This is a genomic window from Enterobacter cloacae complex sp. P42RS (assembly GCF_014930595.1).
In the GTDB taxonomy this organism is placed as follows: domain Bacteria; phylum Pseudomonadota; class Gammaproteobacteria; order Enterobacterales; family Enterobacteriaceae; genus Enterobacter; species Enterobacter bugandensis.
Window position 1 is genome coordinate 1 of sequence record NZ_JADBRK010000001.1, and the last position, 57,438, is coordinate 57,438.

Consider the following 57,438-nt stretch of genomic DNA (forward strand, 5'->3'; position numbering starts at 1 on the left):
GCGATGGTGCGGGACAATAAAAAATGGGCGGCAGCTTAGTCGTCAGATGTTGACTTTAAACACAGCTGCTCACCCCAACCCTCTCCCACCGGGAGAGTGAGAAGGGCGAGAACCGTAGGTCGGGTAAGCGCAGCGCCACCCGACGATAACATCAGAAGCGAGAATCAACCGCAGCTGCCAGCTTCTCCAGCAGCAGCTCGCTGTCTTCCCAGCTCAGGCACGGGTCGGTGATCGACTGACCGTATACCATCTGCTGGCCGGCAACGATTTTCTGCGTGCCTTCTTTGATAAAGCTTTCGGCCATGATCCCGGCAACGGCGGTCGAGCCGCTGCGGATCTGCTGACAGACCTCATCGCAGACGTCAAGCTGGCGGCGATGCTGCTTCTGGCAGTTGCCGTGGCTGAAATCTACCACCAGATGTTCCGGCAGGTCGAATTCGGCCAGCGTTTCACAGGCGGCAGCGATGTCTTGTGCATGGTAATTAGGCTTCTTCCCGCCGCGCATAATGATATGCCCATACGGGTTACCGCTGGTCTGGTAGATGGTCATATGGCCGTTCTTGTCCGGCGACAGGAACATATGGCTGGCACGCGAGGCGCGGATCGCATCGACCGCAATCCGCGTGTTGCCGTCGGTCCCGTTTTTGAAGCCGACCGGACAGGAGAGGGCTGAGGCCATCTCGCGGTGGATTTGGCTTTCGGTAGTGCGCGCGCCAATCGCGCCCCAGCTGATCAGATCGGCGATAAACTGCCCGGTCACCATGTCGAGAAACTCGGTGGCCGTCGGCACGCCCAGCTCGTTGACCTGCAACAGCAGCTTGCGCGCCAGCTCGATGCCGTGGTTTACGCGATAGCTGCCGTTAAGGTCAGGGTCGGAAATCAGCCCCTTCCAGCCCACCACGGTACGCGGTTTTTCAAAGTAGGTGCGCATCACAATCTCAAGGCGATGCTGGTATTTTTCCCGCAGCCCCTGAAGTCGTTTTGCATAATCCATCGCGGCATCCAGATCGTGGATGGAGCAGGGCCCAATCACCACCAGAAGACGCTTGTCTTCACCATTGAGGATTTTTTCAATGCGGCGGCGGGAGGCCGTCACATGTTCCGCGACCGCGGCGGAAACGGGGTGCCGCTCGGCCAGTTCAGCCGGGGTGACCAGGCTGTCTATGCGCGCCGTGCGGAGTTCATCGGTTTTATTCATGACTTGTCTCAGAAAATTTTTGCTTCATCGGCAGACTACCGGGAAGTGATGGGCATCACATTAAACCAATCCCTGCTGATTTCAAGTTCGGGGCGACACCGCCCCGCTGTTGAAAAGGATGATACATGAATCCGAGCTAATGTACTAGCTTATTAGTACATGCGGCGGTTAAGCCCCATGATGTCGAGAATTTTGGTGGCGATCTCTTCTACCGAATAGTTCGTGCTGTTAAGCCACGGGATCTGGTTTTTGCGGTACAGCGCTTCCACTTCGGAGACCTCCATGCGGCACTGGCGCATCGAGGCGTAGCGGCTGTTCTCGCGGCGCTCTTCGCGGATCGCCGCGAGACGTTCCGGGTTAATCGTCAGGCCGAACAGCTTGTGCTGCAGCGGCTTGAGCGCAGCAGGCAGCACCAGGTTATCCATATCGTCGGCAATAAAGGGGTAGTTTGCGGCGCGGATGCCGAACTGCATCGCCAGATAGAGGCTGGTCGGCGTTTTGCCGCAGCGCGACACGCCGAGCAAAATCACCTGCGCCTGGTCGAGGTTGCGCAGCGAGATCCCGTCGTCGTGCGCCAGGGTGTAATCGATGGCGGCAATACGCGCGTCATATTTGGTCAGGTTGCCGGGGTTCAGCCCGTGGGTTCGGTGGGCGATAGGCGTCGGGTCAAGCTTCAGTTCGCTCTGGAGCGGCGCCACCAGCGCCTGCACGATATCCTGGCAAAAGCCTTCACTTTGCAAAATGATGTGGCGAATCTCAGGAATAACGATGGAGTAGAACACCAGCGGGCGCACGCCGGTCTGCTGGAAGATGGCGTCAATCTGGTCTTTCACCGCTTTGGCACGGCTCTCATTTTCCACAAACGGCAGCGTGATGCTGTTAATCGAAACGGGGAATTGCGACATCACCGCGTGGCCCAGCACCTCGGCGGTGATCGCCGTACCATCAGAAATATAAAAAACGTGACGATCGACAGCATTATCCATTTTACCCACCCTGAATATCATACCTAATTGTCTGAAAGCATAAATTAAAAAAGTTAATTGCACAGCAAAGAAGTTATCTGAATTTAAAATGAAATGATGTTTTTGATTTTCCTGAAAAGCGGATTTCATTTTTCAAATAGCGACTTTATTTTTGTGGTTTCTGGCTGAATATAGAGGAATCATCAGCTTATTGGCTGGTGGGAAACTATCCGAAAAGTTGAAAATTTAAATTGCTTACACGATTCACCGTTTTTTTAGCGCAAATAATTATGCCAGTATAAATACGTAGTCAGGTGTTACTTACTCCGATCAAATATCACAAAAGGATTGTTTCGATGTCCAACAATGGCTCGTCACCGCTGGTGCTTTGGTATAACCAACTCGGCATGAATGATGTAGACAGAGTTGGGGGCAAAAATGCCTCCCTGGGTGAAATGATTACAAATCTGTCCGGTATGGGTGTCTCCGTACCAAACGGGTTTGCCACGACCGCCGACGCGTTTAACCTGTTTTTAGACCAGAGCGGTGTAAACCAGCGCATTTACGACCTGCTGGATAAAACGGATATTGATGACGTCACCGAGCTTGCCAAAGCCGGGGCGCAGATCCGCCAGTGGATCATCGACACACCTTTCCAGCCGGAACTGGAAAAAGCTATCCATGACGCGTACAACCAGCTCTCCGCTGACGACGCGCAGGCCTCCTTTGCCGTCCGTTCTTCCGCGACCGCAGAAGACATGCCGGACGCGTCGTTTGCCGGGCAGCAGGAAACCTTCCTGAACGTTCAGGGCTACGATGCGGTGCTGGTGGCGGTGAAGCACGTATTTGCTTCCCTGTTCAACGACCGCGCCATCTCCTATCGCGTGCACCAGGGCTATGATCATCGCGGCGTGGCGCTCTCCGCGGGCGTGCAGCGCATGGTGCGCTCGGACGTGGGTTCCTCCGGCGTGATGTTCTCCATTGATACCGAATCCGGCTTCGACCAGGTGGTGTTCATCACCTCCGCGTGGGGCCTGGGTGAGATGGTGGTGCAGGGCGCGGTGAACCCTGACGAATTCTACGTACACAAGCCTACGCTTGCCGCGGGCCGTCCGGCGGTGGTGCGCCGCACCATGGGCTCGAAAAAAATCCGCATGATTTATGCCCCAACCCAGGAGCATGGCAAGCAGGTTAAGATTGAAGATGTGCCGCAGGAGCAGCGCGACCGCTTCTCCCTGACCGACGCCGAAGTGCAGGAGCTGGCGAAGCAGGCGGTGCAAATTGAGAAACACTATGGCCGTCCGATGGATATCGAATGGGCGAAAGACGGGAACACCGGCAAGCTGTTTATCGTGCAGGCGCGCCCGGAAACCGTCCGCTCACGCGGTCAGGTGATGGAGCGTTATACGCTGCACGCGCAGGGTAAAATCGTGGCGGAAGGCCGCGCCATCGGTCACCGCATCGGTGCCGGTCCGGTCAAAGTGATCCACGACATCAGCGAGATGAACCGTATTGAGCCAGGCGACGTGCTGGTGACCGACATGACCGACCCGGACTGGGAACCGATCATGAAGAAAGCGTCGGCCATCGTCACCAACCGCGGCGGCCGTACCTGCCACGCGGCGATCATTGCCCGCGAGCTGGGGATCCCGGCGGTGGTAGGCTGCGGTGATGCCACCGAGCGCATGAAGGACGGGCAGAACGTGACCGTCTCCTGTGCCGAAGGCGACACCGGCTACGTCTACGCCGATATCCTTGACTTCAGCGTGAAGAGCTCCAGCGTGGATACCATGCCGGATCTGCCGCTGAAGATCATGATGAACGTGGGTAACCCGGACCGCGCGTTTGACTTCGCCTGCCTGCCGAACGAAGGCGTTGGTCTGGCGCGTCTGGAATTCATCATTAACCGCATGATCGGCGTTCACCCGCGCGCGCTGCTGGAGTTTGACGACCAGGACACGAAGCTGCAGAACGAAATCCGCGAGATGATGAAAGGCTACGACTCGCCGAAAGAGTTCTACGTCGGTCGTCTGACCGAAGGGATCGCCACGCTGGGTGCCGCCTTCTATCCGAAACGGGTGATCGTGCGTCTGTCAGACTTTAAGTCTAACGAATACGCCAACCTGGTGGGCGGCGAGCGCTACGAGCCGGAAGAAGAGAACCCGATGCTGGGCTTCCGCGGGGCCGGACGCTACGTGTCCGACAGCTTCCGCGACTGCTTCGCGCTGGAGTGCGAGGCGGTGAAACGCGTGCGCAACGACATGGGGCTGACCAACGTCGAAATTATGATCCCGTTCGTGCGTACCGTGGATCAGGCGAAAGCGGTGGTGGACGAGCTGGCGCGTCAGGGCCTGAAGCGCGGCGAAAACGGTCTGAAGATCATCATGATGTGTGAGATCCCGTCCAACGCCCTGCTGGCCGAGCAGTTCCTGGAGCACTTCGACGGCTTCTCTATCGGCTCGAACGACATGACTCAGCTGACGCTGGGCCTGGACCGCGACTCCGGCGTGGTTTCCGAGCTGTTCGACGAGCGTAACGAGGCGGTGAAAGCGCTGCTTTCCATGTCCATCCGCGCGGCGAAGAAGCAGGGTAAATATGTCGGGATTTGCGGTCAGGGTCCATCCGACCATGAAGACTTTGCCGCCTGGCTGATGGAAGAGGGGATTGACAGCCTCTCCCTGAACCCGGACACGGTAGTGCAAACCTGGCTGAGCCTGGCGGAACTGAACAAGTAACGGCAACACGATCGCAAAAAGGCGAGGATTTTATTCCTCGCCTTTTTTATTTCACCTCTAATTTGCTCCCCATCACAAATAATCTAAAAAACCAAATATCATAATTTGTCTGTTAATTAAGACAATTGTTAGTGCGCAACGCGTTGCTAATACTTGAGCCTTACTGCGCATTTCCCTTCAGATGATGCGCAACTGGTTGAAATACGTTTTAACCTGATAAAAAGGCAAATAACAATGACACTCTCCTCTGTATTGCGTACCAAAGATAAAATAGGTTATGGCTTAGGTGATATGGCCAGCGCGCTGGTCTGGCAAACGGCCACATTATTTCTTGCTTATTTCTATACCGACGTTTTTGGTTTGCCTGCCGCGATCATGGGTACCATGTTTTTAGTGGTGCGCGTGGTTGATGCGTTTGTCGACCCGTGCATTGGCGCCCTGGTGGATCGCACCCAGACGCGTCACGGTCGTTTCCGTCCCTGGCTGCTGTGGTTTGCTATTCCCTTTGGCGTAAGCTGCCTTATTACCTTCTACGTACCGGACGTCGGGCCGACGGCAAAAATTGTTTATGCCTGCGCGACCTACGCGATTTTAAGTCTGATTTACTCCGCCATTAACGTGCCTTACTGCGCCATGCCTGGGGCGCTGACGCTGGATCCGCGCGAGCGTCACTCCCTGCAATCGTGGCGCTTTGGCCTGTCATTTATTGGTGGGTTGATCGTAACGGTTATCGCTCTGCCGCTGGTCTCATTGTTGGGCCAGGGCAACGTGCAGAAAGGCTATTTCTTTGCCATGAGCCTGATGGGGCTGCTGGGAATTGTGCTGTTCTTTTGCTGTTTCCTGATGACCCGCGAACGTTATTCCCCGCGCAATGATACCTCCGGCTCCATGCTCACCGATTTAAAACTGCTGGCCGGTAACAGCCAGTGGCGCATTGTGTTTGTGTTTAATATTTTGCTGTTAACGGCGGTGGTGACGCGCGGCTCTGCCACCATGTATTACGTCAACTATGTACTGTTGCGCCCGGAGCTGGTTTTTGCCTTTATTGTTTCTGGCATGGTGGCCTCGCTAAGCGGCGCGTTATTATCTGAACGCCTGCTGGGAAAATTTGACCGCGTACGCGCTTATCAGTGGACGATAATGTCCTTCGTCATTTTCGGCGCGCTGATTTTCTTCCTGCCGCCTTCGCAGGTGTGGCTAATTTTTGGCCTTAACATCGTCTTTAGCTTTATTCAAAACCTCACCACGCCGCTCCAGTGGACCATGTTCTCTGATGTGGTCGACTACGAAGAGCATCGCAGCGGCCGCCGTCTGGACGGGCTGGTCTTCTCTACCGCACTGTTCGCCATCAAGTTTGGCCTGGCGCTGGGCGGGGCGGTGGTCGGCTGGGTGCTCGGCATGGTGGATTACGCCCCGGGCCAGGCAGCCCAGGCGCCACACGTGCTCTCCACCATCAACGCGCTGTTCACCCTTATTCCGTGCGCGCTGTTCCTCTGCATGGTGGCACTGCTTTCCATCTACAAGCTCAACAGCCGGCTGGTGGATTCCATCGCCCGGGAGCTGGCCAGCAAGCGTGAGGTAAGACCCGACGCGGAGCAGCTCAGCCCGGCAACCCCTTCCGCACTACAGGAGTAAAATATGACTGCTATCTATAAGGACGCGGGACGTCCCGTGCACGAGCGCGTCGCTGATTTACTGGCATGCATGACCCCGGAAGAGAAGTTCGCCCAGATGCACGCCTACTGGCTGATCCTCGATGAAAACGGCAACCACCGGGAGCGCAGCGATTTGAGCGACGAATTCGCCGGCGTCAGCGAGCAGGCGGCGCTGAGCGAACGGCTAAAACTGGGCGTCGGGCAGATCACCCGTCCGCTCGGCACCCACATCGTTGACGCGAAAACCGGGGTGCGCGCGGCTAACCGCCTGCAGCGCATGATGATGGAAGAGACGCGTCTCGGCATTCCGGCGCTGTTCCACGAGGAGTGCCTGGTGGGGCTGCTGTGCAAAGACGCCACGCTGTTCCCGTCCTCGCTCAACTACGGCTCGACCTGGGACCCGGAACTGGTGCAGCGCGCGGCAGAGCAGATCGGCAAAGAGGCGCGTTCCGTCGGTTGCCAGCAGGGGCTGGCCCCGGTGCTGGACGTTTCCCGCGACGTCCGCTGGGGGCGAACCGAAGAGACCTTCGGCGAAGATCCCTGGCTGGTGGGGGTGATGGCGACCGCCTACGTCAGAGGATTACAGGGTGATAAACGCGATCTGCTGGCGACGCTCAAGCACTACGTCGGCCACTCGTTTAGCGAAGGGGCGCGCAACCATGCGCCGGTACATCTGGGCTTTAGCGAACTGAACGACACCTTCCTGCTGCCGTTTGAAATGGCGGTCAAGCTGGCCAATGCCGGGTCGGTGATGCCCGCCTACCACGATATCGACAATCAGCCGGGGCACAGCGACAGCTTCCTGCTGACCACCGTCCTGCGCGAACAGTGGGGCTTCGACGGAATTATCGTCGCGGATTACGGCGGCGTCAGCCTGCTGCACCAGCATCACGGTGTGTCCCACGATGCGGCCGAATCCGCCGCGCTGGCCTTTAACGCCGGGCTGGACGTCGAGCTGCCGAAAGATGACTGCGCACGCCATCTGGCGGACGCCGTTGAGCGCGGGCTGATCTCTATGGCCAAAGTGGATGAGATCGTGGCGCGCGTGCTGACGGAGAAATTCCGTCTGGGCCTGTTTGAAAACCCGTACGCAGATGAAAACGGTATCGATCTGCAAAATGATTTGACCCGACAGATCGCGCGAGAGGTGGCGACAAAATCGGTCACGCTGCTGGAAAACAACGGCATTTTACCGCTCGGCGGTAAGCCCCGCGTGGCGCTTGTGGGGCCGACGGCAGACGATCCGCTGGCGTTACTGAGCGGCTACAGCTTCCCGGTACATCTGATCATCAGCGATATGGTGGAAGAGACCTCGCAGGTGACGACCCCGCGCGCGGCGCTGGAGCAGTATCTCGGGGCATCGAACGTCCGCTATGCCAAAGGGTGTCACATCATCGAGAAACGGATGGCGGGTGCGCCGGTCTTCCCGGGCGATAGCGGCGGTAAGCCGATGCAGCAATCGCCGGTCTCGCACAGTACTGCATTGATCCCCGAGGCCGTGAACGCGGCGCAGGAGAGTGACGTGGTGGTGGCCTGCGTGGGCGATCTTGCCGGGCTGTTCCAGAGCGGAACCGTGGGGGAAGGTTCCGACACCGACTCCCTGAATCTGCCGGGCGTGCAGCAACAGCTGCTGGACGCGCTGGTGGCGACGGGCAAACCGGTGATTGTCGTGATGACCGGCGGCCGTCCGTACAACCTACAGGGGCTGGAGGATAAGATTGCAGCGCTGATCGTGGCGTGGGCGCCCGGGCAGGAAGGGGGCTGGGCGATCGCGGACGTGCTAACGGGACGCGCTGAGCCGCAGGGGCGTCTGGTGGTGAGCGTGCCGAAAAGCGCCGGGGCCATGCCGTATTACTACAATCACAAGCTCAAAAGCGGCGGCACGCCGTTTGCGTTCCACTTCGGTTCACGTTATCCGTTTGGCTTCGGCCTCGGCTGGACGACGTTTAGCTGGGGGGCTGCCCGCGTAGCTGAAACCAGCGCGCCGGTTGACGGCGAGGTGACGCTAAGCGTGGCTATCACCAATACCGGCGAGCGCAGCGGCAGCGAGGTGGTGCAGGTCTACGTGCGGGACAAGGTCGCCACCCAGGTGCGCCCGCTTCAGGAGCTTAAGGCCTTCCAGCGCGTCATGCTCTCGCCGGGCGAAACCGCCACGCTCACCTTCACGCTGCCGGTTGAGATGTTCAACTTCACCCGCCGTGACGGCAAGCGCATCGTTGAGCCGGGCGAGTTTGAACTGCAGATTGGCGCATCGTCGGCGGATATCCGCCAGGCGGTGACGGTCAATGTGACGGGGGAAACGCGGGTGCTGCCTGCTGAGTGGCGGATGCTCAGTGCCTGTGAGGTTAAGCGCGCGTAGTCAGGATAAAAAAAAGCCCATCGTGGGAGATGGGCAAAGACTACACACAGCAATTCGTTGTTTCACTCAGGGGATTTCCATGCTTATAAATCAAGGTGTTGATTTATAACCGTGAGCTAATAGTAGGCATGTCCGCTTTTAGCGTCGATCGGATTCGTCTCAATAGTTAAAGAGATATAAAGATTTCTTGAGGTTATGAGCAGATTGAGTGCAGAAATTGCGGGTCTGACCAGTGAGCAACGAATAAATACTTTAGCGGCGTTAAAGTATTGTGAGGGAGAGTGTAGGCCGGGTGCGCGTTAGCGCCGCCCGGCAAAAAAACTTAATGCGTGTTCTTCTCTTCCAGCTCTTCCAGTTCGCTCAAAATCACGTCCGGGTCGGTTCCAGGCGGCGGCACTTCATGAACCCAGGCGGAGAACAGACGCCAGGTAACGGCAAGCAGCACCGGGCCAATGAACAGACCGATCATCCCGAAAGCAATTAACCCGCCGATAACCCCGGAGAGGATTAGGATCAGCGGCAGGTCCGCACCCATGCGGATGAGAATGGGGCGAATCACGTTATCCATGGTGCCAACCACGCAGCTCCAGACCAGCAGAACCGTTCCCCACGTGGTATCACCCGTCCAGTAAAGCCAGATAATGCTCGGAACCAGTACCAGCAGCGGCCCCAGTTGTGCAAGGCAGGTCATCAGCATGACTACGGTAAAGACGGTGGCGTACGGTACGCCGGAAATCGCCAGGCCGATACCGCCCAGCACCGCCTGCACCAGCGCCGTCACCACGACGCCCAGGGCGACCGCGCGCACGGCCTGCGCGGCCAGCAGCACCGCGGCGTCACCCCGTTTTCCCGCCAGGCGGGTGGCAAAGTGACGAACGCCTAAAGCCACCTGCTCACCGCGCCAGTAAAGCAGGGCGCTGAAGACCAGCATCAGGGTACAGTGCATCATAAAGCGGCCGATATGTGCGGCCTGACCGACAAACCAGGTGGTGGTGGTGCCAATATACGGACGCACTTTCGCCATCAGCGCGCTGCCGCCCATCTCCAGCAGGCTATGCCAGCCGCTGTAAAGTTTAGCGCCCACGACCGGAATGCTGTTCAGCCAGCCGAGGTCCGGCAGCGTGAGATCGCCGCTGGTCACGGCGCGGATCACCGGGCCGCTGGAGTCGACGAGACTGTTTACCAGCAACGCAATCGGAATAATAAACAGCAGGAACAGCAGCAGCGTCATGACCAGCACCGCTAACCCGCGGCGGCCGAACAGCAGCTTCTGCAAACGCAGCAGCAGAGGCCACGTGGCAACGACAACGGTCGCGGCCCATGCGAAGCCAAGAATAAAGGGTTGAACAATCCACAGACACGCAATAATCATGAGGGCCAGGAACAGCACCGACAGCAAAATTTGCGCAACATCCCTGGGCTGGCGAAGATTGACCATAAATGAAACTTTCCTTAAAAGAACGCCAGTACCACTGGCGGGAACGGAAAACCGCGTCTCTCTAATCATTAGCGATCGCAGCGGTTTTTGACAGGCGAATTCTGCCTGTAATTCAGCAGAGATTATAAGAAAAAAATGTGATAAAACTTTTAAGATACACGCAAACGATTCCCACAACTCTAATTAGGGTCGACAGTAATGATCCCACAGATTTCTCAGGCACCTGGCATCGTTCAGCTGGTGCTTAATTTTTTGCAGGCACTGGAGCAACAGGGTTTTACAGGTGATACCGCCACGAACTATGCCGACAGGCTGACGATGGCAACCGATAACAGTATCTACCAGCTTCTTCCCGATGCCGTGGTTTTCCCGCGTTCAACGGCCGACGTGGCGCTTATCGCCCGGCTGGCAACGCAGGAGCGGTTTGCCTCTCTGGTCTTCACACCGCGCGGCGGTGGCACCGGAACCAACGGTCAGGCGCTGAACCAGGGCATCATTATTGATATGTCGCGCTATATGAACCGCATCATTGAGATCAACCCCGAAGAGGGGTGGGTGCGGGTCGAAGCGGGCGTTATCAAAGATCAGCTTAATCAGTACCTCAAGCCTTACGGCTACTTTTTTGCCCCTGAACTCTCCACCAGCAACCGAGCAACCATCGGGGGGATGATCAACACCGATGCCTCCGGGCAGGGGTCGCTGGTCTACGGTAAAACCTCCGATCACGTGCTGGGCGTGCGGGCAGTATTGTTAGGCGGCGATATCCTTGATACCCAGCCGATGCCGGTCGAACTGGCGGAAACGTTGGGTAAAGATAACACCACCAGCGGGCGCATCTACCGCACCGTGCTGGAGCGCTGCCGCGACAACCGCCAGCTTATTCTCGATAAGTTCCCCAAACTAAACCGCTTCCTGACCGGGTACGACCTGCGTCACGTCTTTAACGACGACCTGACCCAGTTTGATTTAACCCGCGTGCTCACCGGCTCCGAAGGAACGCTGGCGTTTATTACCGAGGCGCGACTGGATATCACCCGCCTGCCGAAGGTGCGTCGCCTGGTGAACGTCAAATATGACTCCTTCGATTCCGCGCTGCGCAATGCGCCGTTTATGGTGGAAGCGAAAGCGCTGTCGGTGGAAACGGTTGACTCCAAAGTGCTCAACCTGGCACGGGAAGATATTGTCTGGCACTCCGTCAGCGATCTCATTACCGACGTGCCGGATAAAGAGATGCTCGGCCTCAATATCGTGGAGTTCGCTGGCGACGATGCGGCGCTGATTGAGAGCCAGGTCACCACGCTGTGCCAGCGGCTGGATGAGCTGATTGCGCAGGGCGAAGGCGGCGTGATCGGCTGGCAGCTTTGTAACGATCTGGCCGGGATTGAGCGTATCTATGCGATGCGTAAAAAAGCCGTGGGTCTGCTCGGCAATGCGAAAGGGGCGGCGAAGCCGATTCCCTTTGCCGAAGATACCTGCGTGCCGCCTGAGCATCTGGCGGATTATATCGTCGAGTTTCGCGCCCTGCTGGACAGCCACGGTCTGAGCTACGGCATGTTCGGCCACGTCGATGCCGGGGTGCTTCACGTGCGTCCGGCGCTGGACATGTGCGACCCGCAGCAGGAGATCCTGATGAAGCAGATCTCCGACGACGTCGTTGCCTTGACCGCCAAATACGGCGGTCTGCTGTGGGGGGAGCACGGGAAAGGGTTCCGCGCGGAATACAGCCCGGCGTTCTTCGGGGAGCAGCTTTACGCGGAGCTGCGCAAGGTCAAAGCGGCGTTCGACCCGGATAACCGCCTCAATCCGGGGAAAATCTGCCCGCCTGAAGGGGTGGACGCGCCGATGCTCCAGGTGGATGCCGTTAAGCGCGGTACGTATGACAGACAGATCCCGATTGCGGTGCGCTCGTCCTGGCGCGGCGCGATGGAGTGTAACGGCAACGGCCTGTGCTTTAACTTTGACGTGAAAAGCCCGATGTGCCCGTCAATGAAAATCACCAGCAACCGCATTCACTCGCCGAAAGGGCGTGCGACGCTGGTGCGCGAGTGGCTGCGTCTGCTGGCGGACCGTGGCGTCGATCCCCTGAAGCTGGAGCAGGAGCTGCCGGAAAAACGGGCCAGCCTGCGCTCGCTGATTGAGCGCACCCGCAACAGCTGGCATGCCAATAAGGGCGAGTATGATTTCTCCCATGAGGTGAAAGAGGCGATGTCCGGCTGTCTGGCCTGTAAAGCCTGCTCTACCCAGTGCCCGATTAAAATCGACGTGCCGGAATTCCGCTCGCGCTTCCTGCAGCTCTACCACACCCGCTATCTGCGCTCGGTGCGCGATCATCTGGTGGCGACGGTGGAAAGCTACGCGCCGCTGATGGCGCGCGCGCCGAAGACCTTCAACTTCTTTATCAATCAGCCGCTGGTGCGCAAGCTTTCCGAAAAGCATATCGGCATGGTCGATCTGCCGTTGCTGTCGGTGCCGTCGCTGCAGCGCCAGCTCGTCGGCCACCGCTCGGCGAACATGACCCTGGAACAGCTCGAAGCGCTTACTCCTGAGCAAAAAGCGAAGGTGGTGCTGGTGGTCCAGGATCCGTTCACCAGCTACTACGACGCGCAGGTGGTCGCTGACTTCATCCGCCTGGTTGAAAAACTGGGCTATCAGCCGGTAGTGCTGCCGTTCTCGCCAAACGGCAAGGCCCAGCACATTAAAGGCTTCCTGAACCGCTTTGCGAAAACGGCGCAAAAAACCGCTGATTTTCTCAACCGGATCGCCGAACTTGGGATGCCGATGGTCGGCGTCGATCCGGCGCTGGTGCTTTGCTATCGCGATGAATACAAGCAGACGCTGGGTGATAAGCGCGGCGATTTCCACGTCATGCTGGTGCACGAGTGGCTGCCGGCAGCCCTGGAAGAGAAGGCCATTCAGGAGGCTGGCGGTGAACCGTGGTATCTGTTCGGACACTGTACGGAAGTGACGGCGCTGCCCGGCGCCCCGGCGCAATGGGCGTCTATTTTTGCGCGTTTCGGCGCGAAGCTGGAGAGCGTCAGCGTGGGCTGCTGCGGTATGGCGGGCACCTACGGCCACGAGGTGAAAAACCACGCCAACTCGCTCGGCATCTATGAGCTGTCGTGGCATCAGGCGATGCAGCGATTGCCAAGAAACCGCTGCCTGGCGACGGGCTACTCCTGCCGCAGCCAGGTGAAACGGGTTGAGGGTAACGGCGTACGCCACCCATTACAGGCTTTACTGGAGATAATTGGATGATCTGGAAACGTGCCGTCACGCTGCAGGCGCTAAACGCCATGGGCGAGGGGAATATGGTGGGGCTACTGGATATCCAGTTCACCCGCATTGGGGAAGACGATCTGGAGGCGACGATGCCTGTCGATAGCCGCACCCATCAGCCGTTTGGCCTGTTGCACGGCGGGGCTTCCGTCGTGCTGGCGGAAACCCTGGGCTCCGTCGCGGGATATCTCTGCACCGAAGGCGAACAGAAGGTGGTCGGGCTTGAGGTGAATGCCAACCACATTCGCTCGGTGCGCAGCGGGCGCGTGCGCGGTATCTGCCGCGCGCTGCACGCTGGTAGCCGCCACCAGGTGTGGCAGATTGATATTCTCGACGAGCAGGATCGCCTGTGCTGCTCGTCGCGTCTGACGACGGCGGTCGTGTAAAGTTTTCAGATGAATTGCCTTTGGTCAAAAACTAGCCAGCATGTTGTGATATACTGGTCAGGATTTGTACATAAGCGAGGACATCATGGATACTGAAATAACCCCAACACAGCTGGCAATTGAATATTTACGTCGCGATAAGAGCAACCTGTCTCCGGCGCAGTACCTGAAAAAGCTGAAACAGCTTGAGCTGGAGTTCACGGATCTGCTGGCGCTCTCTTCGAATGAACTGAAAGAAGAGATCTACTTTGCCTGGCGGTTGGGCGTTCACGTCCATTGAGTGAGTGTTGTTGAACAGGCCGCGAGTGCGGCCTTTTTTGTGTCTGACATTCAGTATTTAGCGGGGAGCTTGTTGATTTTAATAAGCCTGCCTTCTTCCATTTCGATAAATCCGCCGGTTTTTAAATCCGCCAGAATGCGCATTACGCCGCTGCGGGAGAGCTGGGTTTTCTCCCGAATATACCTTTCCGCCGTTACGCTGCTGCGATAACTTTCATCTTCCTCCATCAGCTTTATGAGCTGCTGGCGAATCATCTCATACGCCGTCGGTGCGCCCTGCGGCATCACGTTGTTATAAAGCCGGCTATAGACAAACATCAGTTGTTTCGAGAGCAGCCCCCATAGCGCCTTTTCCTTGATAATCTCATTCACCCGTTCGGTGGTGAGTGTTCCTATCAGGCACGGGCTAACGGTCTTCAGGTAATCATTGAAATAGATATCTGTCAGATTAGCGAGACCGAAAAGGGCGGGGCTGCGGGCCGTGGAGAGCATCATGTCGTCGCTTCTTCTGTAGATAGCGACCGTCCCCTCAAGAATTAAATAGCACATTCCCTGACCGTTGATCTGAAGATCGAGCCGCTCACCGCGAGCGGTGCGTCGCGTTGTGCAATCAGGCAGTAAGTGAGAAATAAGCTCTTGTGCGTAGGGCGAGCCACGGTGAGACGTTTCTGGAAGGGACATGGTAGCCGGTAACCTTAAAAATAACCTGGCTAATTATAGCGTTTCTCGCCGGGACAGGCACGGTGGCAATCAATATTTGCGTGGCAGATGGTGAATTTCAAGCAGCACGCCGCGCTCCATGGTGATGTACTTCCCGGTCCGCAGTTCCGACAGAATACGCATAATTCCGCTACGTGAAAGATACGTACGGCTTTTTATGTAGGCTGCCGCCGTCGTATTTTGCCGTACGGCGTCCGGCTCCTGCATCAGCTCAACAAGCTGGAAGCGGATGATATCGTAAGCAGACATTTGCGATATTTGTGCACAATGTTCGTATACCCGCGAGGCGGTATAAATAAGCAGCCTGGAGAAGTGTTCCCATAAATCGTGCTGCGACACAATTTGATTGAAACTCTCCAGCGACACGCGTGCGATCTCGGCGGTCTCCAGCGCCCGGACGTACAGGTGCTCAGAGGAAAACTGGCTGCTGACGCCCAGAATAAACGGCGCAGATTCAGAATTTAACACAATGCCGTCGCCGCGACGATGAAGCGCTACGCTGCCCTGAATAAGCAAAAAGCACTGTCGGACATCATCTTTATAATAATGCACCGTCTCCCCCCGGCTGATGATCATTCTGCTGGCCGCGGGCAACACGTGCTTAATCAGCGCGTCTATGTGGGCGAAAGGCTTTAAATCCAGAACGGAGAGCTGGTAATTATTCAGTGGGGTGGACAAGCGTGTATTCATTAAGATACCTCACATCGACTTCGTATGTGATCAAATTTTGATCTGCGCAAAGAATTATCTTAAAAATGAAGAGCTCAGGGAATATTCCGACGAGGTCTAAAAGTAGACCCTCCTATCCTTGAGGACTAACCTGCTGAATAAAAACAAAAAGCCGGCCGAGTCTAATAATAGACCTTCATTATAAAAGATGAGATTTTCCTGTAGTAGATGTTGATTTTTCGTTAAATCAGAGTCCAGAGCTAGACCATCTAAAAGTTGTATTCATTAAAATGATTATATAAATTTTAACCAGTCAGTCAGGAAGGCCTTAAGCCATTCAGCGAAAAATAAAAGAATCCTTAGCGATTCTTTTATCGGTCTTCTGCTGCTTGAATTTCAATAATAAATAAAGTTATCCCGTAAACAGGAATATGAACATTATGAAAAAGAGTATTATTTTAGCGATGGTTGCGACGGGTTCAGCCTTAATGATGGGCAATGCTCTCGCCGCCGCAGGAATCGTTAATTTTAATGGTAACATCCTCGATTCAGCCTGTGACGTGGCGGTAGCCTCTCAAAACCAGGTGGTCGTATTAGGCGATTATTATAAAACAGAATTCCCGACGACGGGTTCCAGAACGGCGGCAACGAAATTCGATATTATTCTGAAGAACTGCCCGGTTACGGTCACCAGTGCTAAAGTTCGTTTTGACGGTACGCCCGATCTGTCTAATGCCGATCTGCTGGCGATTGATACATCTGTCGCCGGTGCGGCAACGGGTGTCGCCATTAATTTGATGACCGCTGATAAAGCCGATCTGCCATTGCACGGCAGCAACGGCTACAACTATGTACTGAGCAGCACCGCTGACAATACGCTGAATTTCTACGCACAGTATATTTCAACGGCGGCATCGGTAACGGCCGGTCCTGCCAACTCCGTCGCTAACTTCTCCGTTGTTTACAACTAGTCATTAAGCAGAACAAGAGTCAGCTCCGCGAGGCGCTGCGCGGGGGCATAAACTGCCCCCTTGTTTTAAGAGGTCCAAAATGAATTTTATTAGCAAAACCCTGCTGAGTGCGGCGGTTATTACTGTATCTGTTTCGCATGCTTATGCCGGGGTTATTATTGGTGGTACCCGTGTAATTTTTGATGGCGGGAAAAAAGAGGCATCCATAAGTGTAAACAATGCGGATACCGCCCCTTATTTAATCCAGTCCTGGGTCGACATGCCAGAGGGTAATGCTAATAAAGCACCTTTTATCGTCACGCCACCTTTGTACAGACTGAACGGCGGCCAGCAAAATATTGAACGGATTTTAATTTCCGGCTCATTGCCGCAGGATATAGAAAGCCTCTTCTGGTTAAATATTAAAGCGATACCTTCAGCGAGCAAACAGGAAAACTCGTTACAAATTGCCGTTAAAACACGTATTAAGCTTATTTATCGCCCGACAAGCCTGAAGGCGTCAACACCGGAAGAACAGGCGAATAAATTAACCTGGTCCCGGAGCGGAAACAACCTTCAGGTCACAAATCCTACACCGTATGTGATCAACTTTAATGAAATAAGCGTCGGCGGTAAAAGGCTGGAGGATGTTTCCTGGGTTGCACCTGGCGCAGTGGCAGCATTTCGCTTACCGCCAGGCGTTAATGGCAATCAGATCGTATTTAAAGTGATTAACGATTATGGCAGCCCGGGAATAATACATCAGGCCAGCTTTTAGTTCCTGAGAAAAGTGGCATCCGCAATATCGAGTCAGGTTTATGATGATGGCAACAAGCAATCTAAAAATGCAGCCCGCGCGTCTGGCAATGTGTATTGCCTTTGCGCTGGCGAATGCAGTCCCCGTGGTTAACGCCCGTGACTCCTTTAACGCCGAACTGGTGGAGCTGGATAATCCGGGAATGGTTAAAGCCGATTTATCTGCATTTGAATCAGGTTCGCAGGCACCAGGGAAATACCATGTTGACATCATCCTCGACGACCAGCTTATTGAGACCAGCGATATTGATTTTGTTGCCGGGAAAGATTGGCAGGAAAACGATAGCCTGCAGCCCTGCCTGAGCATGGATCAGCTAAAAAAATGGGGCGTTAAAACGGCGCTGTTCCCCAATCTGGCGGTTGAAAGCACCTCCTGCGTCGACCTCCAGGCAATTCCTCACGCCACTACGAATTTTCAGTTTGGTGCACAGCGGCTTGTTATCAGCATTCCCCAGGCCGCGATCGACCTGCCTGCGAGAGGGTATGTCCCGCCAGAACAGTGGGACGAGGGGATCGCCGCTGCGATGCTCAACTACAGCCTGAGCGGAGCCAACAGCTGGGCGAAACAGAGCGAGAGTAAAAACAGCAGCAGTCAGTATGCCAACTTACGTCCAGGCCTCAACGTTGGGCCATGGCGACTGCGCAACTACACCACCTGGTCGCGTGATGAGAACGGTCAGGACAAATGGGATACCGTCTACACCTATGCACAGCGGGCCATTATTCCGCTCAAGGCGGAGCTCACGCTGGGCGATAGCTCCGCGCCCGCCGACGTGTTCGACAGTATACCGTTTCGCGGCGGACAGTTGGCTTCCGATGACGACATGCTCCCTGATTCGCTCAAAGGTTACGCACCCGTCGTGCGTGGGATTGCGCGTACGAATGCTCAGGTCATTGTTCGCCAGAATGGCTATCAGATTTACCAGACCTACGTCGCGCCCGGTGCCTTTGAAATTACCGATATGTATCCCACCGGCGGGGCAGGCGATCTGGACGTCACCATTAAGGAAGCTGACGGCAGCGAGCAGCATTTCACCCTGCCTTATGCCTCATTACCGGTTTTGCAGCGCGAAGGTCGCCTGAAGTATGCGGTGACCGGAGGGCAGTATCGTTCTTACAGCAGCAGCGTGGATAAGACCCCGTTTGGCCAAATCACGGGGATTTATGGTCTGCCATATGGCCTCACGCTCTATGGCGGGCTGCAGGAGTCGAGCAAATATCAGTCGATAGCCACCGGGATCGGGAAAAACATGGGGGATTTCGGCGCGATATCGGCGGACATGACCCAGGCCTGGTCAACCCCGCAGGGGGAAGAAAAATCCAACGGGCAGTCCTGGCGTGCGCGTTACAGCAAGAACTTTGTCGGGACAGGGAGCCAATTTTCGATTGCGGGCTACCGCTATTCGACCAGCGGTTACTACGGCATGCAGGAGATCCTTGATTCCTGGGGAAACAGCTCTGCGCTCCAGGACCGTCGTCGTAACCGTGCCGAGCTCACGATGAGCCAGACGTTGGGCAGCAATCTTGGCTCGCTGACGCTGAGCGCGGTCCGTGAAGATTACTGGAATTCGGGTAAAAGGATGGCGTCTTACAGCCTGGGTTACAACAACTACTGGCACAACATTAGCTACGGACTCACCTGGACTTACAGTAAAAACGGCAGCGCGGGTTCATATGACGGCAATAAACGCGACGACAACGATCAGCTGCTGGCCTTTAACGTCAGCATTCCGCTTGAAAAATTCCTGCCGCAGACCTGGGCTAACTATAGCGTGAGCGCCAGCAAGAATAACGGCACCACGCAGAACATTGGTCTGAACGGCGTGGCGCTGGAAAACCATGGGCTGAACTGGAACGTGCAGCAAGGGTATGGGTCGGACGGCGTTGGCTATACGGGCAACATGAACGGGGATTACAGGGGCACGTACGGCGAAGTGACGGCGGGCTATAGCTACGACAAAAACAGCGAGCGTCTTAACTATGGTTTGCAGGGGGGCATTCTTGCTCACAGACAGGGGATTACGCTTTCTCAGCCTCTGGGGGAGACCAATGTTCTGATTAGCGCACCGGGCGCGCATGACGTAGATATCCGTAATCAGCCGGGGGCAAAAACAGATTTCCGGGGATATACGGTGGTCAGTAACCTTTCCGCGTACCGTAAAAATGACATCACGCTTGCCCCGGAAAGTATGCCGGATGACGTTGAGCTGGATATTAATACCCGCACGGTAACGCCGACGCGCGGTGCGATCGTCCTGGCCGACTATAAAGCGAAAGTGGGAAGGCGGGCATTATTCACGTTAATGCATAACGGCCATTTTGTTCCTTTTGGCGCAATCGTGAGCCTGAAAGGCAGCGACAACAGCAGCTTTATTGTTGGCGACAAAGGACAAGTCTATCTCACTGGTCTGGATTCGCAGGGGACAGTATTCGTTACGTGGGGAGTGGAAAGCGATCGGCAGTGCCGCGCGCCGTTCCGGCTTTCGCCGCAATCTTCGGCTGGCGGAATTACTGAAATTAACGTCACTTGTATTTAGGGTTTTTAAAATGCGCATACTTAACATCCTGTTCCTGCTGTGTATCACCGCTGCCTGGAATAGTGCCCATGCAGGAACCTGCACAACGATTACGCCACAGGAATCCACTTTGTCCATCGGCACAATTACGGTGCAGCGTGATGTCGCGGTTGGCACGGTATTATTTTCAAAAAATGCGTCGGTCACCGGGTCCTATTTAAGCGGCTGCACCAATCCGTTAATGCTCGGGTTTAGCATGCGGTACCTTAATGCAACGCCGAGTAGTTACGGTAATCACGTTTATAACACCAATGTAAGCGGTATTGGCGTGCGCTTTTCATCAGGTAATTATTTTGAAAACCCGACCTATACCTTTTCTTATAACGCGCAGACAAGTTATGTCGAATGGTGGGGCGGTAAAATAGAACTTGTCGTTACCGGACCCGTTGCCTCTGGCTCGCTGACGCCCGGCGTACTGGGTGTCGTTATGCTGCAGGGGAGCGATGGTGTGTATCGCGATGGCCTTACGACGACGCTTCTGGACGGGACCATCAACGTGCTGGCCTGCAGCATAACGACGCCGCAGCTGACGTTTCCCATCGGCGATATTTCTGCCGCGACGTTTGGCTCAACGGTCGGCACCACGCCGACGGGCGCTCAGAATACGCAAAACCTGGGTCTGAACTGCGACCCGGGGGCAAACGTCAACGTTTCGCTCAGTGGCATTCAGGACCCGGACGTAGCAACAACGAGCGTGCTCGCGCTGACGGGGCAGGGTAATACCGGCACGGCGAAAGGGGTTGGCGTTCAGCTCCTCTATAACGGTACGCCTCTCTCGTTAAATACCCGTCTGCCGTTAAATGCCGCCGCGGGTGGGCAGCAGGCATTTCCATTAACAGCACGTTATTACCAGACCCAAACGACGGTTGAACCCGGTACTGCCAATGCGTCTGCAACCTTAAATTTGACGTATCAGTAAAGGATAAATGATGAATATTCTGCGCACGGCAGCGCTTGCCGCCATATTAGTAAGCTGCAATACCGTTGCGACGGACAGCGTTAGCGTCAGCGTTACCGGAAATATTGTGGCCTCTCCCTGTATCTTTAATGGGGGAAATAACAGTCTGGATATCAACCTTGGCAATATTCAGGCATCCAATATGGCTACGCCGGGGTCATCGTCCGATCCTGTGCCGTTTAACCTGCTGTTTACCCAGTGTCCGACAGGGACGCGCAGCGTGACGGTCTCCTTTACCGGAAACCCCGATCCGGTCGCCGGGGCGGATTACTACATGAACAGAGGTTCGGCCACGAACGTCGCGATTGCGATGAGTGAGGCCGCAACGGGTGCAATGAAGGGAACCGGAACAAGTATTACACAAACTATTGCAGCAGACAGAACCGCAACGATGGCCATGCTGGCATCGGTCAGGTCTTCCACGGGCGGCGCAACGCCGGGGAGCATTAGTGCCGTCGTGGTCATGACGATGCAGTACAACTGATATGCTGAATATTGTGATTAAAGAGACCGACGCATTTTTCAGAGCGGGATTGCAGTGTTTTCTTGAGGATTTCTTCTTTCATAATTTCAAACATCTGCTTCACTTTGACTGCGAACTTTCTCATGAAAATGTCAGTGCCGCTGATATTATTTTTCTCTCTTTATGTCAGGGGGAAACCCTGACCTGTTATCCCGAATTACAGGCGCGGAAAAAAGGAATTGTGGTTGGGCTGGTGGATGATGAACACCGTTTCTCGACATATCCGTCCTGTTTTCAGGATATGATTTTTATCTCCCGCCGCGCTTCGCTGGACAGGATCACCGAGGCGCTGTTTATCGCATGGTACCGCACACAGCTCTCAAGCTTTCACTGGAGGAAGAGAACCTGCAGCGAATGCCAGCATAAAATATTATCGCCACAGCAAATTCGCGTTATGGTGAGTTTTTACAAAGGATTATCGGTAGGGCAGATCGCGAATAAGCTTAAAACAAGTGATAAAACTATTTTTACCCATAAATATTTGCTGATGCAAAAATTCAACCTGCGCAGTGATTTTGAGCTGGTGGCCTTGATTCACAGGATGGTGGAGAAGAATACCCCTGCAAACCGCTTGCGAGACTATCTGACTCATCATCATGGTTAACAAGTATTAGCCAATAACCTAACAGGGGCGCAATATTCTCATTCGTTATCGCGCCCCTGATTCTGTGAATTACAAAACATAGTGTGCGGTTATGCCTCTATAGAATAGCGTGTGCGGCATGGTATTTTTTATGCTTTATAAAATGACGCCTTAGCTATGCAAATTCATAAAACCATCAAACCGATTTTCGTCAGTAAGTTTCAGTGCGTGGGGTCAGCATGTTTAATCTCATGTTGTCGTGGCTGGACGATCGCTATTGATAAGAAAACCCACCAAAAGTATGTCCAGTCCACGCACGCAGAAATTGCCGCCATTGCAAAAGAGAATCTGATCCTTCAGCGCAAGGGCAAGAACAACTACTCCAGAGTGAAGCTAAACGAAAAAGGGGAGTGTCCTTTTATCGATGAAAACAAACTCTGCATGGTGCACCGTGATTTAGGGGAAGAGGCGCTCTCACATACCTGCAGTACGTATCCCAGAAGCGCAAGCCGTTATCAGGATGAAACACGGCATACGATGACGCTCTCCTGCCCTGAAGTGGTCAGACGCGTCCTGTTTGACCCGGAGGCCATGCTGTTTCAGGAGCAGGATGAGTTAGTGGCAACCTACAAAACTAACCTGATTGGGCAACGTCAATCCGCCTCACAGACGCAGCAGGTGATCCATCTTTTTGCCTGGAACCTTATTCAGTCGCCTTCCCGCAATGTTGAAGAAAATTTGATGGCGCTGGCGCAGTTTATTCTCTGTCTTCAGCACGTTAATTTTGATTTACATAATAAATTTGCCGAAGTAGAACAATTTTACGATGCGTTACGCAATGACCTGCAAAACGGGAAATCGCTGATCGATGCCTGTCACCTCACGCATTCAAATGCGATGAAATATCTGGCACTGTCCGTGATGGGAACGAACGTGGCGAAAGATTCGGTGCGGGACGGTTTTATTCTTCAGGGGCACCAGCAAATTGCCTCGTATCTGGACATGGCCGGCCTGAACGACGCTTCTGAACTGGAAGCTAAATTCGACGGGATTAATCAGCAGTGGCACAAGCTGTGCGAGTCATCCTGCTTGTCAGAACCCTACGTGTTACGCAATTACCTGCTGTATAAACTCTATAGCAGCTATTTCCCTGGTAAAAATACGGCAAACATCATGCGCCAGTTTTACCGTATTGTACTGGATTTTTTCTATATCAAATTCATTCTCAGCGTGCGGTCGATGCAGGAAGACATTGACCAGCAGGTCGTGATGAAAACCATCGCCAGCCTCTCTGAAAAGACCATGCACAATCAGACCATAGATGCGCGCATGGACTTTGCTATTGATAAAATCAACGGTGGGGATGATTTATCCTGCCTGCTGTTGATTGGATAAACGCGCAGACTCAGAGGCTCACGCGGTGAGCCTCCTCTCCTTATACGTTATACGTTATACGTTCACGGCATTGATCAACCGCGTTTTCATCGTCTGGTAAGACGACGCCGCAAAATCCTCCGCCCAGCGCTGGTCCTCAATGGCTTCCAGCTTTACCGCGCAGTACTTGGTTTCCGGCGTTTTGGAGACAGGGTCAAGGTTATCCTGCGTTAACTCGTTGCAGGCGCCAATCCACCACTGGTAGGTCATATAGACCGCACCGGCGTTGATACGCTCACTGATGCTGGCGCGGGTGATGACCTTGCCCCTGCGTGAACGAACCCACACCAGCTGGCCGTCACTGATTCCCAACTTATCCGCATCGGCAGGATTCACCTGCACCCGTCCCGGCTCATCGGCCAGGCTTTGCAGCGCGGCGCAGTTCCCGGTCATTGATCGGCACGAATAATGTCCCACTTCACGCACCGTGCAGAGCACAAGAGGGTAGTCATCATCAGGGGTTTCTGCCGGTGCGCGCCACGGTGCAGCAAAGAGCTGCCCCTTGCCGGTTGGGGTGTCGAACTGATTGTCTTTGTACAGGTATGGCGTTCCCGGATGATCCAGCGTCGGGCACGGCCACTGCACGTGGCCCATCTCGCCCATTTTTTCATACGTCACGCCGTAGAAGAGCGGGCACAGCTCGCGCATTTCATCCCAGATCTGCTGATTATCGTCGTAATGCATCGGATAGCCCATCTCGGTGGCGAGCAGGCTGACGATCTCCCAGTCGCGCTTCACGTTGCCTTTGGCCTCAACAGCCTGGCCAAAACGCTGGAAACCCCGGTCTGCGCAGGTAAAGACGCCGCCGTGTTCGCCCCATGAGGTGGCAGGGAGCAGAACGTCCGCCACTTCCGCCGTTTTGGTCATAAAGATGTCCTGAACCACCACGAAGTCAAGCGCCTCGAAACCGCTGCGGACCAGGCCGAGATCGGCTTCCGTCTGCAGCGGATCTTCCCCCATGATGTAATAGGCTTTAACCTTTCCTTCCAGCGCAAGGTGAGGCACCTCGGTAATGCGCGTCCCGACGCGATCGTCCATGTTATTCACGTCGATCCCCCAGGCATCGGCGAACTTCTGCCGGACAGCCGGATCGGTCACATCCTGATAGCCGGGGAACATATTCGGCAGAACGCCCATATCGCAGGCGCCCTGAACATTGTTTTGTCCGCGCACGGGACCGACACCGACGGCAGGGCGGCCGAGGTTGCCGGTCAGCAGTGCCAGGCTGGAAAGTCCTTTGACAACATCGACGGCCTGGCCAAACTGGGTCACGCCCATTCCCCACATTACGGTGGCGGAAGGGGCCGCCGCGAAGGTGCGCATTGCCTGACGAACGTCGCGGGCGGGGATGCCGGTGAGGTGTTCTACGCGCTCAGGGGCATACTCTTTCACCGTCTGCCGATAGGCCTCAAGTCCTTCGGTAAACCGCGCGACATAGTTCTTGTCGTACAGCTCCTCTTCCAGAAGTACGTAGCCAAAGGCGTTCACCAGCGCCATGTTGCTACCGTTCTTCAATTGCAGATGCTGATCGGCAATGCGCGCCGTTTCGATGCGGCGCGGGTCGCAGACGATGATTTTCGCGCCGTTTTCACGGGCCTTCAGCACGCGCCGGGCGACGATAGGGTGGGAGTCTGCGCAGTTATAGCCAAATACCAGCAGGCATTTGGAGTGTTCAATATCGTTGATAGAGTTGCTCATTGCACCGTTGCCGAGGGTCTCCTGAAGTCCGGCGACGGAAGGACCGTGACAAACGCGCGCGCAGCAGTCTACGTTGTTGGTGTTCAACACCGCGCGGGCAAATTTTTGCATTACGTAGTTGGTTTCATTGCCGGTTCCGCGCGATGAACCGGTGGTCATGATCGCCCGCGGGCCGAACTGCTGTTTAATGCTGCTGAGCCTGTGGGCGGTGTAGCGGATCGCCTCTTCCCAGGTCACGGGGGTGAATGCTTCGCCTTTGCGGTAGCGGATCATCGGCTGGGTGAGGCGGGGAGTGAGGAGGCGGGTATCATTGAGGAAGTCCCAACCGTAAAATCCTTTCAGACATAAGGTGCCCTGGTTTGTGACCCCCTCTGCCGCTTCGGCACGGATGATACGGTTATTTTCAACGACAAGGTTTAGTTTGCAGCCTGCACCGCAGTAAGGGCAGACGCTGGCGATCTTTTTCATCAATAACAGACCTGTTAAGAAATGAAGCGAAATGACTGGTAAGCCCAGTCCCGTAACAGGGAGTAAGCAGAAACCATGCCATCTTTATAACGCTTCTTTACAGGGGGGTTATGAAGAGAGGGGGGTGTCATCGTCAGCATGTTCGACAATTCTGACGATGACACGATCGCTGAATGCAGGGCGTTTAAACGTCATCCATGGTGTAGCCCACCACGATTTCCAGCGTCTTGCGAATCACATCCGCCTGAACCACGTCGTGAGTGGCTTCCAGCGTCTGAATGAGCCACAGGATGATCGCTTTATTGGAAATATGACCTTCAGAGGCCAGAACACAGCGTACTGCAGTAGAAAAAATAGCGGACTCTTCAGCAAAACGATCGCCTGCGTGACGGAAATATTCCGCCAGCGCACTGTCTAAAAAAGCAGAGTGGTATTCGGGTTGAAGCTGAATATTTTGTCTCATTTGTTCTCACCGTAGCTGTTAAAATGCAGTCAATGTATTTTTTTGGGATCGGACGGCTTTCCCTTTCCAAACAACGACACTACATTGCCTCTGTTATCATTGAGAGGTCCCTCTCTGCTCATTCGTCCTTGCGCGGTTCTGCGACGTTTTAATCCGAGGCTTTTTGATCCGATATCGGCAATCGCCTTCGCCAGTGTCTCCCGCCGCCGGGGATTCTTTTCATGTGTTTTCATCTGCCGCAGACGCTGAACCAGAGCTTCAGTTGTAACGGGGCCACGCTCTCTCAAAAGAGAAAGAACGGCTTCGCCAATCAGCTGATCGGTCAGTTTGTCTGCGTCACTGCGGTTCATCACGTTATCGTTCGAAGAGCAAGCCAAGCAGCATATGGTAATGCTGTTCCTCTTCGGGGCCCTCGGCCCTTTCAAGGCGACTTAACAGTTTGGTACAGAGCGATTTGCGATTGAGATTTCGCCCGTCGCTAAGGATCTCAACAACGACCTGACCCAGCGTTTCCTGTTGGGTTGGAAGTGTGGCTTTTTCGAAGTACTGTGCGATCGCTGCTGCGGAATCTGCGACGTAACCTTTCTGCTGCATGTTTCGCTCCTGTAAAATTTTGTAATCAGTAACGTTACATTTAAGGTATACACTTTTTCTAAATCTGTACATTAAAAATGTACAGATTTTTAATAAAATCAGGATATATTTAATAAATGCTATATTTATCAATCGCTTGCATGTTTATCATGAAACGGTAATGCTACAGAATATATTGTACAAATCGCACGGCCGCTGTTAAGTTGTACAACACTTGTGAGAGTGCCATTAACGGGCGTAAATGATTGAGATGTAAATTATTTGTGAGGCAATTAATGTGCTATAAGAGAAGTCTCTCCACATGTTTTTGTGGTCAAAACCCTTAACCCCCAGGAATCGCATGCTTACAACCATCATTTACCGCAGTCATATCTGCGAGGACGTTCCAGTGAAAGCACTGGAAGCTATGGTCGCTGCTGCAAACAATAAAAACCGGCAAGCCAACGTCACGGGGATCTTGCTGTTTAACGGCACACATTTTTTTCAGTTGCTTGAGGGGCCAGTGGAGCATGTTTCTGCTATTTATGAGGAGATCTGCAACGACCCGCGACACCATAACGTAGTCGAGCTGATGCGCGATCACGGCCCCGTCCGGCGTTTTGGCAACGTGGGGATGGAGCTTTTTGATTTGCGCCAGTTCGACAGGAACGAGGTGCTGCAACAGGTGCTGAACAAGGGAACAACACGCTATCAGCTGACTTACAATGACCGTCCGCTGCAGTTTTTCCGTACCTTTGTCGAGGCCACGGAAAAAGCGAACTATTTTGAACTGCCGCCTGCGGATTCCTGGGAGTTCGTTCGCGAAGAAACACGCTTGTCAGCGCAACCCGAGGTGGTCGCGAAAGGAGCGGATTGCAGCTTTGCTTTCCAGCCGATAGTTGATCCGTTTATGCAGCAGGTTGTCTCCTGGGAGGCGCTTCTGCGCACCCCGTCCGGCGACTCGCCGGGGGCCTATTTCGCCAGCCTTACGCATGATGAAGTTTACGCGTCTGATTTGCAGAGCAAGCAGGTGGCGCTCTCGATGGCCAGCGCGCTGGGGTTACAGGATCAGACGTTATCCCTTAACCTGCTGCCTATGACGCTGGTTAACATTCCCAATGCGGTGGACTTTCTGCTCACCGCAATTGAAGCAAACGGTTTTGTACCTGAACAGATCGTGGTGGAGTTCACCGAGAGCGAAGCCATTTCACGTTTTGAAGAATTCACGGATTCAGTCAGACAGCTAAAAAGTGCAGGCATCAGCGTGACGATCGATCACTTTGGTGCCGGCTTTGCGGGACTACAGCTACTGGCCCAATTCCAGCCCGACAGAATTAAGATTAATCGCGATCTCGTCGCGAACGTGCATAAAAGTGGCCCTCGACAGGCCATCATTCAGGCGATTATCAAATGCTGTTCCTCGCTTGAAATTCAGTTCTGCGCGGTCGGCGTGGAGAAGGCAGAAGAGTGGATGTGGCTGGAATCTGCGGGCATTTCCCAGTTCCAGGGCCATCTGTTTGCAAGCCCCCGGCATGGCGGAATTCCGGCGATTGCATGGCCGGAGAAAAAATTCGATTTTTGATAAAGCTGTACAAAACCCGGCAGACTTAGCTGTACGAGAAGCAAATTTTAGACAACAATGTATTAACAGGTGAAGGGAGAACGACCCCTTTCACCTGTGCAAAATGCGGTCTTAGTTATACAAATGGTTTGTACAATCTGATAAGGTTGGTGTAGTTAGGTATGGAAGTTCTGAGCGTGAGGGAGTTAATGGCCTATTACAGTATCGGCGAAGTGGCCGAACGATGCGGTATCAACCCCGTTACGCTGCGTGCCTGGCAGCGACGTTATGGATTGTTGAAGCCGCAGCGCAGCGAAGGGGGTCATCGTCAATTTGACGATGAAGATATCCTGCGTATTGAAGAGATCAAACGCCTGATGAAAAGCGGCGTTTCGGTCGGAAAAGTAAAAGCCTTGCTGGAAAATAAAGAAGTCCTGACTCAGGGTAATTGGGTCTCGTTCCAGGAAGAGATGATGACCGTTTTGCGTTATGCCAGCCCGGCAAAGCTGCGTGCCAAAATCGGCGAATTCCGCCGCAATCACGCCATGGATGCGATGATTGATAACATCATTTCCCCCGTCCGCCAGCGAATGAATCAGGATCAAAATACTGTACGCCACATGGCGAGCATGCTTGACGGCGTCCTGATTGAATTCGCGGTTCTAAGCCTGGCGGAGTCGCGCAAGAAAGCGGGTAAAGATGCGTTGCTTATCGGCTGGGAATGCGATGACCGCACCCGTCTTTGGCTTGAAGCCGCGCGGCTGGCGCAGCAAGGCTGGCACATTGACGTGCTGGCGGACCCGATTGATTCTCCGCGTCCTGAACTTTTCCCGGGGCAAAAAATCTTCGTCTGGACGGGAAAAACGCCAACACAGCGTCAGCAGGAACAGCTGGATCACTGGCGTGAGCAGGGTTTTAGCGTTTCATTTCACCAATAATAATCAGAGGCCTTGAGGGCCTTTTATTGTTTTAGACACTTCCAGAACAAAAGCTATCTTAAAAATAGGCATTTCCGATACATATTTTACTTTTCCTCTCTTCGCTGTTTTCTCCAACAGATAATCCATTAATTTTCAAAGTATTGAACAATTAAATCCATCCCGCCCGCATCTTCTGACAGGGTCTATGCTTAATAAAAGTAGACAAAAAGGGCGGTTTAGCCGAATGCCCCTGCTGACAGAGGGTTGAAGTGATAATCGTTATCACTAACATGGTGTTATGCCCTGATGGCTAATCAGATGAGGTGGACCTATGGAATTGCATTCAGAAACCTTCAATCCTGCCGATTTTGCCTGGCGAGGATTAACGCTCACGCCTGCGGCGGCGGCGCATATCCACGAGCTGGTAGCAAAAAATCCCGACATTCTCGGCGTGCGCTTAGGCGTTAAGCAGACCGGCTGCGCGGGCTTTGGCTACGTGCTGGATACCGTCACCGCACCGGAAAAAGATGACCTGGTGTTTGAAACCGACGGCGCAAAGCTGTACGTCGCGCTGCAGGCTATGCCGTTTATCGATGGAACCGAAGTGGATTACGTGCGGGAAGGTTTAAACCAGTTATTCAAATTTCATAACCCGAAAGCCCAGAACGAATGCGGCTGCGGCGAAAGCTTTGGGGTATAGGCGGTACTATGTCTCGTAATACTGAAGCAACGAGTGATGTAAACACCTGGAGCGGCGGACACCTCAACTATAAAGAGGGTTTTTTCACGCAGCTGCAGACCGACGAGCTGGCGAAAGGCATTAATGAAGATGTGGTGCGCGCCATTTCGGCCAAACGTAACGAGCCCGAGTGGATGCTCGAATTTCGCCTGAGCGCATTCCGTGCCTGGCTGGAGATGGAAGAGCCGCACTGGCTGAAAGCCCACTACGACAAGCTGAACTATCAGGATTACAGCTACTACTCCGCGCCCTCCTGCGGCAGCTGTGACGATACCTGCGCCTCGCAGCCCGGCGCGGTCCAGCAGACCGGTGCCGAGAACAGCTTCCTGAGCAAAGAGGTTGAAGAGGCGTTTAACCAGCTGGGCGTGCCCGTGCGCGAGGGGAGAGAGGTGGCGGTGGACGCCATTTTCGACTCCGTCTCGGTAGCGACCACCTACCGTGAAAAGCTGGCCGAGCAGGGGATCATTTTCTGCTCCTTTGGCGAAGCTATTCATGACCACCCCGATCTGGTGAAAAAGTACATCGGCACCGTGGTACCGAGCAACGATAACTTCTTCGCCGCGCTGAATGCCGCGGTAGCCTCTGACGGCACCTTTATCTACGTGCCGAAAGGCGTACGCTGCCCGATGGAGCTCTCCACCTATTTCCGCATCAACGCCGAAAAAACCGGACAGTTTGAACGTACCATTCTGGTAGCGGACGAAGGCAGCTACGTCAGCTATATCGAAGGGTGCTCCGCCCCGGTGCGCGACAGCTACCAGCTGCACGCGGCGGTGGTAGAGGTCATCATTCACAAAGACGCCGAGGTGAAATACTCCACGGTGCAGAACTGGTTCCCCGGCGACGGCAATACCGGCGGTATCCTGAACTTCGTCACCAAGCGCGCGCTGTGCGAAGGCGAAAACAGCAAAATGTCCTGGACGCAGTCGGAAACCGGCTCCGCTATTACCTGGAAATACCCGAGCTGTATTCTGCGCGGGGATAACTCCATCGGTGAGTTTTACTCGGTGGCGCTGACCAGCGGGCATCAGCAGGCCGATACCGGCACCAAGATGATCCACATTGGGAAAAACACCAAATCGACGATTATCTCGAAGGGGATCTCCGCCGGGCATAGCCAGAACAGCTATCGCGGGCTGGTGAAAATCATGCCGACGGCCACCAACGCGCGTAACTTCACCCAGTGTGATTCAATGCTGATCGGTGCCGACTGCGGGGCGCATACCTTCCCGTACGTCGAGTGTCGCAACAACACGGCTCAGCTAGAGCACGAGGCGACCACGTCGCGCATTGGGGAAGATCAGCTCTTCTACTGCCTGCAACGCGGCATCAGAGAAGAAGATGCCATTTCGATGATTGTGAACGGCTTCTGTAAGGACGTGTTCTCTGAACTGCCGCTGGAATTCGCCGTTGAAGCACAAAAACTCCTCGCCATTAGTCTTGAACACAGCGTCGGTTAAGGAAAGCACATGTTAAGCATTAAAGATTTACAGGTTAGCGTGGAAGAGAAAGCGATCCTGCGCGGTCTCAATTTTGACGTCAAGCCGGGTGAAGTTCACGCCATCATGGGGCCAAACGGCTCCGGGAAAAGTACGCTTTCAGCGACGCTGGCGGGACGTGAAGATTACGAAGTAACAGGCGGCTCGGTCGAATTTAACGGCAAAGATCTTCTGGAGATGTCGCCGGAAGACCGTGCGGGTGAGGGCATCTTTATGGCCTTCCAGTACCCGGTGGAAATTCCGGGCGTCAGCAACCAGTTTTTCCTCCAGACGGCGCTGAATGCGGTGCGCAAGTATCGCGGCCAGGAGGCGCTGGATCGCTTCGACTTCCAGGATCTAATGGAAGAGAAGATTAAACTGCTGAAAATGCCGGAAGACCTGCTGACCCGCTCGGTCAACGTCGGCTTTTCCGGCGGCGAGAAAAAGCGTAACGATATCCTGCAGATGGCGGTGCTGGAGCCCGAGCTGTGCATTCTGGATGAGACCGACTCCGGTCTGGATATCGACGCCCTGAAGATTGTCGCCGACGGGGTGAATTCCCTGCGCGACGGCAAGCGCTCGTTCATTATCGTCACCCACTACCAGCGCATTCTGGACTACATCAAGCCGGACTACGTCCACGTGCTTTACCAGGGACGTATTGTGAAATCCGGTGATTTTACGCTGGTTAAACAACTGGAGGAGCAGGGTTATGGCTGGCTTACCGAACAGCAGTAATGCGCTCCGGCAGTGGCACCGGCTGTTTGAGGAGCAGGGTAATACGCGCTCCGAGCAGGCGCAGCAACACCTGCAGCAGATGCTGCGCCTCGGCCTGCCGACGCGGAAGCATGAGAACTGGAAATACACCCCACTTGACGGCCTGCTGATCGGCGAGTTTGTGACGCGTCTGGCGGAGATTGATCTGGCCCGGCGTGACGCTCTGGCGCTGACGGTGGATGCGGTGCGTCTGGTCTTTGTCGACGGCGTCTGGCGTCCAGAACTGAGCGACGACGCCCGGGATAGCGGGTTCGATATCGTCATTAACGACGACCGCCAGAGCCTGAGCGCCCCGGTTCAGCCGGAAGTTTTCCTCCACCTGACCGAGAGCCTGGCCCGCAGCGTGACGCATATCCAGGTCAAGCGTAACCAGCGTCCGGCAAAACCGCTGCTGCTGATGCACATCACACAGGGCGTGGAGGACGATGAGATCAACACCGCGCACTATCGCCATCACCTTGAGCTGGCGGAGGGGGCGGAGGCCACGGTAATCGAACATTACGTCAGCCTCAACGAGACCCGCCATTTTACCGGGTCGCGGCTGACGATGAACGTTGCCGCCAATGCGCAGCTTCACCATATTAAGCTGGCGTTTGAGAATCCGCAGAGCCACCATTTTGCCCATAACGATCTTCTGCTGGGCCAGGATGCCGCGGCGTACAGCCACAGCTTCCTGCTCGGCGGCGCGGTGCTGCGCCACAACACCAGCACGCAGCTTAACGGTGAAAACACTACGCTGCGCATCAACAGCCTGGCGATGCCGGTGAAGGCAGAAGTGTGCGACACGCGCACCTGGCTTGAGCACAACAAAGGCTACTGCAACAGCCGCCAGCTGCACAAAACCATCGTCAGCGATAAAGGGCGGGCGGTGTTTAACGGCCTGATTAACGTGGCCCAGCACGCCATCAAAACCGACGGGCAGATGACCAACAACAATCTGCTGCTGGGGCGCCTGGCGGAAGTGGACACCAAGCCGCAGCTGGAGATCTACGCCGACGACGTAAAATGCAGTCACGGCGCGACGGTCGGTCGGATCGACGACGAGCAGATGTTCTACCTGCGCTCGCGCGGCATCGACCAGCAGGCTGCGCAGAAAATGATCATCTACGCCTTTGCGGCGGAGCTTACGGAAGCGCTGCACGATGGCGTATTGAAGCAGCAGGTGCTGGCCCGCATTGGTCAGCGTCTGCCCGGAGGCGAAGCATGAGTTTTCCCGTAGAGAAAGTGCGGGCCGATTTCCCGGTTCTGACCCGTGAAGTGAACGGCCTGCCGCTGGCCTATCTCGACAGCGCGGCCAGCGCGCAGAAGCCGAATCAGGTGGTGGATGCGGAAGCCGAGTTCTACCGCCACGGCTACGCCGCCGTGCATCGCGGTATTCATACCCTGAGCGCCGAGGCGACCCAGCGCATGGAAAACGTGCGCACGCAAATTGCAGCCTTCCTCAATGCACGCCTGCCGGAAGAGCTGGTATTTGTGCGCGGCACAACCGAGGGGATTAACCTCGTCGCCAACAGCTGGGGCAACGCCCAGGTGCGCGCGGGGGATAACATCATCATCACCCAGATGGAGCACCACGCCAATATTGTGCCGTGGCAGATGCTCTGCGAGCGTGTCGGCGCGCAGCTGCGGGTCGTTCCGTTGAACGACGACGGCACGCTGCAGCTGGAGCAGCTTGAAGCCCTGCTGGACGATAAAACGCGGCTGGTGGCGGTCACCCAGGTCTCTAACGTGCTGGGCACCGAAAACCCGGTGACAGAGATTATCGCAAAAGCCCATCAGGCCGGCGCGAAGGTGCTGATTGACGGCGCGCAGGCGGTAATGCACCACGCGGTGGACGTGCAGGCGCTGGACTGCGATTTCTACGTATTCTCCGGGCATAAGCTCTATGGCCCGACCGGGATTGGCGTGCTGTATGTGAAAGAGGACATCCTGCAGGCGATGCCGCCGTGGGAAGGGGGCGGATCGATGATCGCCACCGTCAGCCTCACGGAAGGCACGACCTACGCGCGCGCGCCCTGGCGTTTTGAGGCGGGCACGCCCAACACCGGGGGCATTATCGGGCTCGGGGCGGCGGTGTCTTACGTCTCCGCAATCGGCCTCGACGCCATTCAGGAGTACGAGCAGCTGCTGATGCACTACGCGCTGCAGGAGCTTGCCAGCGTACCTGACCTTACCCTGTATGGCCCGGCTGACAGACAGGGCGTGATTGCCTTTAACCTGGGGAAACACCATGCCTATGACGTGGGAAGCTTCCTCGATAATTACGGCGTGGCCGTCCGTACCGGCCACCACTGCGCCATGCCGCTGATGGCTTTTTACCAGGTGCCGGCAATGTGCCGCGCATCGCTGGTGATGTATAACACAATGGAAGAGGTCGACAGGCTGGTGGCGGGGCTTAAGCGCATTCACCAGCTGCTGGGCTAATAAGAGGCAAAAGATGGCAGAACTGCCGGACAGAGACAAATTGCTGCGCAACTTTGGGCGCTGTGCAAACTGGGAAGAAAAGTACCTTTATATCATCGAGCTGGGGCAGCGTCTGCCGCCGCTCGGTGAAGAGGCGCATAACCCGGAAAACATTATTCAGGGCTGCCAGAGCCAGGTGTGGATTGTGATGGAGCAGTCTGACGACGGCACTATCGCCCTGCACGGCGACAGCGATGCGGCCATTGTAAAAGGGCTGATTGCGGTCGTCTTTATTCTTTACCACCGGATGTCGGCGCAGGATATCGTCGCGTTCGATGTCCGCCCGTGGTTTGAAAAAATGGCCCTGACCCAACACCTCACCCCGTCCCGCTCCCAGGGGCTGGAAGCGATGATTCGCGCCATTCGCGCCAAAGCTGCAATCCTTAGCTAGACTTACAGAACAGCATTCATTCTGTTTCGCGAGGTGGTTCCCGCCTCGCTGGTTTTTCAGCTTTCTGGCATCCTGCCAGTGAATAAGGAATCTCAGCATGAAGCGCGCGTCTCTAATAACTCTATTACTCCTCAGTTCGCTCGGTACGTTTAATTCGGCCCGCGCGATGGACTATCCGTTGCCGCCTGCAGGCAGCCGCCTGATTGGGCAAAATCAAACCTACACGATACAGGAAGGGGATAATAAGCTTCAGACTATCGCCCGTCGGTTTAATACGGCGGCGCAGGTGATCCTTGAAACGAACAATACCATTGCGCCAGTAAACCCGGCACCGGGTACCGTTATCACGATCCCGTCGCAGATGTTGCTGCCGGATACCCCGCGCGAAGGCATTGTGGTTAATCTGGCCGAGCTTCGGCTCTACTACTTCCCGCCGGGAGAAAATATTGTCCAGGTCTTCCCGCTCGGCATCGGACAGCTGGGGCTGGAAACGCCGGTGAGCACCACCCGCGTCAGCCAAAAAATCCCTAATCCAACCTGGACGCCAACGGCGGGCATCAGAGCGCGTTCTCTGGCCCAGGGAATTAAATTGCCTCCCGTCGTCCCGGCGGGGCCAAATAACCCGCTGGGGCGCTATGCGCTGCGTCTGGGAATTGGTAATGGGGAATATCTTATTCACGGCACCAGCGCGCCGGACAGCGTAGGTCTGCGCGTCAGTTCCGGCTGTATGCGAATGAACGCCCCGGATATTAAAGCCCTGTTTGAACAGGTGCGGGTCGGCACGCGGGTACAAATCATCAACGAGCCGGTGAAATTCTCGGTTGAGCCGGACGGAAAGCGCTATATTGAGGTCCACCGTCCGCTGGCGCAGGTGGAGGGCGAGAACCCGCAGATTTCGCCCATTACCCACTCGGCAGACTTTGCCACCTTTGTTTCTCAGGCCGGAAGCGATAAGGCGTTAATTGATAAAGCCCTGGCCCGCCGTGCCGGGATCCCGGTTGTCGTATCCGCAGGTAGCGGCCCGTCGGCCAGCAATAGCGTGTTGTCAGTGCAGAACAGCCGGGTGTCTGCTGCGGTAGCAGAAGAGGAAGGGGAAAAGGTAACGCAGTAGCAGTTTGACGCAGGCAAAAAAAATGGCGCACAATGTGCGCCATTTTATTAACAGGTACTATTACTTACGGTATTTAGTAGCCTGGTTGTCCAGACGCTGGTTAGCGCGAGCTGCGTCGTCTTTAGCAGCCTGAACGTCGGAACGCATTGCGTTCACGTCGTTGCTCAGCTGGTCAACTTTAGCGTTCAGAGTCTGAACGTCAGAAGACAGCTGATCGATTTTAGCGTTGCTGGAGCAACCAGCCAGCAGAGTAGAACCCAGGATTACCGCGCCCAGTACCAGTTTAGTACGATTCATTATTAATACCCTCTAGATTGAGTTAATCTCCATGTAGCGTTACAAGTATTACACAAACTTTTTTGGGTTGAGAATATTTTTTTGATGGGAATACGCCTATTTTTGATCGTTCGCTCAAAGAAGCATCGAATCAGTGCGTTTTGAGTAAAAAGCTATGTAAAAAAAGGCATTTTTCATCGGATTCATCTTAGATAAATCGCATTTAAATAGAAAAACCCGATTTGCTTTTTGAATGAATTTGGCTAATGCCGGGAATAAAAAAAGCGCCCATTGGGCGCTTTTTATCAAATTTAATTCGTTCGTGAATTATTACAGCACGTGAACGGAGGCAGTATTGGTTGTTCCGCTTGGTACCAGAGCACCAGAAACCATTACAACCACGTCGCCCTTCTGCGCCAGACCGCTTTCCAGAGCCATTGCTTTACCCTGAATGTAGAAATCGTCAGTAGAGGCGATCTCTTTGACCAGGTGCGCAACCACGCCTTTGCTCAGCACCAGCTGACGTGCGGTGGTTTCGTTGGTGGTCAGGGCCAGGATGGTGGCATCCGGGAAGTATTTACGCACTGCGCGCGCAGATTTACCGCCCTGGGTCGCAACAACAATCAGTGGCGCTTCCAGTTTCTCAGCGGTTTCTACCGCACCGCGGCATACTGCTTCAGTGATGCGCAGCTTGCGGCTGTCGTTGTTGAAGTCCAGACGGCTGGTCATCACGCGGTCAGTACGTTCGCAGATGGTTGCCATGATGCCGACCGCTTCCAGAGGGTATTTCCCTTTCGCGGATTCACCGGACAGCATGACTGCATCGGTACCGTCGAGGATGGCGTTCGCCACGTCGCCTGCTTCAGCGCGGGTAGGGCGTGGGTTTTTGATCATGGAGTCCAGCATCTGCGTGGCGGTGATAACCACTTTACGCGCGCGAACACATTTCTCGATCATCATCTTCTGCGCGAAGATCACTTCTTCAACCGGGATTTCAACGCCCAGGTCGCCACGAGCAACCATGATGCCGTCAGACGCTTCGAGGATTTCGTCGAAGTTGTTCAGGCCTTCCTGGTTTTCGATTTTGGAGATGATCTGGATCTTCTCGCCGCCGTGGGCTTTCAGGTGCTCACGAATTTCAACCACGTCGGAACGCTTACGGATGAAAGATGCCGCAACGAAATCAACGCCTTGTTCGCAGCCGAAGATCAGGTCCTGTTTGTCTTTCTCCGCCAGTGCTGGCAGCGCGATAGAAACGCCCGGCAGGTTAACGCCTTTGTTTTCGCCCAGGTCGCCGTTGTTCAGCACTTTACAGATAACTTTGTTGCCTTCGATAGCGGTGACTTCCATACCGATCAGACCATCGTCGACCAGCACGGTGTTACCCACGGACAGATCGCTGGTGAAGCCTTCATAGGTGACCGCAACGATTTCGCTGTTACCAACAACGGATTTGTCGGTAGTGAAGGTGAAGGTCTGGCCCGCTTTCAGAGAGACGTCGTTACCGCCTTCCAGTTTGATGGTACGGATTTCCGGACCCTTGGTATCGAGCAGGATCGCCGCTTTTTTACCGGTCTTGCTCATCACGTTGCGCAAGTTCTGGATACGCTGACCGTGTTCTGCGTAGTCACCGTGGGAAAAGTTCAGACGCATCACGTTCATGCCGGCGTCCAGCATTTTGCTCAGCATCTCTTCGGATTCGGTTTTCGGGCCGATAGTACAAACAATTTTCGTCTTTTTCATGACAGTCTTAGTCTTTAAGTTGGGAAGGATATGGAAATCTCGCTCCGGGGGCGCACCGCCGCGGAGTCAAACCTGTGTTGCAAAAGAGTATATGACACGCACTAAGGATAGGAGACATCAAATGAGCGTGCAGAAGAAAGTGTGCCTGAGTGACAGCCCAACGAAGGAGAGGAGAAGTTGTACGTTGTTTTTTGTATTCCAAGCGCTGAAACCATTCACCAAGGATTTGGCGCGCATTATACGCTAATTTTAAGATAAAAGGAAAATGGAAACGGTGTTTCAGAATTAATCAATGCCGTTTCACATAATATTGTTATCAAGGCGTTAAGCCATGATGACAACTTTTGGCGGCAGGTAAGCGACCTGCCGCCGTTTGCTTATTTTTGCAGCGCCTGGCTGAGATCAGCAATCAGGTCTTTTGGATCTTCAATGCCTACCGAGAGGCGGATCAGCTGCGGCACAATGCCGTTTGCCAGCCGTTGTTCAAGCGGAATCGAGGCGTGCGTCATGCTGTAAGGCTGGCTCACGAGACTCTCCACCCCGCCCAGGCTTTCCGCAAGAGTGAACAGCTTCAGGTTGCGAATCACCTCGGTGGCGCGTTGCGCGTCACCTTTCACCACGACGGAAATCATCCCGCCCGGCAGGGCCATCTGGGTGCGGGCTAGTTGGTACTGCGGATGCGATTCCAGGCCGGGATAGAACACTTTTTCGACCAGAGGATGCTGCGCCAGCCATTGCGCAATCTCCAGCGCGTTGCTGCTGTGCTTTTCGACCCTCAGCGCAAGCGTGCGGATACCGCGCAGGGTCAGGAAGCTGCTGAACGGATCCAGGACGCCGCCCACCGCGTTTTGCAGATAGCCCAGCTTGTCCGCCAGCTCCGGATTATCTCCCACCACTGCCAGCCCGGCCACCACGTCAGAGTGCCCGTTAAGGTATTTGGTGGCGGAGTGCACCACGATATCGAAACCCGACGCCAGCGGGCGGTGGATCACCGGCGACGCGAAGGTGTTATCCGCCACGCTGATGACGTTATGACGACGGGCGATCGCCGCAATGGCCGCCAGATCCGCCAGCTTCAGCAACGGGTTGGTTGGCGTTTCGACCCACACCATGCGGGTCTCCGGGCGAATGGCGGCCTCAAGCCCGGCTAAGTCGTCCGGCTTAACCCAGCTGATCTGCAGGCCCGTACTGCGTTTGCGCACGTTTTCGATCAGGCGGTACGTCCCGCCGTAAACGTCATCAATGGCGACGATATGGCTGTCTTTATCCAGCAGCTCGAGCACCGTGGAGATGGCCGCCAGACCGGAAGCAAAGGCGTAGCCGCGCGTGCCGCCCTCCAGTTCGGCAATCGCCGTTTCCAGCGCATGACGGGTGGGGTTGCCGCTGCGGGAATACTCATAGCCGGTATGCTCGCCGGGTGATGGTTGCGCAAACGTCGACGTGGCGTAAATCGGCGGCATGACGGCGCCGTGCGGGTCGTTGAATGCGCCGCTGTGGACGCTCAGGGTTGCCAGGTTTTTCATCGTTTCATCCTTTATTGCTGTAGACGATTGCGCCATGCGGTCAGGACGTCGCTGCGCGTAATCAGGCCGAGAAAATGGTCATTGTCGTTAATCACGGCCACCAGACCGCGGTCGAAGATGGCGTGCAGGGCGCTCTCCGGGGCACGTTTATCGAGAAATTCCACCTGACGGGTCATGGCCGCCGTGACCGGCAGGGCAAAGCGGTCGCCGTCGCCGCCGATATGCCGCAGCAGATCCCACTCGTCGATAATGCCCACCACCTTGCCGTTCTCCAGGACCGGCAGCTGAGAGATGTCATACAGGCGCATGCGTGCCAGCACGGTGGAAAGCGTATCGTCCGGCGCGGCGGTAACGGTAGCGCCTTCATCATGACGCAGGGCAATGTAGTCAGAGAGATCCCCCGCCTGAGGGCGCGTGATAAGCCCCTGCTGTCGCATCCAGTCGTCGTTAAACATCTTCGAGAGATACTTATTGCCGCTGTCGCAGGCGAAGGTCACCACGCGCTTCGGCGTGGTCTGCGCCTGGCAATACTTCAGCGCCGCCGCCAGCAGCGTGCCGCTGGAGGAGCCCGCCAGAATGCCTTCCGTTTTCAGCAGCTCGCGCGCGGTGGCGAAGGCTTCGCGGTCGGAGATGCGCCAGGCGCGATTCACCCCTTCGATGTGGGCCAGCGGCGGAATAAAGTCTTCGCCAATGCCCTCTACCAGCCAGGAGCCCGCGTCGTGGTAGCGTCCGGTTTCCACCTGGTCAGCGAGAACGGATCCGGCCGGGTCAGCCAGGACAAACTCCGTGTGCGGAGAGTGCTCGGCGAACCACGCCTGCAGGCCACCGAGCGTACCACCTGAGCCGACGCCGACCACGATGGCGTCAATTCTGCCGTCAAGCTGCTCGTACAGCTCCGGTGCCGTGGTGGTGCGGTGCGCCAGCGGGTTGGCCACGTTATTAAACTGGTCGATGTAAAACGCGCCGGGCAGCTCGTTAGCCAGACGCCGGGCGTAATCCTGGTAATAGGCGGGGTGGCCCTTATTCACGTCCGAGCGGGTCAGCACCACCTGAGCACCCAGCGCGCGCAGGTGGAAAATCTTTTCGCGGCTCATTTTGTCGGGCACTACGAGGATCAGCGAGTAGCCTTTCTGGGCGGCGATCAGCGCCAGGCCGAGGCCGGTATTGCCCGCCGTGGCCTCAATAATCGTGCCGCCCGGCTGCAGCTGGCCGGTGCGCTCCGCTTCGTTAATCATCGACAGCGCAACGCGGTCTTTAATCGAGCCGCCGGGGTTCTGGTTCTCCAGCTTCAGAAACAGCGAGCAGGGACCGGTATCAAGCTTATGCAGCTGGATCAGCGGCGTGCGGCCAATCAGTTCGGTGACGGAGTGGTAAATCGTCATGATGTTTTCCTTTCGGTATGTCATGACGGGATGATAGGGCTGTGAAATTTTCTCAATAAAGAACCATTCACTGCCGTTTAGAACAGAAAGGAATATAAATGCCATTTTTGGATGTCAGGACAGCAAGACGTAAAGTTGTCTGGATGTGGGGATGGCTATATCGGGATAAAATGCTGCAAAAATGACCGTTTTTTGCGCGCGTCCGCCAGCAGATATGCATCCGGCAGATAATCATTGCTGAAATTGGTCTAAATGCTTCCCACCCGGTAAATCCGCTGTTTATTTCCGAAAGTTATAACACATTCTTTTTTGTTCATTTAAAAGCTGATAACGCCTGTTTACTATCGTTTGGACATCCATACTGCTAAACCGCCGAGGGCGGCACGGATAACGAATAAGAATGATTGTACTGAGCAATATTTCGAAGGTTTTTGACAACGGAAAGGTCGCGCTGACCGCCGTTGATAACGTCAATTTGACGATAGAGCAGGGACAGATTTACGGCATTATCGGTTACAGCGGCGCCGGGAAAAGCACGCTGATTCGCCTGCTGAACGGTCTGGAGAAACCCAGCGCCGGGAGCGTCACCATTAACGGGCAGGATATCTCCGCCGCAAAAGGTGAAGCACTGCGCCAGGCGCGTCTGAAGATCAGCATGGTGTTTCAGCACTTCAACCTGCTGTGGTCGCGCACGGTGAGTGAGAACATTGCTTTCTCTATGCAAATTGCCGGTGTGCCAAAAGCGAAGATTAAGGCGCGCGTCGCCGAACTGGTTGAGCTGGTTGGCCTGAAGGGACGCGAAAATGCGTATCCGTCGCAGCTGAGCGGCGGGCAAAAGCAGCGCGTGGGGATTGCGCGCGCGCTGGCCAACAACCCCGACGTGCTGCTCTGCGATGAGGCTACGTCCGCGCTCGACCCGCAGACCACCGATCAGATCCTCGATCTGCTGCTGGACATTAACCGCCGCTTCAAACTCACCATCGTACTGATCACGCACGAGATGCACGTGGTGCGCAAAATCTGCGACCGCGTGGCGGTAATGGAGAACGGCAAAGTGGTGGAAGAGGGCGACGTGCTGAGCGTCTTTACCCATCCACAGCAGCCGATTACGCAGCAGTTTGTCCGCCAGGTGAGCCAGTACGCCGAGGAAGAGACCTTCAATACTGAACTCGCAAACGATCTGGAAGGTACGGTGATCAGGCTGACCTTTACCGGACACAGCACGCACAAGCCGATTGTCGGGGAACTCACCCTGCGCTACGGCCTGCCGTTTAACATCCTGCACGGAAAAATGACGCAGACCGCCCACGGTGTTTTCGGGCAGCTCTGGGTCCACGTGGCGGCATCCGATGAACAACTGAACAATATCCTCGCCGACCTGCAGCACAGCGATATTGAAGGCGAGGTAATTAAACATGTTTGAGAATCTCTTTCCGCATCTCAAGTGGGATCAGCTCTGGGCTGCAACGCTGGAGACGCTGTACATGACCGCGCTGTCCGGCGTGGCGACCTTTGTTCTGGGCATCGTGCTGGGGCTGGCGCTGTTTTTAACTGCGCGCGGTGGCTTGTTCCACAACCGCACGGTCTACAGCGTCATTTCGATAGTGGTGAACGTGTTCCGCTCTATTCCGTTCATCATTCTTATCGTTCTGCTGATCCCGTTCACCAAGACCGTCGTCGGCACCATCCTTGGCGCTAACGCGGCGCTTCCGGCCCTGATTGTCGGCGCTGCGCCGTTCTACGCGCGTCTGGTGGAGATCGCCCTGCGCGAAGTGGACAAAGGGGTCATTGAAGCAACGCGCTCGATGGGCGCACGACTGAGCACGCTTGTGTTTCGGGTTTTACTGCCGGAATCATCACCTGCACTGGTATCAGGTATTACGGTGACGCTGATTGCGCTGGTGAGCTACAGCGCCATGGCGGGGGTGATTGGCGCCGGTGGTTTGGGAAATCTGGCTTATCTGGAAGGATTCCAGCGCAACCATGGTGACGTCACGCTGGTGGCAACGGTGACCATTTTAATCATCGTTTTCATTATCCAGTTCTGCGGCGATGTCATTACTTCACTGTTAGATAAACGCTAATAAATACACACAGGAACCACATCATGAAACAGACACTGACACTGATCGCCGCCGCAACCCTGAGCGCCCTGAGCTTCGCCTCATGGGCCGACACCCTGACCGTGGGCGCATCCAACACGCCGCACGCCGAAATTCTGGAGCAGGCCAAGCCGATTCTGGCGAAGCAGGGTATCGACCTGGAGATTAAACCGTTCCAGGACTACATTCTGCCGAACACTGCGCTCGCGGGTCATGACATCGACGCGAACTATTTCCAGCACATTCCTTACCTGAACAGCGTGCTGAAAGATCATGCGGGCGATAAAGACTACGATTTTGTCAGTGCGGGCGCGATCCACATTGAGCCAATCGGCATCTACTCAAAAAAATACAAATCCCTGAAGGACCTGCCGGAAGGCGGCAAGATCATCATGCGTGATGCGGTTTCCGAGGAAGGGCGTATTCTCTCCATCTTCGAAAAAGAGGGCGTGATCAAGCTGAAGCCGGGCATCGACAAAGTGACGGCGCGCATCAGCGATATCGTTGAGAACCCGAAAAAACTGAAGTTCACGCCAAACGTGGAAGCGTCCCTGCTGCCGCAGATGTACAACAACGACGAAGGCGACGCGGTGGTGATTAACGCCAACTATGCGATAGACGCCGGCCTGGATCCGGTTCACGACCCGATTGCGGTAGAGAGCGGTGAAAACAACCCGTACGCTAACATCATTACCGTGCATCGTGGCGATGAGAAAAAGAAAGACATCGTCGCGCTGGTGAACGTGCTGCACTCCAAAGAGATTCAGGACTGGATCCGCACCAAATACAAAGGCGCGGTCATTCCCGTGAACAACTAATTATTTGATTTTCCAGATGAAGCCCGGCGAGATCCTCGCCGGGCTTCTTTTTTGTATCCGGCGGGAGAATCATTTAAGCTCAACGTTTAACAGGCAATGGAGTGATGACGATGGGTAACGTGACCAAAGATGAAGCGCTGTACCAGGAGATGTGCCGGGTGGTCGGAAAGGTGGTGCTGGAGATGCGTGATTTAGGGCAGGAGCCGAAGCATATTGTCATTGCGGGCGTGCTGCGCACGGCGCTGGCGAACCAGCGCATCAAGCGCAGCGCACTGACAACCGAAGCGATGGAAACGGTGGTTAAGGCGCTGGCCGGCTAACGCGCCAGCGTTTCGCGACCTGTTCAAGCGAGCAGCAGAGCAGGTAATAGACCGCACCCGTAAAGATAAAGATGGCCGCCGGGTAGATTTGCACCCGGTTGTTGACCTGTCCCGCCACCGTGGTTAGCTCCGGGACGTTGACGATGAATGCCAGCGACGTATCCTTCAGCAGGCTGATAAAAATTCCCACCAGCGACGGCAAAATATTTCTCAGCGTCTGCGGCAGCAGCACGCGCCACAGGGTTTGCTGTGTGCTGAACCCCTGAGACAGCGCGGCCTCGTTTTGACCCGCAGGGAGCGCCCTGAGCCCGGCAAAAACCGAATGCATCACCGATGCCGCCGTAAACCAGGCCAGCGCCAGCGTCACGGTCAGCGCCCCCGGCAGATCCCCGCCGGTGATCAGCGGCAACAGGTACCACATCCAGAAAATCACAAAAATCAAGGGAATACCGCGAATCAGCTCCGCCCACAGAAAAAGCCCTCTGCGCACCAGCCCAGGATAGCGCCAGGCGAGGCACGCCAGCGCCACGCCGCCGGGAAGCGCAAGCAGGGCGGCCCCTGCGGCCATCAGCAGCGAAAGCAGTACGCCGCCGGGTTCACCCGCTGCCGTTCGTCCCCACAGCAGATAATCCAGGTTTTCGACAATAACGTTAAATCCTGCAATCATCTTTCTTCCTCCCTGAATGCGGACCGACGCGCACCAGCACCATCCCCATGACAATGCCGGTAAGCAAATAGAGCACCGTACCGACGATAAACGCCTCCATGGCGTGGGCGTTGTAACTTTCAATCTGCCGGACCTGGTAGGTTAGCTCAGCGAAGCCAATCCCGCTGGCGAGCGAGGAGAGCTTCATCAAGTTGAGGTACTGGCCGACAACGGGTTGCCAGGCGTTGGCGAGCCCCTGCGGCAGAAGGATGTAGCGAAATAAACGCCACGAGGAGAACCCTTGCGCCAGCGCCGCTTCCTGCTGTCCGGCAGGAACTGAACGCAGCCCCGATGCCGCTTCCTCAATTAAAAACGCCGAGGTAAAAACGCCCAACCCCCAGGCAGAACATAAATACTCAGGGGTAAACCACCAGACGTCGCCGGGCAGAATTGACCAGCTGTGATCCGCATTCACCGCGTCTCGAAAGCCCTGCGGTAACCCGTTCCAGGCGGCGAAATACCAGAACAGCAGCTGCACCAACAGCGGCGTATTGCGAAACAGCGATACCCAGCCGTTGACGATCGCATTTCCGATGCGTCCACCGGAAAGACGCAGGAGCAAAAAGGTCGGTGCAAGCAGGCTGGCGATCAGGCCCCCCGCCAGCGTCACCCACAGGGTGGTGAGAAATCCGGAGAGTATCCACTGCAGAGGCTGTCCGGCCAGCACTCCCTGCCAGTCGAGGGCGGGCATCAGAGGTGCTCCTGGTGCAGCGGGTTCAGCACTTTTTGCAGGAAACGCTGCGCCCGGGGATGGGACGGTTGACTGAAAAATTGCCCCGGCGGCGTGGTTTCAAGAATCTGCCCCCCGTCGATAAATACAATCCGGTCGGCAATTTCCCGGGCGAACTGCATCTCATGAGTCACGACAATCATGGTGATCCCGCTATGGGCAAGGGCTTTCATGACGAATAATACTTCGCCAATCATCTCCGGATCGAGCGCCGACGTCGGCTCGTCGAAGAGGATGATCTGCGGCGACGAGGCCAGGGCGCGGGCAATCGCCACGCGCTGCTGCTGGCCGCCGGAAAGCTCAGCGGGGAAGTGGTGAGCCTTTTCCTGCATTCCGACCTTCTCCAGCAGCGCCAGCGCGCGCTCCTGAGCTGGCTGCGGCTTCCAGCCGTGCACATGCTGCAGTGCCAGGGTGATGTTCTGGCTGGCGGTGAGGTGGGCATACAGATTGAACTGCTGAAACACAAATCCAACGCGGCTGCGCAACTGACGCAGCCTGCTGCCGGAAAGCTGCCCGGTCGGCTTGCTGTCGACCAGGATTTCCCCGCCGCTCAGGGTTTCAAGCTGATTGATAAGACGGATCAGCGTTGATTTACCCGAACCGGAAGGGCCGAGAATAGCAACCACTTCACCGGGCGTGATGGTGAGGTTAATGTCGCGTAAAACCTGATGGTCGCCGTAGCGTTTGTCCACGTGACGAAACTCAACGCTGGCCTGTTCCAGATGTGAAAAATCCGCGGCACCGTCCGCGGAATGGGAAAATAAACCTGAGAGCATAATTACCTGGCTTCTATTTTAAAGGCGCGAGGCTGTGGAGCGGGCGTGTTTGGGCCAAACCAGACGTCATAGATTTTTGCCGCCTGACCGTTCTTCTCGAGATTAACCAGCTCATCGTTGACGGCTTTCAGCAGCGCTGTTTCACCTTTCTTCACCCCGACGCCAATTTCTTCCTTACTGAGCAGATCGGGCAGGATTTTGAAGTTCGCTCTATCCGGGGCCTGTGCCAGCAGGCCTGCAAGAATTGTGCTGTCCTGGGTAATGGCCTGCACGTTGCCGTTACGCAGCGCCGTCAGCGCCAGAGGAATGTCGTCATAAGCCAGCACGCGGGACTGCGGGAAACGCTGGTGGAGCGCCTGTTCACCCGTGGTGCCTTTGACCGCGCCAATGCGCGCCCGGCTGTATTCATCCAGCTTATCGGGCGATTTGGCGGGAACCAGGAACTGTTGTCCGGTCACGAAATAGGGGGTGGAGAAATCAATCACCTGCGCGCGTTCCGGGGTGATGGTGATATCCGCTACGATCAGATCTGCTTTACCGGACTGAAGCAGCGGAATTCGGTTGGCCGGATTGGTGGCAACCAGTTCAAGCTTCACGCCGAGTGATTTTGCCAGTGCTTTGGCAAAGTCCACGTCGTAACCCACGATCTCGTGCGTTTTTGCATCAATTGAGCCAAACGGTGGGTTGGCGTCAAACGTGGCGACTTTCACCACCCCTGCGGCCTTAATATCTTCCAGCCGATCGGCCAGCGCCTGCGCTGAAAACAGGCTCCCGGCGGCCAGTAATCCCAGAACTGCCGTCCCTTTTTTAAACCTTTTCATCTTTGCTGCCATAGTCATCGTTCGTCCCGTTGTTTTTGTTTTGCACCGTTACGCTCCCATAAGCAAAAGCTATCGCCAAATAAGAAAATGTTCTTTGCTCTATACAAAAAAGCATTAGTGAACAGTGTGTTACCGGCAGGTAAATGTAAGGAGCTATTTGCACGTCCTGCACATCGACTGCCGGAATTGATATTTCCGCGGCCAGGAAACGCGTGCTTAACTCAAGGCTGGTGAAGCGAGAGGGGTAAAGGCAATGAAAAAATGGATCGGCACGCTACGGCGGTTTTTTGCGACCCGGCCAGCGAATGCGGAGAACAGCGCGCAGCGTGTTCTGGAGTCAATACTGCCTGTTGCCAGCCTGTATGGCGTGGACGTCGCTAACATCGACCCGGAGTGGTTCCATGATAAAACGTCACGCTGAACTTCGCCGCACGCGCGAAACGTACTGGAATGAGCTGTGCGTGATGCCTGTAAAGCAGGGATGAACGGAAAAATACGCGGGCAAATCCTCGGTAAACCCTGGCCGTTTTGATACCAATATCTCCTTTCTCAGAAGGAGATGATAATGAAACGGACAGTATTAACCCCGGCACTTTCTGCCACCGCACTACTGATTGCCATGCAGGCGGCGCACGCTGCGCCACAGGCGCACGTCGTCTGCGGTTACTCCCACACGCTCGGCGACGATGCCATTATGATGCACGGCATGCCCAACGAGGCCATGCTGCACGATTTTTTTGGCAACGTGCAAACGGATGCCTTCTCCAGCCGTGAATCGCTGCGTAAAGATGAAAAGACCACCTGCGATAACAAAGCAGACAGCTCGGCCTACTGGGCACCCTCTCTGAAATTGCCTGACGGAACGGTGGTCAAACCCGCCTATCAAAAAACCTATTATCAGGCATCGAACGTCGACGCCTGGCCGCTGCACCCGTTCCCGGCGGGGCTGTCGCTGCTGGCGGGCGATCATCACGGCACCGCGCCGAATCCACATATCACCTTCCTGTGCGCTAACGGCAAGGGCTACACCACCAAAACGGGTGAGGTCTGCGGCTTACGCAAGGCGAACGATGCCGTGCAGTTTAATATTGGCATTCAGTTTCCGAACTGCTGGGACGGGGTAAATCTTAAGCCCGCTCACGGTCTTGCCAATGCCACCTACGACACCAAAGGGCAGTGCCCGTCCGACTTCCCGGTGAAAATTCCCACCGTGAACATGAACATTGCGTACGTGCTCCCGACGATTAGCTCGCTCGATACCAGTAAAGCGCAGCTTTCTCTCGATCCCATCATGCACGGCAACGAGCGTGAAGAGCGGTGGGGGAGCCTGTATACGGCGCATGCTGATTTTATGAACGGCTGGACGGAAGACGCCGCGCACTTTATGACCGACCTGTGCATGAACCGCGGTCTGGACTGCGGCACCACCGTTCCGTATGGTTATTCAAAAGCGAAGGCCAACGTCTGGCTCAGCAGCCTGGAGCCCGCGCTTACCCAGCCAGAGCCCCAGGTCCTGCTGGTGCAGGATAACTGGCAGAACGGCGGGCGCACCAAAAACAGCGAAACGCTGTCGCTGGTGAAGTTTCACATTCCCCCGCTGCCTGCCGGACAGGATCCTTCGCAGTTTAAATACCGCGTGCGGATTTATGGCGGGAAAGTGGAAACCAACGGCGCGGATCAAATTTTCTTCTATCCGGCAAGCAACGACTGGGATCCGGCCAGCGTGAGCTGGCAGTCGCGGCCAGCCTGTAACTACCGCTCGGATGCGGTGCTTTACCTTAACCACTCCCGCGAATACCGGATGGTGGACGTGGATAAGGCGGTGCGCAAGGCGCTGGCAGAAGGGAAAACCGAGATTTCGTGGTACATCGGCGGCGATCGTCAGGGAAATCACTACCAGTTTGAGACGGCGTCTTCCCCGCAAAGCCTGATCCTGATGCTGACCGGCTTTAGCAAAACGCCGGAGATCTGATTACGCCCGCGTTTTTTTGTTCTCATCAACGTTAACTGGTAATGTCGACAGCCTGAAAAATGAGAAGGGCATTCTGGTTACCCTGGGGTACTGCTGGAAGGGTGCAGTAATAAAAAGGTGGCTGCACGCCTGAATCTTTCCCCGAGAACCGTGGAAGCGCACCGTGCGGCGGCCATTGACTGGCTGAAAAAGTAAAATAAAAAAGCACCGGTTTACCGGTGCTTTTTTTATCAAATCTTGCAGGCATCACCGCAGTCGTCGTCGGCAACAATCGCCTGCGCTTTTTTATCCGCGTCGTCCAGACGTTCCGCGTTACGCTCTTCCGCTTCATCCAGACCGTTAAAAACTAAGTTATCGAGATCAATTTCCATGTTGCACCTGCTCTGTTCGGTTTTTGATACTGGCACAGTATAGGGTAAAAAACGTCGGCAATGTACCTCGCAGCACATAAGGATAATCCCTGCCATACTCAGTGCTTTATCACCGAGGAGCGCTCATGATTACACTCTGTAAAACCTGCGGTACCTCCTATGATGGAAAGCCGGAGAGATGTCCGATTTGCGAGGATGAACGCCAGTATGTCCCGGTCAGCGGTCAGGCGTGGATTGATTACGCGACGGTGACGGCCACGCACGTGAATAAATGGCAGCAGCTGGAGCCCGCGCTGTTCAGTATCAAAACGGTTCCCGCTTTTGCGATTAACCAGAGGGCGCTGCTTCTGCGCACCCCGCACGGCAATATTCTTTGGGACTGCATTGCCAACCTTGACCCGGCAACCCAAACGCTCATCACCGCGCTCGGTGGCCTTCACGCCATTGCGATTTCGCATCCGCACTATTACACCACGATGCAGGAGTGGGCCGCGGCTTTCAATGCGCCGGTCTACCTGCACGCCAGCGACCGCGAATGGGTGATGCGCAACAGCCCGGCGATTCATTTCTGGGAGGGGGAGGCGCTGGAGATTTGGCCGTCCGTCACGTTGCTACGTCTCGGCGGCCATTTTGCGGGCGGAACGGTACTGCACTGGCAGGAGGACGAGGGCGTTTTGCTGGCGGGGGATATTTTGCAGGTCACCCCGGGGAAAGATGCGGTGTCGTTTATGTGGAGCTACCCGAATATGCTCCCGCTGCCTGCCCGTAAGGTTGAGGACGTTACCCGGCGCCTGGCGGGAAAATCGTTCGCTCGTCTTTACGGCGCGTTCGAAGGGCAAAACATCCCGGCGAACGCCGACGACATCGTGCAGCGGTCGGGCCAGAAATATATTGCTTGTCTCAGATAAAGTACGGTGGGTAAACTTTACGAGTGTGATCGCGATCATACCCAAACGAAAACAGATAAAAGAGAAATTGCTATGCAACATATCATTGAAGGTTTTCTCAGCTTTCAAAAAGAGATTTTCCCGCAACGTAAAGAGCTCTTTCGCAGTTTAGCGTCCAGCCAGAATCCCAAAGCGCTGTTCATCTCCTGCTCCGACAGCCGTCTGGTTCCTGAACTGGTCACCCAGCAAGAGCCGGGACAGCTTTTTGTCATTCGTAATGCTGGCAACATTGTCCCGCCTTTCGGGCCGGAGCCGGGCGGCGTATCTGCAACTATCGAGTACGCGGTGGTGGCGCTGGGCGTGACGGATATCGTGATCTGCGGCCACTCCAACTGCGGCGCGATGAAGGCGATTGCCGATAACGCCAACCTGGAGCCAATGCCAGCTGTATCGCACTGGCTGCGCTATTCCGACGCGGCGAAAGCCGTGGTAGAGAAGAAAAGCTGGGACAAGCCGATCGATAAAGTGAATGCGATGGTGCAGGAGAACGTGTTTGCGCAACTGAGCAACATCAAGACCCATCCGTCCGTCGCGGTGGGCCTGCGTAATAATTCGCTTCGTCTGCACGGTTGGGTGTATGACATTGAAAGCGGCAAAATCCTCGCCCTGGATAAGAACACCAAAACGTTCGTATCGCTGTCGGAAAACCCAGAGGTCTTCTTCGAGTAATTACCGATAGCAGGGCATGGAAGCCCTGTCAGTTCTCCACGTACGGTAACCGACGCCGTCTCCCCGAGGCAGGTTTTTCAGCCGCCTTCGCCATCGCCTCTGCAATTTCCGCACACTCCGCCAGCCCCTGAACGAAGGGACGATCGTGCATCAGCCACGGTATCGCACCGAAAGCAATGCGCCCGCGAACCGTTTCAGGCGCTTTAAGCGTGTAATCCTCGCCAATGTCGGGTATCTCGTCGCCCGTCTCTGCCAGCTGTTTACGCAGCGTCGGGAAAGGCAAGTCCTTTGTTTTGAGCGGCTTTTGCCCGCGCGCGTCAATAAACACGTCGAAACGATAAACGCTCTCTTTGGTGGTAATTACCGTCCGATCGCTGCCAGCGTCGAGCGTGTAATCATCGCCAAGCGCCGCCACGCTAATGATGCCGGCCTCGCGAAGCGCAAGCAGCCTGCGGATAGACTGCGGCGGGATGGCGGCATAGTTGTCGATAAACACGCGGGCGAGGCCCTGCTTAAAGCGCTCTCTGTCCTCTTCGTTGAGGTGGGGCACAATCTCCTGAACCACCTCATGCAGTCGAAGGACGGTATAGCGCCAGGCCACGGTGCGCCGTTCGCGTTTGTTGCGTTCAACCTCGCTGAGGTTCTCTTCCGCCCAGGTAAAGGGGCCGTGCCGTTTACGGTCCTCAAACCATGCCTCACGAAGGCTGTCGGCATCCTGGTTACGCAGAGAAATTTTCTCGCACCACGCCGGGTCAGCGAGCTCGAGCTCTTTCACCATCAGGGAAAATATGCGGTCAAGCAGGCCGTCCGATCCTTTGGCTATCTCGCGTTCAACCACGAATTCGGTCAATACCGACAGCGGTTCGTAAGGGATTGGACAGTAAAAATCGGCTTCCGGCAGAATGCCCGTGCGGGACATCAGCGTAATGTTTAACCCTTCGCTGCCCTTGTCGAGGAGGAATTTACCGTCACGAAACTCACCGTGCTGCATTACCACCGCCATAGCCGCGTCCAGACCGCTCAACGACGTTCCCATAATGCCCACGCGGCAAGGGGGAATGCTGGCGTCCATCAATCCCGACCACGGGCTGGGGAAGAACGTGCGCGTGGCTTCCTCCTCATCTGGCCAGACGTGGCCGGTGGCGATAACCGCCAGGTCGAACCGATCGGGCAAAGTGGTGTCGTTGACGGAAAGCGTTACGCCGGTTGTCGAGGGGATGATGTCCGTTACCTTCGCGGATTCATGGACCGCAACCTGGAACCCCAGCTTTTTTGCCTCTTTCACGATTGAACGCAAGCTGTCGCGAAAATACTCTCCCAACAGGAGTCGGGGCAGGAACTGCCGGTCATGCAGGCTGGCTTTATCAACCTTAAAGCGCGCCAGATGGGTGTCGCTCTGTTCCTTGAGCCAGTCGAGGTAGGTCATAAAAATGGGCGGAATTTCTATGCTCGCAATGTTCGCCAGCATCAGCCGGGAATTATTGTCGTCGTTATAGGGCATGCCCACGCCGGCTTCATCGGCCTGTTCGAAGACGGATACGGAGAGCGGGGTGCTGTTATTAAGCAGATGATAAAAGGTGTAAATCCCTGTAGGGCCGGAGCCGATAATCGCGATATTCTTCATTGACGCGCTTCCTGTATTTATTCCATAAGAAAAGCGTAGCAGGAGAATAATGATGAAAATAAGCGATTAAGAAAATTCAGGGTAAAAGGAGAGAATTTGCACCATTTCAGGACTGAAATGGTGCGTCCGAGTGGACTCGAACCACCGACCCCCACCATGTCAAGGTGGTGCTCTAACCAACTGAGCTACGGACGCAGAATGGTGCGTTCAATTGGACTCGAACCAACGACCCCCACCATGTCAAGGTGGTGCTCTAACCAACTGAGCTATGAACGCAACGTGTTGTCGGTGACAACGGGGACGAATATTAGCGGCACAGCATCAAGGAGGCAAGAGGGAAAACGCATTTTTCTCTCTGATTTCACGCGATTGCTTCATTACCGCGCAAAGTGAAGAGAAAGTAGCCGCCAGCTGGCGGCTACTGCGTAGTTAACGCGCAGCGCGCTGCAAAATTACCGTTGACGGCTGGCGCTGCAGGAAGCGCATGCGCATCATCATCATGATCGCCGCCGACGTCAGTCCGATGATAAAGCCCATCCAGAATCCGGCTGGCCCCATGCGATCAACGACCAGATCGGTCAGCGCCAACACGTAGCCAGTAGGCAGACCCAGCACCCAGTAGGCGATAAAGGTAATAAAGAAGATCGAACGCGTGTCTTTATATCCGCGCAATACGCCGCTGCCAATCACCTGGATGGAGTCAGAAATCTGGTAAATCGCGGCCAGCAGCATTAGGTGCGATGCCAGCGTGACGACCTCCGGATTATCGTTATAGAGCAGGGCAATTTGCTCGCGCAGCGCCACGGTAAAAAGCGCCGTGCAAATGGCCATGCAGACGCCAACGCCTAATCCGGTGCGCGCGGCGGTTTGCGCATCAAGCGTCGAGCCTTGCCCCAGGCGGAAGCCCACGCGGATCGTCACTGCCGCGGCCAGAGACATGGGCAGAACAAACATCAGAGAGCTGAAGTTCAGCGCGATCTGGTGCCCGGCGACGTCCACAATGCCCAGCGGGGAGACCAGCAGGGCAACCACGGCAAAGAGCGTCACCTCAAAGAACAGGGCCAGCGCAATCGGCAAGCCTAGCTGCACCAGGCGCGTCATGATGCTCCAGTCCGGCGTACTGAATCTGTTCTCGTTACGAATATCGCGCATTGAACGGGCGCGTTTCACATAAGCGATCATACTGAAGAACATTACCCAGTAAACCGCAGCCGTCGCCACGCCGCAACCGACGCCGCCCAGCTCCGGCATGCCGAAATGGCCGTAGATAAAGATATAGTTCACCGGAATATTCACCAGCAGGCCGATAAAGCCCATCACCATGCCGGGCTTGGTTTTCGCCAGCCCTTCACACTGGTTACGGGCGACCTGGAAAAAGAGGTAGCCGGGCGCACCCCAGAGCAGGGCGCGCAGATAGCCCACGGCTTTGTCTGCCAGCGCCGGGTCAATATTATGCATGGCGCGGATGATATGACCCGCGTTCCAGAGCACGACCATAATCAGCACGGAGACAAACCCTGCCAGCCAGAAACCCTGGCGGACCTGATGGGCAATACGCTCGCGACGACCCGAGCCATTAAGCTGAGCGATAACCGGGGTGAGGGCGAGCAGCAGACCGTGGCCGAACAGGATGGCCGGCAGCCAGATTGACGTGCCGATGGCAACGGCCGCCATATCGGTGGCGCTGTAGCCACCCGCCATTACCGTATCCACAAATCCCATTGCGGTCTGGGCCACCTGCGCGACGATCACTGGTATAGCCAGTGCCAATAGCTGGCGCGCTTCATTCATGTACTTCTGCACGTGAACACCTTTATTTTGTAGTTATATGAGAGACTAAAAAAGCCGCCGAAACGGGCAGCAAGAAGAAAATGCAGGGGGGTGCCAGCTATTGTAGCGGGCTTTAGCTATTTATCTAGTGAAAAAATCGCCAGAAAATGCGCTCCGCTGGCAACCTGTTTTTCCAACTGTTATTGTGGTGGGATTAAACGGTGTCACCACCGTCCGGAAAAAACAGGAGTTGTAAGCATGTTTACTGGTATTGTGCAGGGCACCGCCAAAGTGGTGTCCATTGATGAAAAACCTAATTTTCGTACTCATGTTGTAGAGCTGCCGGAATATATGCTCGACGGCATCGAAACCGGCGCCTCGGTTGCCCATAACGGCTGCTGCCTGACCGTCACCGAAATTAATGGCAACCAGATTAGCTTTGATTTAATGAAAGAGACGCTGCGTATTACCAACCTGGGTGAACTGGTGGTGGGGGATACCGTCAACGTTGAGCGCGCGGCGAAGTTCAGCGACGAGATTGGCGGCCATCTGATGTCCGGGCACATCATGACCACCGCCGAAGTGGCGAAAATCGTCACATCAGAAAATAACCGTCAAATCTGGTTTAAAGTGCAGGACCCGTCATTAATGAAATACATCCTCTATAAAGGGTTTATTGGCATTGATGGGATTAGTCTGACGGTGGGAGAAGTGACTCCGACGCGTTTTTGCGTGCATTTAATTCCCGAGACGCTGCAGCGCACCACGCTGGGTTCGAAAAAACTGGGGCATCGCGTGAATATCGAAATCGATCCGCAAACCCAGGCGGTTGTAGATACCGTTGAGCGCGTGCTGGCCGCAAAAGAAGCCGCAATAATTAAAGCTGTAGAAGACGAATAAAAAATAACCCCGGCTGGCCGGGGTTATTTTTCTAGCGTGCGACCCGCAAGCCGTGTTCAATCCCACGGCTAAAAACAACCTGCCAGAGCTGAATATCTCGCGCGCGAAACGCCCCCGCGCAGGCATTCAGATAATAGCTAAACATCCGCTTGAATCGTTCAGAATAGTTGTCCGCAATTTCAGGCCAGGCTTCCTGAAAACGTGCATGCCACGCCATTAACGTGGTGTCGTAATCCGCGCCGAAGTTATGCCAGTCTTCCATCACGAAATGGGATTCGCTGGCGTTGGCAATCTGGCGTACGGACGGTAAACAGCCATTCGGAAAGATGTATTTGTTGATCCACGGGTCAACGTTATTGTCGGTCCGCTTAGAGCCGATGGTGTGCAGCAGGAAAATACCGTCCGGTTTCAGATTACGGTCCACCACCTCGAAATAGGTGTCGTAATTTTTCGGCCCGACGTGCTCGAACATGCCCACGGAAACGACCCGGTCAAACTGTTCGTTCAGATCCCGGTAATCCTGCAGGCGGATATCCACATCAAGCCCCAGGCACCGCTCCTGCGCCATTTTTTGCTGTTCAGCGGAAATGGTGACGCCGACCACGCTGACGCCGTAGTGCTTCGCCATAAAATACGCCAGCCCGCCCCAGCCGCAGCCAATATCCAGCACGCGCATACCGGGCTGCAACTGCAATTTCTCGCTAATCAGGCGCAGCTTGGCCTGCTGAGCCTCTTCAAGCGTCGACGCCTCTTTCCAGTAGGCGCAGGAGTATTGCATGAAGGGGTCCAGCATGCGGCTGAACAGATCGTTGCCGAGATCGTAATGCTCTTTGCCGACGATCCAGGCACGCTTTTTACTTTGCAGGTTAAAGAGACGGGCAGAGGCGACACGCAGGGTGTCTTTAAGATTACGGGGGAGCTGTTTTTCCAGACCAGCACGCAGCACGCTGGCGAAAAAAGTATCCAGCCGTTCGCATTCCCACCAGCCGTCCATATAGCTTTCCCCCAGGCCTAGCGACCCCTCGCGCAACACGCGTTTAAAAAAATCGGGATGTTTAATCTGAGGATCCGATGGGGATGATCCGTTGATAGTGATGCCTGCCCGACCTAACAGTTCACTGACGATCCGGGACCAGTTATCGTCCGGAACGCTGACTTCTTCTATACACGATGAACTCATAGCTTCTCCATCACCCTACTGTGATCAGAACCTTAAAACAGCGTAGACGCTTTTTTGGTTTGTGAGAAATCTCACGGTAAATACCGCGAGGCTAGTATCCGACGTAGAACAGAGGAAGGGAGATAACCCTTGCCGAAATGCCTTCCATGGTAAAACGGGAGCACTCCGGCTCCCGTTAACACATAATATTTATCGTATTTAATCGAACCAAATTTAGTATAGGCCTCAAAATTTGGTGATTCAATAGAAAATTCTTAGCAACCTAATCACTGAAAATTAACATAGTTTCTGGCGCGATTAGGCATGCGAGGTTTCTACCTGCGTGCTCTCATCCTGAGCGGAAGCCTGCATGCGATAGCCTATGACGGCCAGCGCAACGGTAGCCAGCATCACGCTGGTTGTCGTCAGCAGCGGCGTGGCAATCAGCGCGGAGACCACCAGGCTTGCCAGGAAGCACAGCCCCAGCTGCAGGGTGTTCTGCAGCGCAGCCGCGCGGCCTGTCGCCTGCGGGAACGGACGCAGCGCCTGCGCCACAACGATAGGGTAGATCGCCCCGTTCGCGATGGCCATCACGCAGAATGGAATCAATATTTCGGCCAGACCCGCGCCCGGAATAAAGCCAACGGCCCAGGTGCCGATGACGCTC

General features: G+C 55.3%; 54 protein-coding genes, 2 tRNA genes and 1 other RNA gene (1 of these 57 only partly in view). 32 read left to right on the plus strand and 25 right to left on the minus strand.

Annotated elements, in window-relative coordinates:
- Positions 1-151: 151 nt before the first annotated feature.
- Together aroH and IM314_RS00010 are read right to left on the minus strand one after the other, a co-directional pair.
- Positions 152-1,198 carry a 3-deoxy-7-phosphoheptulonate synthase AroH gene (gene aroH, locus IM314_RS00005; RefSeq protein WP_028012834.1) on the minus strand — a complete coding sequence of 349 codons (1,047 nt, stop codon included), beginning with the start codon at positions 1,196-1,198 and terminating at the stop codon, positions 152-154.
- Positions 1,199-1,350: 152 nt separating this feature from the next.
- Complete coding sequence (locus tag IM314_RS00010) at positions 1,351-2,184, minus strand: pyruvate, water dikinase regulatory protein (RefSeq protein WP_028012835.1); 834 nt, start codon at positions 2,182-2,184, stop codon at positions 1,351-1,353.
- A 335-nt stretch (positions 2,185-2,519) separates the two neighbouring features.
- Here IM314_RS00010 and ppsA point away from each other — a divergent pair, with 335 nt between their 5' ends.
- The 3 genes from ppsA (at position 2,520) to IM314_RS00025 (ending at position 8,912) form a co-directional block, all read left to right on the plus strand.
- Positions 2,520-4,898 carry a phosphoenolpyruvate synthase gene (gene ppsA, locus IM314_RS00015; protein ID WP_041910413.1) on the plus strand — a complete coding sequence of 793 codons (2,379 nt, stop codon included), beginning with the start codon at positions 2,520-2,522 and terminating at the stop codon, positions 4,896-4,898.
- A gap of 234 nt (positions 4,899-5,132) precedes the next feature.
- On the plus strand, positions 5,133-6,533 hold the full coding sequence (locus IM314_RS00020) for an MFS transporter (protein WP_163332439.1): 1,401 nt from the start codon (positions 5,133-5,135) through the stop codon (positions 6,531-6,533).
- A gap of 3 nt (positions 6,534-6,536) precedes the next feature.
- Positions 6,537-8,912 carry a glycoside hydrolase family 3 N-terminal domain-containing protein gene (locus IM314_RS00025; RefSeq protein ID WP_193358355.1) on the plus strand — a complete coding sequence of 792 codons (2,376 nt, stop codon included), beginning with the start codon at positions 6,537-6,539 and terminating at the stop codon, positions 8,910-8,912.
- A 5-nt stretch (positions 8,913-8,917) separates the two neighbouring features.
- On the opposite strand, the gene rprA is transcribed toward IM314_RS00025, so the two are convergent.
- Together rprA and ydiK are read right to left on the minus strand one after the other, a co-directional pair.
- Positions 8,918-9,025: antisense sRNA RprA (gene rprA, locus IM314_RS00030), an RNA gene on the minus strand.
- A 209-nt stretch (positions 9,026-9,234) separates the two neighbouring features.
- Positions 9,235-10,350, minus strand: a complete 1,116-nt coding sequence (gene ydiK / locus IM314_RS00035) for an AI-2E family transporter YdiK (protein ID WP_041910407.1) — start codon at positions 10,348-10,350, stop codon at positions 9,235-9,237.
- Positions 10,351-10,548: 198 nt separating this feature from the next.
- Between ydiK and IM314_RS00040 the strand changes: the two genes are divergently transcribed.
- From IM314_RS00040 to IM314_RS00050, 3 genes are all read left to right on the plus strand, one after another.
- Entirely contained in the window at positions 10,549-13,605 is a 3,057-nt protein-coding gene (locus IM314_RS00040; RefSeq protein WP_193358354.1) for an FAD-binding and (Fe-S)-binding domain-containing protein, read from the plus strand.
- Positions 13,602-14,012, plus strand: coding sequence for a 1,4-dihydroxy-2-naphthoyl-CoA hydrolase (gene menI / locus IM314_RS00045; protein ID WP_028012841.1), 411 nt, complete (start codon positions 13,602-13,604; stop codon positions 14,010-14,012). The genes IM314_RS00040 and menI overlap by 4 nt, the downstream gene beginning before the upstream one ends.
- A gap of 85 nt (positions 14,013-14,097) precedes the next feature.
- Positions 14,098-14,292, plus strand: a complete 195-nt coding sequence (locus IM314_RS00050) for a YdiH family protein (RefSeq protein ID WP_003857766.1) — start codon at positions 14,098-14,100, stop codon at positions 14,290-14,292.
- 50 nt (positions 14,293-14,342) lie between these two features.
- Here the strand turns inward: IM314_RS00050 and IM314_RS00055 are convergent, their stop codons facing one another.
- Complete coding sequence (locus IM314_RS00055) at positions 14,343-14,972, minus strand: helix-turn-helix domain-containing protein (RefSeq protein WP_047365433.1); 630 nt, start codon at positions 14,970-14,972, stop codon at positions 14,343-14,345.
- A 69-nt stretch (positions 14,973-15,041) separates the two neighbouring features.
- Positions 15,042-15,701, minus strand: a complete 660-nt coding sequence (locus IM314_RS00060; RefSeq protein ID WP_041910400.1) for a helix-turn-helix domain-containing protein — start codon at positions 15,699-15,701, stop codon at positions 15,042-15,044.
- 419 nt (positions 15,702-16,120) lie between these two features.
- On the opposite strand from IM314_RS00060, the gene IM314_RS00065 reads away from it, so the two are divergent.
- The 7 genes from IM314_RS00065 (at position 16,121) to fliB (ending at position 23,481) form a co-directional block, all read left to right on the plus strand.
- Positions 16,121-16,651, plus strand: coding sequence for a fimbrial protein (locus IM314_RS00065; protein WP_193358353.1), 531 nt, complete (start codon positions 16,121-16,123; stop codon positions 16,649-16,651).
- Positions 16,652-16,730: 79 nt separating this feature from the next.
- On the plus strand, positions 16,731-17,408 hold the full coding sequence (locus IM314_RS00070; RefSeq protein ID WP_047365431.1) for a molecular chaperone: 678 nt from the start codon (positions 16,731-16,733) through the stop codon (positions 17,406-17,408).
- Positions 17,409-17,454: 46 nt separating this feature from the next.
- Complete coding sequence (locus IM314_RS00075) at positions 17,455-19,983, plus strand: fimbria/pilus outer membrane usher protein (RefSeq protein WP_193358361.1); 2,529 nt, start codon at positions 17,455-17,457, stop codon at positions 19,981-19,983.
- Between the two features lie 10 nt (positions 19,984-19,993).
- The gene (locus tag IM314_RS00080; protein WP_193358352.1) at positions 19,994-20,941 is read left to right on the plus strand and encodes a fimbrial protein; all 948 of its coding nucleotides are present in this window, start codon (positions 19,994-19,996) and stop codon (positions 20,939-20,941) included.
- A 10-nt stretch (positions 20,942-20,951) separates the two neighbouring features.
- Entirely contained in the window at positions 20,952-21,464 is a 513-nt protein-coding gene (locus IM314_RS00085; protein ID WP_370529574.1) for a fimbrial protein, read from the plus strand.
- 1 nt (position 21,465) lies between these two features.
- A complete protein-coding gene (locus IM314_RS00090) occupies positions 21,466-22,107 on the plus strand; it encodes a LuxR C-terminal-related transcriptional regulator (RefSeq protein WP_047365426.1) in 642 nt (213 codons plus the stop codon).
- 156 nt (positions 22,108-22,263) lie between these two features.
- Complete coding sequence (fliB, locus tag IM314_RS00095; protein WP_041910394.1) at positions 22,264-23,481, plus strand: flagellin lysine-N-methylase; 1,218 nt, start codon at positions 22,264-22,266, stop codon at positions 23,479-23,481.
- Positions 23,482-23,535: 54 nt separating this feature from the next.
- On the opposite strand, the gene fdhF is transcribed toward fliB, so the two are convergent.
- The 4 genes from fdhF to ycgZ form a co-directional block, all read right to left on the minus strand.
- Positions 23,536-25,686, minus strand: coding sequence for a formate dehydrogenase subunit alpha (gene fdhF, locus IM314_RS00100; protein ID WP_193358350.1), 2,151 nt, complete (start codon positions 25,684-25,686; stop codon positions 23,536-23,538).
- 184 nt (positions 25,687-25,870) lie between these two features.
- Entirely contained in the window at positions 25,871-26,149 is a 279-nt protein-coding gene (locus tag IM314_RS00105) for a biofilm/acid-resistance regulator YmgB/AriR (protein WP_028012859.1), read from the minus strand.
- 29 nt (positions 26,150-26,178) lie between these two features.
- Positions 26,179-26,499: a hypothetical protein gene (locus tag IM314_RS00110; RefSeq protein ID WP_047365422.1), complete on the minus strand. Its 321-nt coding sequence runs from the start codon at positions 26,497-26,499 to the stop codon at positions 26,179-26,181.
- Positions 26,500-26,503: 4 nt separating this feature from the next.
- On the minus strand, positions 26,504-26,743 hold the full coding sequence (gene ycgZ / locus IM314_RS00115; protein WP_028012861.1) for a regulatory protein YcgZ: 240 nt from the start codon (positions 26,741-26,743) through the stop codon (positions 26,504-26,506).
- Positions 26,744-27,083: 340 nt separating this feature from the next.
- On the opposite strand from ycgZ, the gene IM314_RS00120 reads away from it, so the two are divergent.
- The 9 genes from IM314_RS00120 to IM314_RS00160 all read left to right on the plus strand — a co-directional run bounded on the left by IM314_RS00120 (position 27,084) and on the right by IM314_RS00160 (position 36,162).
- Positions 27,084-28,304: a diguanylate phosphodiesterase gene (locus IM314_RS00120; protein ID WP_153656011.1), complete on the plus strand. Its 1,221-nt coding sequence runs from the start codon at positions 27,084-27,086 to the stop codon at positions 28,302-28,304.
- A 188-nt stretch (positions 28,305-28,492) separates the two neighbouring features.
- Positions 28,493-29,221, plus strand: coding sequence for a MerR family transcriptional regulator (locus tag IM314_RS00125; protein WP_193358349.1), 729 nt, complete (start codon positions 28,493-28,495; stop codon positions 29,219-29,221).
- A 313-nt stretch (positions 29,222-29,534) separates the two neighbouring features.
- The gene (sufA, locus tag IM314_RS00130; RefSeq protein WP_041910386.1) at positions 29,535-29,903 is read left to right on the plus strand and encodes a Fe-S cluster assembly scaffold SufA; all 369 of its coding nucleotides are present in this window, start codon (positions 29,535-29,537) and stop codon (positions 29,901-29,903) included.
- Positions 29,904-29,911: 8 nt separating this feature from the next.
- On the plus strand, positions 29,912-31,402 hold the full coding sequence (gene sufB, locus IM314_RS00135; RefSeq protein WP_193358348.1) for a Fe-S cluster assembly protein SufB: 1,491 nt from the start codon (positions 29,912-29,914) through the stop codon (positions 31,400-31,402).
- A gap of 9 nt (positions 31,403-31,411) precedes the next feature.
- On the plus strand, positions 31,412-32,158 hold the full coding sequence (gene sufC / locus IM314_RS00140) for a Fe-S cluster assembly ATPase SufC (RefSeq protein ID WP_041910384.1): 747 nt from the start codon (positions 31,412-31,414) through the stop codon (positions 32,156-32,158).
- A complete protein-coding gene (sufD, locus tag IM314_RS00145; protein WP_193358347.1) occupies positions 32,133-33,404 on the plus strand; it encodes a Fe-S cluster assembly protein SufD in 1,272 nt (423 codons plus the stop codon). Before sufC ends, sufD begins: the two co-directional genes overlap by 26 nt.
- Complete coding sequence (gene sufS, locus IM314_RS00150; RefSeq protein ID WP_193358346.1) at positions 33,401-34,621, plus strand: cysteine desulfurase SufS; 1,221 nt, start codon at positions 33,401-33,403, stop codon at positions 34,619-34,621. Before sufD ends, sufS begins: the two co-directional genes overlap by 4 nt.
- A gap of 13 nt (positions 34,622-34,634) precedes the next feature.
- A complete protein-coding gene (gene sufE, locus IM314_RS00155; RefSeq protein WP_028012869.1) occupies positions 34,635-35,051 on the plus strand; it encodes a cysteine desulfuration protein SufE in 417 nt (138 codons plus the stop codon).
- Positions 35,052-35,148: 97 nt separating this feature from the next.
- Entirely contained in the window at positions 35,149-36,162 is a 1,014-nt protein-coding gene (locus tag IM314_RS00160) for a L,D-transpeptidase family protein (RefSeq protein ID WP_028012870.1), read from the plus strand.
- A gap of 60 nt (positions 36,163-36,222) precedes the next feature.
- On the opposite strand, the gene lpp is transcribed toward IM314_RS00160, so the two are convergent.
- The 4 genes from lpp to IM314_RS00180 all read right to left on the minus strand — a co-directional run bounded on the left by lpp (position 36,223) and on the right by IM314_RS00180 (position 41,086).
- On the minus strand, positions 36,223-36,459 hold the full coding sequence (gene lpp, locus IM314_RS00165; RefSeq protein ID WP_001082307.1) for a murein lipoprotein Lpp: 237 nt from the start codon (positions 36,457-36,459) through the stop codon (positions 36,223-36,225).
- A 309-nt stretch (positions 36,460-36,768) separates the two neighbouring features.
- Complete coding sequence (gene pykF / locus IM314_RS00170) at positions 36,769-38,181, minus strand: pyruvate kinase PykF (RefSeq protein WP_014883536.1); 1,413 nt, start codon at positions 38,179-38,181, stop codon at positions 36,769-36,771.
- Between the two features lie 377 nt (positions 38,182-38,558).
- On the minus strand, positions 38,559-39,704 hold the full coding sequence (locus IM314_RS00175; protein WP_193358345.1) for a PLP-dependent aspartate aminotransferase family protein: 1,146 nt from the start codon (positions 39,702-39,704) through the stop codon (positions 38,559-38,561).
- Positions 39,705-39,715: 11 nt separating this feature from the next.
- Complete coding sequence (locus IM314_RS00180; RefSeq protein ID WP_045630166.1) at positions 39,716-41,086, minus strand: cystathionine beta-synthase; 1,371 nt, start codon at positions 41,084-41,086, stop codon at positions 39,716-39,718.
- A 400-nt stretch (positions 41,087-41,486) separates the two neighbouring features.
- On the opposite strand from IM314_RS00180, the gene IM314_RS00185 reads away from it, so the two are divergent.
- From IM314_RS00185 to fumD, 4 genes are all read left to right on the plus strand, one after another.
- Positions 41,487-42,509, plus strand: a complete 1,023-nt coding sequence (locus tag IM314_RS00185) for a methionine ABC transporter ATP-binding protein (protein ID WP_047365404.1) — start codon at positions 41,487-41,489, stop codon at positions 42,507-42,509.
- Complete coding sequence (locus tag IM314_RS00190) at positions 42,502-43,170, plus strand: methionine ABC transporter permease (protein WP_049138910.1); 669 nt, start codon at positions 42,502-42,504, stop codon at positions 43,168-43,170. The genes IM314_RS00185 and IM314_RS00190 overlap by 8 nt, the downstream gene beginning before the upstream one ends.
- A 23-nt stretch (positions 43,171-43,193) precedes the next feature.
- Positions 43,194-44,006: a MetQ/NlpA family ABC transporter substrate-binding protein gene (locus IM314_RS00195; RefSeq protein WP_193358344.1), complete on the plus strand. Its 813-nt coding sequence runs from the start codon at positions 43,194-43,196 to the stop codon at positions 44,004-44,006.
- 110 nt (positions 44,007-44,116) lie between these two features.
- Positions 44,117-44,326 (plus strand): fumarate hydratase FumD, encoded by a 210-nt coding sequence (gene fumD / locus IM314_RS00200; RefSeq protein ID WP_028012876.1) that lies wholly within the window; start codon positions 44,117-44,119, stop codon positions 44,324-44,326.
- Here fumD and IM314_RS00205 read toward each other — a convergent pair.
- From IM314_RS00205 to IM314_RS00220, 4 genes are read right to left on the minus strand one after another with little or no spacing between them, the layout of a single operon-like run.
- Positions 44,307-44,993 (minus strand): amino acid ABC transporter permease, encoded by a 687-nt coding sequence (locus tag IM314_RS00205; protein WP_049138909.1) that lies wholly within the window; start codon positions 44,991-44,993, stop codon positions 44,307-44,309. The two genes, fumD and IM314_RS00205, sit on opposite strands and share 20 nt — an antisense overlap.
- Complete coding sequence (locus IM314_RS00210; protein WP_163332424.1) at positions 44,977-45,723, minus strand: amino acid ABC transporter permease; 747 nt, start codon at positions 45,721-45,723, stop codon at positions 44,977-44,979. The genes IM314_RS00205 and IM314_RS00210 overlap by 17 nt, the downstream gene beginning before the upstream one ends.
- A complete protein-coding gene (locus IM314_RS00215; protein ID WP_193358343.1) occupies positions 45,723-46,538 on the minus strand; it encodes an amino acid ABC transporter ATP-binding protein in 816 nt (271 codons plus the stop codon). The genes IM314_RS00210 and IM314_RS00215 overlap by 1 nt, the downstream gene beginning before the upstream one ends.
- 2 nt (positions 46,539-46,540) lie before the next feature.
- Entirely contained in the window at positions 46,541-47,371 is an 831-nt protein-coding gene (locus tag IM314_RS00220; RefSeq protein ID WP_072050480.1) for an ABC transporter substrate-binding protein, read from the minus strand.
- Between the two features lie 241 nt (positions 47,372-47,612).
- Here IM314_RS00220 and IM314_RS00225 point away from each other — a divergent pair, with 241 nt between their 5' ends.
- The 3 genes from IM314_RS00225 (at position 47,613) to IM314_RS22085 (ending at position 49,526) form a co-directional block, all read left to right on the plus strand.
- Positions 47,613-47,780, plus strand: a complete 168-nt coding sequence (locus IM314_RS00225; protein ID WP_032644868.1) for a hypothetical protein — start codon at positions 47,613-47,615, stop codon at positions 47,778-47,780.
- 144 nt (positions 47,781-47,924) lie between these two features.
- Entirely contained in the window at positions 47,925-49,331 is a 1,407-nt protein-coding gene (locus IM314_RS00230; RefSeq protein ID WP_193358342.1) for a DUF1996 domain-containing protein, read from the plus strand.
- Between the two features lie 93 nt (positions 49,332-49,424).
- Entirely contained in the window at positions 49,425-49,526 is a 102-nt protein-coding gene (locus tag IM314_RS22085; RefSeq protein WP_227008765.1) for a LuxR C-terminal-related transcriptional regulator, read from the plus strand.
- 35 nt (positions 49,527-49,561) lie between these two features.
- On the opposite strand, the gene IM314_RS00240 is transcribed toward IM314_RS22085, so the two are convergent.
- Positions 49,562-49,702 (minus strand): hypothetical protein, encoded by a 141-nt coding sequence (locus IM314_RS00240; protein WP_003857665.1) that lies wholly within the window; start codon positions 49,700-49,702, stop codon positions 49,562-49,564.
- A 125-nt stretch (positions 49,703-49,827) separates the two neighbouring features.
- On the opposite strand from IM314_RS00240, the gene IM314_RS00245 reads away from it, so the two are divergent.
- Together IM314_RS00245 and IM314_RS00250 are read left to right on the plus strand one after the other, a co-directional pair.
- Positions 49,828-50,610 carry an MBL fold metallo-hydrolase gene (locus IM314_RS00245; protein ID WP_193358341.1) on the plus strand — a complete coding sequence of 261 codons (783 nt, stop codon included), beginning with the start codon at positions 49,828-49,830 and terminating at the stop codon, positions 50,608-50,610.
- A gap of 72 nt (positions 50,611-50,682) precedes the next feature.
- Entirely contained in the window at positions 50,683-51,318 is a 636-nt protein-coding gene (locus tag IM314_RS00250) for a carbonic anhydrase (RefSeq protein ID WP_028012884.1), read from the plus strand.
- 28 nt (positions 51,319-51,346) lie between these two features.
- On the opposite strand, the gene IM314_RS00255 is transcribed toward IM314_RS00250, so the two are convergent.
- The 4 genes from IM314_RS00255 to mdtK form a co-directional block, all read right to left on the minus strand.
- Positions 51,347-52,942 (minus strand): FAD-NAD(P)-binding protein, encoded by a 1,596-nt coding sequence (locus tag IM314_RS00255; protein ID WP_193358340.1) that lies wholly within the window; start codon positions 52,940-52,942, stop codon positions 51,347-51,349.
- Between the two features lie 118 nt (positions 52,943-53,060).
- A tRNA-Val gene (locus IM314_RS00260) sits at positions 53,061-53,137 on the minus strand.
- A 4-nt stretch (positions 53,138-53,141) separates the two neighbouring features.
- Positions 53,142-53,218 (minus strand) — tRNA-Val (locus tag IM314_RS00265).
- Positions 53,219-53,371: 153 nt separating this feature from the next.
- Positions 53,372-54,745: an MdtK family multidrug efflux MATE transporter gene (gene mdtK, locus IM314_RS00270; protein WP_069732385.1), complete on the minus strand. Its 1,374-nt coding sequence runs from the start codon at positions 54,743-54,745 to the stop codon at positions 53,372-53,374.
- A gap of 225 nt (positions 54,746-54,970) precedes the next feature.
- Here mdtK and IM314_RS00275 point away from each other — a divergent pair, with 225 nt between their 5' ends.
- Positions 54,971-55,612 (plus strand): riboflavin synthase, encoded by a 642-nt coding sequence (locus tag IM314_RS00275; RefSeq protein WP_047365391.1) that lies wholly within the window; start codon positions 54,971-54,973, stop codon positions 55,610-55,612.
- Between the two features lie 31 nt (positions 55,613-55,643).
- Here the strand turns inward: IM314_RS00275 and cfa are convergent, their stop codons facing one another.
- Together cfa and punC are read right to left on the minus strand one after the other, a co-directional pair.
- On the minus strand, positions 55,644-56,792 hold the full coding sequence (gene cfa / locus IM314_RS00280) for a cyclopropane fatty acyl phospholipid synthase (RefSeq protein WP_193358339.1): 1,149 nt from the start codon (positions 56,790-56,792) through the stop codon (positions 55,644-55,646).
- A 297-nt stretch (positions 56,793-57,089) separates the two neighbouring features.
- Positions 57,090-57,438, minus strand: the 3' end of a protein-coding gene (gene punC / locus IM314_RS00285; RefSeq protein ID WP_163332421.1) for a purine nucleoside transporter PunC. Its footprint extends 842 nt past the window's final position; the window shows 349 of its 1,191 coding nt (coding positions 843-1,191); its start codon lies beyond the right edge, outside the window; the stop codon is at positions 57,090-57,092.

Coding starts and splice junctions, on each gene's coding strand:
- aroH (WP_028012834.1), bottom strand. CDS start 1,198: ATGAATAAAACCGATGAACTCCGCACGGCGCGCATAGACAGCCTGGTC.
- IM314_RS00010 (WP_028012835.1), bottom strand. CDS start 2,184: ATGGATAATGCTGTCGATCGTCACGTTTTTTATATTTCTGATGGTACG.
- ppsA (WP_041910413.1), top strand. CDS start 2,520: ATGTCCAACAATGGCTCGTCACCGCTGGTGCTTTGGTATAACCAACTC.
- IM314_RS00020 (WP_163332439.1), top strand. CDS start 5,133: ATGACACTCTCCTCTGTATTGCGTACCAAAGATAAAATAGGTTATGGC.
- IM314_RS00025 (WP_193358355.1), top strand. CDS start 6,537: ATGACTGCTATCTATAAGGACGCGGGACGTCCCGTGCACGAGCGCGTC.
- ydiK (WP_041910407.1), bottom strand. CDS start 10,350: ATGGTCAATCTTCGCCAGCCCAGGGATGTTGCGCAAATTTTGCTGTCG.
- IM314_RS00040 (WP_193358354.1), top strand. CDS start 10,549: ATGATCCCACAGATTTCTCAGGCACCTGGCATCGTTCAGCTGGTGCTT.
- menI (WP_028012841.1), top strand. CDS start 13,602: ATGATCTGGAAACGTGCCGTCACGCTGCAGGCGCTAAACGCCATGGGC.
- IM314_RS00050 (WP_003857766.1), top strand. CDS start 14,098: ATGGATACTGAAATAACCCCAACACAGCTGGCAATTGAATATTTACGT.
- IM314_RS00055 (WP_047365433.1), bottom strand. CDS start 14,972: ATGTCCCTTCCAGAAACGTCTCACCGTGGCTCGCCCTACGCACAAGAG.
- IM314_RS00060 (WP_041910400.1), bottom strand. CDS start 15,701: ATGAATACACGCTTGTCCACCCCACTGAATAATTACCAGCTCTCCGTT.
- IM314_RS00065 (WP_193358353.1), top strand. CDS start 16,121: ATGAAAAAGAGTATTATTTTAGCGATGGTTGCGACGGGTTCAGCCTTA.
- IM314_RS00070 (WP_047365431.1), top strand. CDS start 16,731: ATGAATTTTATTAGCAAAACCCTGCTGAGTGCGGCGGTTATTACTGTA.
- IM314_RS00075 (WP_193358361.1), top strand. CDS start 17,455: ATGGCAACAAGCAATCTAAAAATGCAGCCCGCGCGTCTGGCAATGTGT.
- IM314_RS00080 (WP_193358352.1), top strand. CDS start 19,994: ATGCGCATACTTAACATCCTGTTCCTGCTGTGTATCACCGCTGCCTGG.
- IM314_RS00085 (WP_370529574.1), top strand. CDS start 20,952: ATGAATATTCTGCGCACGGCAGCGCTTGCCGCCATATTAGTAAGCTGC.
- IM314_RS00090 (WP_047365426.1), top strand. CDS start 21,466: ATGCTGAATATTGTGATTAAAGAGACCGACGCATTTTTCAGAGCGGGA.
- fliB (WP_041910394.1), top strand. CDS start 22,264: ATGCAAATTCATAAAACCATCAAACCGATTTTCGTCAGTAAGTTTCAG.
- fdhF (WP_193358350.1), bottom strand. CDS start 25,686: ATGAAAAAGATCGCCAGCGTCTGCCCTTACTGCGGTGCAGGCTGCAAA.
- IM314_RS00105 (WP_028012859.1), bottom strand. CDS start 26,149: ATGAGACAAAATATTCAGCTTCAACCCGAATACCACTCTGCTTTTTTA.
- IM314_RS00110 (WP_047365422.1), bottom strand. CDS start 26,499: ATGAACCGCAGTGACGCAGACAAACTGACCGATCAGCTGATTGGCGAA.
- ycgZ (WP_028012861.1), bottom strand. CDS start 26,743: ATGCAGCAGAAAGGTTACGTCGCAGATTCCGCAGCAGCGATCGCACAG.
- IM314_RS00120 (WP_153656011.1), top strand. CDS start 27,084: ATGCTTACAACCATCATTTACCGCAGTCATATCTGCGAGGACGTTCCA.
- IM314_RS00125 (WP_193358349.1), top strand. CDS start 28,493: ATGGCCTATTACAGTATCGGCGAAGTGGCCGAACGATGCGGTATCAAC.
- sufA (WP_041910386.1), top strand. CDS start 29,535: ATGGAATTGCATTCAGAAACCTTCAATCCTGCCGATTTTGCCTGGCGA.
- sufB (WP_193358348.1), top strand. CDS start 29,912: ATGTCTCGTAATACTGAAGCAACGAGTGATGTAAACACCTGGAGCGGC.
- sufC (WP_041910384.1), top strand. CDS start 31,412: ATGTTAAGCATTAAAGATTTACAGGTTAGCGTGGAAGAGAAAGCGATC.
- sufD (WP_193358347.1), top strand. CDS start 32,133: ATGGCTGGCTTACCGAACAGCAGTAATGCGCTCCGGCAGTGGCACCGG.
- sufS (WP_193358346.1), top strand. CDS start 33,401: ATGAGTTTTCCCGTAGAGAAAGTGCGGGCCGATTTCCCGGTTCTGACC.
- sufE (WP_028012869.1), top strand. CDS start 34,635: ATGGCAGAACTGCCGGACAGAGACAAATTGCTGCGCAACTTTGGGCGC.
- IM314_RS00160 (WP_028012870.1), top strand. CDS start 35,149: ATGAAGCGCGCGTCTCTAATAACTCTATTACTCCTCAGTTCGCTCGGT.
- lpp (WP_001082307.1), bottom strand. CDS start 36,459: ATGAATCGTACTAAACTGGTACTGGGCGCGGTAATCCTGGGTTCTACT.
- pykF (WP_014883536.1), bottom strand. CDS start 38,181: ATGAAAAAGACGAAAATTGTTTGTACTATCGGCCCGAAAACCGAATCC.
- IM314_RS00175 (WP_193358345.1), bottom strand. CDS start 39,704: ATGAAAAACCTGGCAACCCTGAGCGTCCACAGCGGCGCATTCAACGAC.
- IM314_RS00180 (WP_045630166.1), bottom strand. CDS start 41,086: ATGACGATTTACCACTCCGTCACCGAACTGATTGGCCGCACGCCGCTG.
- IM314_RS00185 (WP_047365404.1), top strand. CDS start 41,487: ATGATTGTACTGAGCAATATTTCGAAGGTTTTTGACAACGGAAAGGTC.
- IM314_RS00190 (WP_049138910.1), top strand. CDS start 42,502: ATGTTTGAGAATCTCTTTCCGCATCTCAAGTGGGATCAGCTCTGGGCT.
- IM314_RS00195 (WP_193358344.1), top strand. CDS start 43,194: ATGAAACAGACACTGACACTGATCGCCGCCGCAACCCTGAGCGCCCTG.
- fumD (WP_028012876.1), top strand. CDS start 44,117: ATGGGTAACGTGACCAAAGATGAAGCGCTGTACCAGGAGATGTGCCGG.
- IM314_RS00205 (WP_049138909.1), bottom strand. CDS start 44,993: ATGATTGCAGGATTTAACGTTATTGTCGAAAACCTGGATTATCTGCTG.
- IM314_RS00210 (WP_163332424.1), bottom strand. CDS start 45,723: ATGCCCGCCCTCGACTGGCAGGGAGTGCTGGCCGGACAGCCTCTGCAG.
- IM314_RS00215 (WP_193358343.1), bottom strand. CDS start 46,538: ATGCTCTCAGGTTTATTTTCCCATTCCGCGGACGGTGCCGCGGATTTT.
- IM314_RS00220 (WP_072050480.1), bottom strand. CDS start 47,371: ATGGCAGCAAAGATGAAAAGGTTTAAAAAAGGGACGGCAGTTCTGGGA.
- IM314_RS00225 (WP_032644868.1), top strand. CDS start 47,613: ATGAAAAAATGGATCGGCACGCTACGGCGGTTTTTTGCGACCCGGCCA.
- IM314_RS00230 (WP_193358342.1), top strand. CDS start 47,925: ATGAAACGGACAGTATTAACCCCGGCACTTTCTGCCACCGCACTACTG.
- IM314_RS00240 (WP_003857665.1), bottom strand. CDS start 49,702: ATGGAAATTGATCTCGATAACTTAGTTTTTAACGGTCTGGATGAAGCG.
- IM314_RS00245 (WP_193358341.1), top strand. CDS start 49,828: ATGATTACACTCTGTAAAACCTGCGGTACCTCCTATGATGGAAAGCCG.
- IM314_RS00250 (WP_028012884.1), top strand. CDS start 50,683: ATGCAACATATCATTGAAGGTTTTCTCAGCTTTCAAAAAGAGATTTTC.
- IM314_RS00255 (WP_193358340.1), bottom strand. CDS start 52,942: ATGAAGAATATCGCGATTATCGGCTCCGGCCCTACAGGGATTTACACC.
- IM314_RS00275 (WP_047365391.1), top strand. CDS start 54,971: ATGTTTACTGGTATTGTGCAGGGCACCGCCAAAGTGGTGTCCATTGAT.
- cfa (WP_193358339.1), bottom strand. CDS start 56,792: ATGAGTTCATCGTGTATAGAAGAAGTCAGCGTTCCGGACGATAACTGG.